This is a genomic window from Hymenobacter saemangeumensis (genome assembly GCF_039541835.1).
Classification (GTDB): Bacteria; Bacteroidota; Bacteroidia; order Cytophagales; family Hymenobacteraceae; genus Hymenobacter; species Hymenobacter saemangeumensis.
This window is the reverse complement of sequence record NZ_BAABGZ010000076.1, coordinates 1-56235: the sequence shown is the minus strand read 5'-3', so window position 1 is coordinate 56235 and position 56235 is coordinate 1. Positions and strand designations below refer to the sequence as shown.

Annotated in this window: 54 protein-coding genes (1 of these 54 only partly in view); 26 read left to right on the top strand and 28 right to left on the bottom strand. The window is 58.2% G+C overall.

What is annotated here, in order from left to right:
- From ABD919_RS19290 to ABD919_RS19280, 3 genes are all read left to right on the top strand, one after another.
- A protein-coding gene (locus tag ABD919_RS19290; protein ID WP_345237697.1) for an OmpH/Skp family outer membrane protein crosses the window boundary here: on the top strand, positions 1–383 show its 3' portion. 304 nt of this gene lie to the left of the window's left edge; only the last 383 of its 687 coding nucleotides appear in the window; the start codon falls outside the window, past its left edge; the stop codon is at positions 381–383.
- A gap of 41 nt (positions 384–424) precedes the next feature.
- On the top strand, positions 425–1060 hold the full coding sequence (locus tag ABD919_RS19285; RefSeq protein ID WP_345237696.1) for an OmpH/Skp family outer membrane protein: 636 nt from the start codon (positions 425–427) through the stop codon (positions 1058–1060).
- An 83-nt stretch (positions 1061–1143) separates the two neighbouring features.
- Complete coding sequence (locus tag ABD919_RS19280; RefSeq protein ID WP_345237695.1) at positions 1144–2214, top strand: RluA family pseudouridine synthase; 1071 nt, start codon at positions 1144–1146, stop codon at positions 2212–2214.
- A 74-nt stretch (positions 2215–2288) separates the two neighbouring features.
- Here ABD919_RS19280 and ABD919_RS19275 read toward each other — a convergent pair whose 3' ends face one another.
- The 8 genes from ABD919_RS19275 to mazG form a co-directional block, all read right to left on the bottom strand.
- Positions 2289–3929: a tetratricopeptide repeat protein gene (locus ABD919_RS19275; RefSeq protein ID WP_345237694.1), complete on the bottom strand. Its 1641-nt coding sequence runs from the start codon at positions 3927–3929 to the stop codon at positions 2289–2291.
- 54 nt (positions 3930–3983) lie between these two features.
- Positions 3984–4976 (bottom strand): PstS family phosphate ABC transporter substrate-binding protein, encoded by a 993-nt coding sequence (locus ABD919_RS19270; RefSeq protein WP_345237693.1) that lies wholly within the window; start codon positions 4974–4976, stop codon positions 3984–3986.
- A complete protein-coding gene (locus ABD919_RS19265) occupies positions 4969–5238 on the bottom strand; it encodes a hypothetical protein (protein WP_345237692.1) in 270 nt (89 codons plus the stop codon). Before ABD919_RS19265 ends, ABD919_RS19270 begins: the two co-directional genes overlap by 8 nt.
- A gap of 311 nt (positions 5239–5549) precedes the next feature.
- Complete coding sequence (locus ABD919_RS19260) at positions 5550–6380, bottom strand: energy transducer TonB (RefSeq protein WP_345237691.1); 831 nt, start codon at positions 6378–6380, stop codon at positions 5550–5552.
- Positions 6380–6904, bottom strand: coding sequence for an ExbD/TolR family protein (locus tag ABD919_RS19255; protein ID WP_345237690.1), 525 nt, complete (start codon positions 6902–6904; stop codon positions 6380–6382). Before ABD919_RS19255 ends, ABD919_RS19260 begins: the two co-directional genes overlap by 1 nt.
- 44 nt (positions 6905–6948) lie before the next feature.
- The gene (locus tag ABD919_RS19250) at positions 6949–7578 is read right to left on the bottom strand and encodes an ExbD/TolR family protein (RefSeq protein ID WP_345237689.1); all 630 of its coding nucleotides are present in this window, start codon (positions 7576–7578) and stop codon (positions 6949–6951) included.
- Positions 7579–7667: 89 nt separating this feature from the next.
- Positions 7668–8543 carry a MotA/TolQ/ExbB proton channel family protein gene (locus ABD919_RS19245; RefSeq protein ID WP_345237688.1) on the bottom strand — a complete coding sequence of 292 codons (876 nt, stop codon included), beginning with the start codon at positions 8541–8543 and terminating at the stop codon, positions 7668–7670.
- 269 nt (positions 8544–8812) lie between these two features.
- Complete coding sequence (mazG, locus tag ABD919_RS19240) at positions 8813–9688, bottom strand: nucleoside triphosphate pyrophosphohydrolase (RefSeq protein ID WP_345237751.1); 876 nt, start codon at positions 9686–9688, stop codon at positions 8813–8815.
- 75 nt (positions 9689–9763) lie between these two features.
- On the opposite strand from mazG, the gene glmM reads away from it, so the two are divergent.
- Together glmM and ABD919_RS19230 are read left to right on the top strand one after the other, a co-directional pair.
- Positions 9764–11161 carry a phosphoglucosamine mutase gene (gene glmM, locus ABD919_RS19235; RefSeq protein ID WP_345237687.1) on the top strand — a complete coding sequence of 466 codons (1398 nt, stop codon included), beginning with the start codon at positions 9764–9766 and terminating at the stop codon, positions 11159–11161.
- 104 nt (positions 11162–11265) lie between these two features.
- Positions 11266–12408, top strand: coding sequence for a cysteine desulfurase family protein (locus tag ABD919_RS19230; protein ID WP_345237686.1), 1143 nt, complete (start codon positions 11266–11268; stop codon positions 12406–12408).
- 74 nt (positions 12409–12482) lie between these two features.
- Here the strand turns inward: ABD919_RS19230 and ABD919_RS19225 are convergent, their stop codons facing one another.
- Positions 12483–13664 (bottom strand): hypothetical protein, encoded by a 1182-nt coding sequence (locus ABD919_RS19225; protein WP_345237685.1) that lies wholly within the window; start codon positions 13662–13664, stop codon positions 12483–12485.
- Complete coding sequence (locus ABD919_RS19220) at positions 13654–14655, bottom strand: DUF2157 domain-containing protein (RefSeq protein ID WP_345237684.1); 1002 nt, start codon at positions 14653–14655, stop codon at positions 13654–13656. The genes ABD919_RS19225 and ABD919_RS19220 overlap by 11 nt, the downstream gene beginning before the upstream one ends.
- A gap of 142 nt (positions 14656–14797) precedes the next feature.
- Between ABD919_RS19220 and ABD919_RS19215 the strand changes: the two genes are divergently transcribed.
- Positions 14798–15448 (top strand): hypothetical protein, encoded by a 651-nt coding sequence (locus ABD919_RS19215; RefSeq protein ID WP_345237683.1) that lies wholly within the window; start codon positions 14798–14800, stop codon positions 15446–15448.
- A gap of 21 nt (positions 15449–15469) precedes the next feature.
- On the top strand, positions 15470–15916 hold the full coding sequence (locus ABD919_RS19210; protein ID WP_345237682.1) for a PRC-barrel domain-containing protein: 447 nt from the start codon (positions 15470–15472) through the stop codon (positions 15914–15916).
- Between the two features lie 102 nt (positions 15917–16018).
- Here the strand turns inward: ABD919_RS19210 and hemH are convergent, their stop codons facing one another.
- Entirely contained in the window at positions 16019–17062 is a 1044-nt protein-coding gene (gene hemH, locus ABD919_RS19205; protein ID WP_345237681.1) for a ferrochelatase, read from the bottom strand.
- 227 nt (positions 17063–17289) lie between these two features.
- On the opposite strand from hemH, the gene ABD919_RS19200 reads away from it, so the two are divergent.
- The gene (locus tag ABD919_RS19200; protein ID WP_345237680.1) at positions 17290–18429 is read left to right on the top strand and encodes an AraC family transcriptional regulator; all 1140 of its coding nucleotides are present in this window, start codon (positions 17290–17292) and stop codon (positions 18427–18429) included.
- On the opposite strand, the gene ABD919_RS19195 is transcribed toward ABD919_RS19200, so the two are convergent.
- Complete coding sequence (locus ABD919_RS19195; RefSeq protein WP_345237679.1) at positions 18351–19046, bottom strand: hypothetical protein; 696 nt, start codon at positions 19044–19046, stop codon at positions 18351–18353. The two genes, ABD919_RS19200 and ABD919_RS19195, sit on opposite strands and share 79 nt — an antisense overlap.
- A 223-nt stretch (positions 19047–19269) precedes the next feature.
- Here ABD919_RS19195 and era point away from each other — a divergent pair, with 223 nt between their 5' ends.
- From era to ABD919_RS19180, 3 genes are all read left to right on the top strand, one after another.
- The gene (gene era / locus ABD919_RS19190) at positions 19270–20166 is read left to right on the top strand and encodes a GTPase Era (RefSeq protein WP_345237678.1); all 897 of its coding nucleotides are present in this window, start codon (positions 19270–19272) and stop codon (positions 20164–20166) included.
- A 165-nt stretch (positions 20167–20331) separates the two neighbouring features.
- Complete coding sequence (gene der / locus ABD919_RS19185; RefSeq protein ID WP_345237677.1) at positions 20332–21660, top strand: ribosome biogenesis GTPase Der; 1329 nt, start codon at positions 20332–20334, stop codon at positions 21658–21660.
- A 164-nt stretch (positions 21661–21824) separates the two neighbouring features.
- Positions 21825–22058 carry a hypothetical protein gene (locus tag ABD919_RS19180; RefSeq protein WP_345237676.1) on the top strand — a complete coding sequence of 78 codons (234 nt, stop codon included), beginning with the start codon at positions 21825–21827 and terminating at the stop codon, positions 22056–22058.
- Between the two features lie 75 nt (positions 22059–22133).
- On the opposite strand, the gene ABD919_RS19175 is transcribed toward ABD919_RS19180, so the two are convergent.
- The 5 genes from ABD919_RS19175 to ABD919_RS19155 form a co-directional block, all read right to left on the bottom strand.
- Positions 22134–22703 carry a hypothetical protein gene (locus tag ABD919_RS19175; RefSeq protein ID WP_345237675.1) on the bottom strand — a complete coding sequence of 190 codons (570 nt, stop codon included), beginning with the start codon at positions 22701–22703 and terminating at the stop codon, positions 22134–22136.
- 112 nt (positions 22704–22815) lie between these two features.
- Complete coding sequence (locus ABD919_RS19170) at positions 22816–23082, bottom strand: hypothetical protein (RefSeq protein ID WP_345237674.1); 267 nt, start codon at positions 23080–23082, stop codon at positions 22816–22818.
- Between the two features lie 22 nt (positions 23083–23104).
- Complete coding sequence (murQ, locus tag ABD919_RS19165) at positions 23105–23902, bottom strand: N-acetylmuramic acid 6-phosphate etherase (protein ID WP_345237673.1); 798 nt, start codon at positions 23900–23902, stop codon at positions 23105–23107.
- Positions 23903–24005: 103 nt separating this feature from the next.
- The gene (locus tag ABD919_RS19160) at positions 24006–24275 is read right to left on the bottom strand and encodes a cytochrome b5 domain-containing protein (protein ID WP_345237672.1); all 270 of its coding nucleotides are present in this window, start codon (positions 24273–24275) and stop codon (positions 24006–24008) included.
- Positions 24276–24328: 53 nt separating this feature from the next.
- A complete protein-coding gene (locus tag ABD919_RS19155; RefSeq protein WP_345237671.1) occupies positions 24329–25486 on the bottom strand; it encodes an arginase family protein in 1158 nt (385 codons plus the stop codon).
- A gap of 187 nt (positions 25487–25673) precedes the next feature.
- Between ABD919_RS19155 and ABD919_RS19150 the strand changes: the two genes are divergently transcribed.
- The 6 genes from ABD919_RS19150 to ABD919_RS19125 all read left to right on the top strand — a co-directional run bounded on the left by ABD919_RS19150 (position 25674) and on the right by ABD919_RS19125 (position 34584).
- Complete coding sequence (locus ABD919_RS19150; protein WP_345237670.1) at positions 25674–27440, top strand: AMP-dependent synthetase/ligase; 1767 nt, start codon at positions 25674–25676, stop codon at positions 27438–27440.
- A 294-nt stretch (positions 27441–27734) separates the two neighbouring features.
- Positions 27735–28205: a MarR family winged helix-turn-helix transcriptional regulator gene (locus ABD919_RS19145; RefSeq protein ID WP_345237669.1), complete on the top strand. Its 471-nt coding sequence runs from the start codon at positions 27735–27737 to the stop codon at positions 28203–28205.
- A gap of 90 nt (positions 28206–28295) precedes the next feature.
- Entirely contained in the window at positions 28296–30704 is a 2409-nt protein-coding gene (locus ABD919_RS19140; RefSeq protein WP_345237668.1) for a 3-hydroxyacyl-CoA dehydrogenase/enoyl-CoA hydratase family protein, read from the top strand.
- A 92-nt stretch (positions 30705–30796) separates the two neighbouring features.
- Positions 30797–31162 carry a four helix bundle protein gene (locus ABD919_RS19135; RefSeq protein WP_345237667.1) on the top strand — a complete coding sequence of 122 codons (366 nt, stop codon included), beginning with the start codon at positions 30797–30799 and terminating at the stop codon, positions 31160–31162.
- Positions 31163–31209: 47 nt separating this feature from the next.
- Positions 31210–32397, top strand: coding sequence for an acetyl-CoA C-acyltransferase (locus ABD919_RS19130; RefSeq protein ID WP_345237666.1), 1188 nt, complete (start codon positions 31210–31212; stop codon positions 32395–32397).
- A gap of 399 nt (positions 32398–32796) precedes the next feature.
- Positions 32797–34584, top strand: a complete 1788-nt coding sequence (locus tag ABD919_RS19125; RefSeq protein WP_345237665.1) for an acyl-CoA dehydrogenase family protein — start codon at positions 32797–32799, stop codon at positions 34582–34584.
- 113 nt (positions 34585–34697) lie between these two features.
- Here the strand turns inward: ABD919_RS19125 and ABD919_RS19120 are convergent, their stop codons facing one another.
- A complete protein-coding gene (locus tag ABD919_RS19120) occupies positions 34698–35642 on the bottom strand; it encodes an alpha/beta hydrolase (RefSeq protein WP_345237664.1) in 945 nt (314 codons plus the stop codon).
- Positions 35643–35726: 84 nt separating this feature from the next.
- On the bottom strand, positions 35727–37115 hold the full coding sequence (locus ABD919_RS19115) for a hypothetical protein (RefSeq protein ID WP_345237663.1): 1389 nt from the start codon (positions 37113–37115) through the stop codon (positions 35727–35729).
- Between the two features lie 419 nt (positions 37116–37534).
- Here ABD919_RS19115 and ABD919_RS19110 point away from each other — a divergent pair, with 419 nt between their 5' ends.
- On the top strand, positions 37535–37756 hold the full coding sequence (locus tag ABD919_RS19110) for a hypothetical protein (protein WP_345237662.1): 222 nt from the start codon (positions 37535–37537) through the stop codon (positions 37754–37756).
- 105 nt (positions 37757–37861) lie between these two features.
- Here ABD919_RS19110 and recG read toward each other — a convergent pair whose 3' ends face one another.
- The 4 genes from recG to mutY all read right to left on the bottom strand — a co-directional run bounded on the left by recG (position 37862) and on the right by mutY (position 42777).
- A complete protein-coding gene (recG, locus tag ABD919_RS19105) occupies positions 37862–39958 on the bottom strand; it encodes an ATP-dependent DNA helicase RecG (RefSeq protein ID WP_345237661.1) in 2097 nt (698 codons plus the stop codon).
- A 111-nt stretch (positions 39959–40069) separates the two neighbouring features.
- Positions 40070–40678 (bottom strand): gliding motility lipoprotein GldD, encoded by a 609-nt coding sequence (gldD, locus tag ABD919_RS19100; protein ID WP_486332880.1) that lies wholly within the window; start codon positions 40676–40678, stop codon positions 40070–40072.
- A gap of 441 nt (positions 40679–41119) precedes the next feature.
- Entirely contained in the window at positions 41120–41554 is a 435-nt protein-coding gene (locus ABD919_RS19095; RefSeq protein ID WP_345237659.1) for a single-stranded DNA-binding protein, read from the bottom strand.
- Between the two features lie 140 nt (positions 41555–41694).
- On the bottom strand, positions 41695–42777 hold the full coding sequence (mutY, locus tag ABD919_RS19090) for an A/G-specific adenine glycosylase (RefSeq protein WP_345237658.1): 1083 nt from the start codon (positions 42775–42777) through the stop codon (positions 41695–41697).
- Positions 42778–42795: 18 nt separating this feature from the next.
- On the opposite strand from mutY, the gene ABD919_RS19085 reads away from it, so the two are divergent.
- The 3 genes from ABD919_RS19085 to ABD919_RS19075 all read left to right on the top strand — a co-directional run bounded on the left by ABD919_RS19085 (position 42796) and on the right by ABD919_RS19075 (position 46409).
- A complete protein-coding gene (locus ABD919_RS19085; RefSeq protein WP_345237750.1) occupies positions 42796–43287 on the top strand; it encodes an HU family DNA-binding protein in 492 nt (163 codons plus the stop codon).
- A gap of 142 nt (positions 43288–43429) precedes the next feature.
- The gene (locus tag ABD919_RS19080) at positions 43430–44386 is read left to right on the top strand and encodes a tetratricopeptide repeat protein (RefSeq protein WP_345237657.1); all 957 of its coding nucleotides are present in this window, start codon (positions 43430–43432) and stop codon (positions 44384–44386) included.
- Positions 44387–44801: 415 nt separating this feature from the next.
- A complete protein-coding gene (locus tag ABD919_RS19075) occupies positions 44802–46409 on the top strand; it encodes an Rne/Rng family ribonuclease (RefSeq protein ID WP_345237656.1) in 1608 nt (535 codons plus the stop codon).
- Positions 46410–46531: 122 nt separating this feature from the next.
- Here the strand turns inward: ABD919_RS19075 and ABD919_RS19070 are convergent, their stop codons facing one another.
- Positions 46532–47215: a porin family protein gene (locus ABD919_RS19070; RefSeq protein WP_345237655.1), complete on the bottom strand. Its 684-nt coding sequence runs from the start codon at positions 47213–47215 to the stop codon at positions 46532–46534.
- Between the two features lie 75 nt (positions 47216–47290).
- On the opposite strand from ABD919_RS19070, the gene gldB reads away from it, so the two are divergent.
- Together gldB and ABD919_RS19060 are read left to right on the top strand one after the other, a co-directional pair.
- Positions 47291–48313, top strand: coding sequence for a gliding motility lipoprotein GldB (gene gldB, locus ABD919_RS19065; protein ID WP_486332878.1), 1023 nt, complete (start codon positions 47291–47293; stop codon positions 48311–48313).
- A 72-nt stretch (positions 48314–48385) separates the two neighbouring features.
- Positions 48386–49588 carry a glycosyltransferase family 4 protein gene (locus tag ABD919_RS19060; RefSeq protein ID WP_345237653.1) on the top strand — a complete coding sequence of 401 codons (1203 nt, stop codon included), beginning with the start codon at positions 48386–48388 and terminating at the stop codon, positions 49586–49588.
- 132 nt (positions 49589–49720) lie between these two features.
- Here the strand turns inward: ABD919_RS19060 and nth are convergent, their stop codons facing one another.
- The 4 genes from nth to ABD919_RS19040 form a co-directional block, all read right to left on the bottom strand.
- Positions 49721–50398 (bottom strand): endonuclease III, encoded by a 678-nt coding sequence (gene nth / locus ABD919_RS19055; protein WP_345237652.1) that lies wholly within the window; start codon positions 50396–50398, stop codon positions 49721–49723.
- A 134-nt stretch (positions 50399–50532) separates the two neighbouring features.
- Complete coding sequence (locus ABD919_RS19050) at positions 50533–50724, bottom strand: hypothetical protein (RefSeq protein WP_345237651.1); 192 nt, start codon at positions 50722–50724, stop codon at positions 50533–50535.
- Positions 50702–51337 (bottom strand): RNA polymerase sigma factor, encoded by a 636-nt coding sequence (locus tag ABD919_RS19045; protein ID WP_345237650.1) that lies wholly within the window; start codon positions 51335–51337, stop codon positions 50702–50704. The genes ABD919_RS19050 and ABD919_RS19045 overlap by 23 nt, the downstream gene beginning before the upstream one ends.
- A gap of 246 nt (positions 51338–51583) precedes the next feature.
- A complete protein-coding gene (locus ABD919_RS19040) occupies positions 51584–51979 on the bottom strand; it encodes a hypothetical protein (protein ID WP_345237649.1) in 396 nt (131 codons plus the stop codon).
- A gap of 125 nt (positions 51980–52104) precedes the next feature.
- Here ABD919_RS19040 and ABD919_RS19035 point away from each other — a divergent pair, with 125 nt between their 5' ends.
- The 3 genes from ABD919_RS19035 to ABD919_RS19025 form a co-directional block, all read left to right on the top strand.
- Positions 52105–53382 carry an MFS transporter gene (locus ABD919_RS19035; protein ID WP_345237648.1) on the top strand — a complete coding sequence of 426 codons (1278 nt, stop codon included), beginning with the start codon at positions 52105–52107 and terminating at the stop codon, positions 53380–53382.
- 23 nt (positions 53383–53405) lie between these two features.
- Complete coding sequence (locus tag ABD919_RS19030; protein ID WP_345237647.1) at positions 53406–53660, top strand: hypothetical protein; 255 nt, start codon at positions 53406–53408, stop codon at positions 53658–53660.
- 548 nt (positions 53661–54208) lie between these two features.
- Positions 54209–56235 (top strand): beta strand repeat-containing protein (locus tag ABD919_RS19025; protein ID WP_345237646.1); only part of this gene is annotated, 2027 nt, incomplete at its 3' end.

Sequence of the window (56235 nt, the reverse complement as noted above, 5' to 3'; positions counted from 1 at the left end):
AGAATAAGCATTTCGGCTACGAGGGGCAGCTTTTCAAAAAGCGCATGGAGCTAACCAAGCCTGTGCAGGATAAAGTGTTTGAAGCAGTAGAAAAGGTGGCCAAGAAAAAGCAGCTGGCGGTGCTGTTCGATAAATCAGGTGATGTGACCATGCTCTATACCAACCCAGCGCATGATTACACTGAATTCGTGCTGGAAGAGCTGGGACTGGCCGTTGAAGACCGAAACCAGCCTGGCAAGAAAGGGCCCGCAAAAACAGTAACCACGCCCAAGCCGCCGGCAGCAGACCCCAGCTTTGAAACGGACTCCGGTATTTCGGACCCTGCTTCTGGCAATCAGGCACCGGGTAAAACCTCTCGTCCCGCAAAAAAAGGTTCTAAATAACTATCTTTGTTTCTACAACACTCTGACCCTTTTTCTTTTTAATGAATATTGTGAAGACCATTCGTCTGACCCTCGCCGCCGCTCTTCTGACCCTCGGAACCTTGGCTGCCTCTTCTGCACAGGCCCAGGCCCCTCTTAAAATTGGTTATACCAGCGTAGAGTACGTGCTGAGCCAGATGCCCGAAAGCAAACAGATTGAGTCGGACCTGAAGGCCTACAACAGCCAGCTCGAAGCACAGCTGAAGAGCAAGTATGGGGAGTATGAAACCAAGCTCAAAGCTTATCAGCAAGGTGCCGCCACCATGACCGACATTGTAAAGGCCGATAAGGAAAAAGAGCTGACGGGCATGCAGCAGTCTATTCAGGAGTTCCAGCGGAATGCAGAGCAGTCGTTGCAGCAAAAGCAACAGACCTTGCTAAAGCCTGCTCTGGACAAACTCCAGAAAAACATCGATGCGGTGGCAGAAGAAAATGGTTACACCTACGTGCTGAACTCAGACGGTGCCAGCCCTGTGCTGCTGCACGGTCCTAAAGACGGTGATATCTCTGACCTGGTGCTGAAGAAAATGGGCGTTACGCCCGGCGCCAACGCTGTGAAGCAGGCTCCTGCTCCGGCCCCATCGGTTGCTCCTGCACCGGCCACCAACAGCAAAACCAAAGTTAAAACCAAGAAGTAGGGCTCAATCCTTCACTTACTTGGCTGTAAAAGCCGGGGCTTATGCCCCGGCTTTTTTCGTACCCTTGAAGCACGCACTTTACAATGGCTGAAGACTTTGATGAGCACAGCTCCCTGCCACGAGCAGCTGACGAAGAGAGCTGGGAAGAAGAGGATGAGCTTTATGAGCACCACCGCATTGTAGTTGACCGCGGACAGGAGTTGCTTCGAATCGATAAATTCCTCCTGAACCGGCTAGGTAATACGTCACGTAATAAAATTCAGGATGCTATTCGGGCAGAAGCCGTGCAGGTAAACGGAGCTGCGGTGAAGCCCAACTACCGGGTAAAGCCACAGGATACCATTACTATTACCCTCCCGGAGCCCCCCAGGGAGGGCAAGGTGGTTCCTGAGCCAATGGAGCTTGATATCCGCTACGAGGACGAAGAACTGCTTATCGTAAACAAGCCGGCCGGCATGGTGGTGCATCCGGCGTATGGCAACTGGCAGGGTACTCTGGTCAACGGTCTGGCTTATCACCTGGAAAACCTGCCTACCGGACGTAATGGTGAAATCCGGCCTGGGCTTGTCCATCGCATCGATAAAGACACTTCCGGGCTACTGGTTATTGGAAAAACTGAGTTTGCGATGACGCATCTCTCACTCCAGTTCTTTCACCACACCATTCAACGCAGCTACCTCGCCTTGGTGTGGGGATGTCCAGCCGGGCCAGCCGGCACCATACGTGGGCATATTGGACGCAGCCTCCGCGACCGTAAGGTGCAGGCAGTGTATCCTAACGGAGAGCAGGGCAAGCATGCTGTAACGCATTATGAGGTGCTGCAGGAGTTCGGGCCCGTAACCCTGCTGCGCTGCGTTCTGGAGACAGGGCGGACCCACCAGATTCGGGCACATATGCAGCACATTGGCCATCCGCTTTTTGCTGATGCTACCTATGGAGGCGACCGTATTCGGGTAGGGCAGAATACGGCTTCCTACCGTGCTTTTGTTGAAAACGCATTTCAACTTATGCCTCGACAAGCATTGCATGCCCGCTCTCTGGGCTTTGTGCATCCCGCCTCGGGAGCGAACCTATACTTTGAGGCAGAATTACCAGCCGATTTTTCCGCGGTACTAGCCAAATGGGAGCAGTATGCTGCTACACAGGCAAAGTAGCGCCTTCAGCTGCTATAAGACAAAAGCCCCGGCACACTACGTGTCGGGGCTTTTGTCTTATTTGGCCGGCTAGCTTATTTCTTCGCAGCCGCCTTTTTTGCAGGAGCTTTGCTCGGTGCTTTAGGTGTTCCCTTTATAATGCCGATAGCAGTAGTAGCATCTTTATTAGCAGGGTCCAGGGCCAGTACCTGCTGATAGTACGGGAGGGCCGCCGTTTTATCGCCCTTCTGCAGGTGGTAATAGCCCAGGTAGTTATTGGCTTCAATCATACCCTCACGGTACTTAGCTGCATTCTCAGCATCGGCAGAAGCCATTTCGATGTACTTCTCATAGTGAGGCTTTGCCAGGCCCTTTTTTGAATCGGGGTCCATGTTGAAGTTCACCCGAGCGCGCGAGCGGTAACCAGCTACGTAAGTAGGCTTTTGCGTGAGAATAATATTGTACACGCTATCTGCCTGAGTGTACTGCTTGGCCCCTTCAAAAGCAATTGCCATGCGGGCCTGGTCCGTGAGGTCACCCTTGCCGCTGGCCAGCTTTTTCTTATACAGAGCAATAGCATTCGGGTAATCCTTTTTCGCCATGTAAGCCTGGGCCAGCTCATTCTCCAGCGCTTCGGTTTTAGTGGGGTCGGTGGACGAGGCAGCTGCCTTTTTCACAATGGCAATACCTTCTTCCGCCCGGCCTGCCTTAATCAGGGTTTTACCCTGATAGATGTAGTCTTCGGCGATAATCTTGTTCTCCGGAGCGATTTTCATATAGGCATCCATCGCCGTCGACGCCTGTGCGTAATCGCCGGTTTCATACAGCAAGTAAGCGCGCAAGCGGTTCATGGTCAGGTTATTGGGGTCAGACTGCAGCACTTTGTTGACCTCCGTCAGTGCTTCAGGGTACTTCTTGGTCAGGTAAAGGAACGAAGCGTACTGAGCATCGGTGGCGGTAGACTTTTCTGCCAGCCCGATATATTTTTGAAAGGTGCTCAGTGCCAGCTCGTATTGGCCAGCATAGTAATACATGTCGGCCAGTTCCCGATACGCAGGAGCGTAGCTTGGGTCAAGGTCAATGGCTTTGTTGAGGTTTTCACGGGCCGCGTTGAAGTTACGCGCACGAACGCTGAGCACTCCTTTCTTATAGTATGCCTGTGCATAGCTGGGGTTGGCCGTGGTGGCCCGGTCATAGCTGTTCATGGCCTCACCGCCGCCTTGGTCCGTATGCAGGTAAATGTCACCGCGGGCAACCAGCAGTGCTGGCTCGTCCTTCTTGTTAATCGCCTCGGCAGCTTTTACATAAGACAAGGCTTTGTTGATATCCTTTACATCGGATTCAGCATAAGCCTGGGCAATAAGCGTTAGGATTTTTGCATCCTTACCCTTCGTGGCTTTAACCGCAGCATCAAACTGAGCTTCCGCAGGGGAAACTTCGCCCTTGGCCAGTAAGGCACGGCCCATGGCTACCATTCCCAGAGGGCTCTGGGAGGCTGCCTTATTGAAGTAAATGGCTGCCGAATCCGGCATATCCCGAAACTGATACAAGCGGCCCATTTCATAGACTGCTTCCGGGCTGTCGCCGGACCGCAAGGTGGCCCGGGCTTCAGAGTAGCGTCCCAGCTCTATTGCACGCTGGGCGCTTTGCACGTTTTGGGCGATGGCTGCCGTGTTTCCGGCCAACGCAAGCGCAAAGGCGGTGATAAACGGCTTTTTCCAGGGCTTGAAACTCATAGGAAATGAAAAAAATGAAATGCAAAAGTAAAATGAAGTACGGCCAAAACACACCTACCGTTGGGTAGTCACAATACGTGCCTGCATTTGGGCAGGTAGCAAGCCGGACTTTTGAAAAATCAATTGGCCGTTCTTGCCAGCTACAAAGGATGCAAACCCCATGCCTAAACCTGCGCGAGCTTCCCGGCTGATTATGTACAAGTTGCGGCGGAGGGGGTAGTTCTGGAGCTCGGGGTGGTCGGCTATTTGTTGTGGTGTTTTCTCAGCCAAGTACACCTGATAGGGCTGAATGAAGTCGTCCTCCGAAGGGTTGGGGCGAGCGGTTATACTGGCCACCCTGACTTTATGGAGAAACTTCATGGAGGCGGGGTCATCATGGTCCGAAATCCAGTTTACCCCAATCACGCCGATTGCACTCGGATGCGTAGAAACATAGTCGAGCAGCTTCGGGTTCGACTCGGCAGCAAATACCCGAGTGGTAAGTGGGGCCCCTTTCGCAATAGAATCACGCACAAATCGTACTGTGCTGCTCCTATTCGCGTCGAAGACCACATTTATATCGCCTAAAACTTTTTTGCCGCTTAGCTGATTCCATTGCTTCACTTTCCCCGTGAAAATGTCACGCAGCTGGCCCATGGTCAGCAGGGAGTCCGGATTCGATGGGTGTACCACAATGGCTAGCCCATCAATGCCGATTCGCGTCGTGCGAGGAACAATAGTCTGCTTCTTTAACTCGGCCAGTTCGTCAGCGGAAAGCTCTCGGGCTATCACGGCAACCTTCACATTGTCGTTGAGGAAATCCAGCATGACCTTTTCTTCAGGCTGAAAACTCATCTGCACCTTCGTATAGGGGTAAAGTTTGGAGAAGGTATCTACCTGGGCCTGTAGGATAGGTGCAAAGGTTTCGTCAACTCCCACTGCCACGGTACCGGTAGTGGCCGTGCTGAGCTGTTCTGTTGGGCTTTGACTGTTACATCCCCCTAATGCTAATATGCTGCCTAGAGCAGCCCCTAGGCTGACTGCATAAAGAAGACGGTGCTTAGTCATGGTCGATAGTAGTTTTTTTGCGAAGAGAGGACTGCATGCCGCGCCAAAAGCGGAGCATGCCATACAAGATGAATACGGAGCCTAAAATCCGACGAGGGGTAGAGCCCAACTGTATCAGGCCACCGGTTGTTGGAGTGTTTGCAGTCCACCACAGCCAAATCCCAAGGCTGACATAAACCAGAGCCATTATCAGCACAAAGTAACGCACGAAACGCTGCGGGGATTTTCCAAGGCGCTCCTCGGTAGTTGGAATGTTCAACATATGCTTAAGCGTGAGCGGGTGAGCCTTATAAAATCGGCTCTGGGCTGAAAAGGTTCGAACAGAGCCTGTAAGTAGGCTAACAGGCGACAAAAGAAGTTGAAAAACGGCATTTCTCATCAAAAAAGCCCTTTACGCCGAGTAAAAGACTCATGCCTGCTCAGGTGGAATTGCAGCCATAGGACGTCTTTATATCAGCAGGTGCTTAACGTCAATCCTGCTTACCCGGTATGCGTGGGTTTAAGCAAACAAAAAAACCCGAACGGCACCTTGGTGCTGTTCGGGTTTTTTTACTGCGTGAGAGCAGTGTATGCTTACTGAATCTTGAAGGTAATCGGCACGGTGAAAGACACACTTACCGAGCGACCATTCTGCTTGCCTGGGATGAACTTGGGCAGGGTTTTCACCGCACGAATGGTTTCCTCATCCAGACCAGAGCCAAGGCCCTTCACCACTTTCACGTCGGAAACGTCGCCTTGGGCGTTCACTGTGAAGCTTACGAAGATGCGGCCTTCTACCTGGTTGCGAAGTGCCAGCGGAGGGTAGCGGGTAGCTTTCTGAATGGCGGCTACAATGGCTGCGTTGCCACCACCACCGGGCAGTTGAGGCATTTGCTCTACATAGGTGTAGACCTTGTTCTCAACTACCTCTTCAACTACTTTGTCGCCGTCACCGGCAAGCTCACCCAGGTCGGGAGGAGCTACGTCGGTGTTGCCCTTCACGGTAACGGTGGCTACCGTCTTTTCCTTGAGCTCTTCCTGGTCCGGCACTTCTTCCTTCTTCACTTCTTCATCTTTCTTCACTACCGGAGGAGTGAATTTGATGGTGGTGAGCTTGGGCGGCGGGGGGGGCGGAGCCTCAGGGGGTGGGGGAGGGGGTGGCGGCTTGGTCTCGTCAAGCGGGGGCGCCTCCATCAGCACGTTTTCCTTGAGGTTCTTCTTCTCGACAACCCGGTTACGCTCCGAAAGGTAGTGGGCAATAATCGGGAAGGAAATCAGCAACAGGAAAATGGCCGTTGCAATAATCAGAGCCCGCGTTACGTGCCGCTGGTAAAGGCGACGGAGCACGTAGGCGCCGTACGCCTTATTGCGGCCCTCAAAGACAATGTCATTGAGGCTGGCGCGGGCTATTTGTGCGTTATCCATCATAGCCCGGATTCTTTTATTAAGTCTTGGTCAGCTTTGGCAATATCTACCAGAGCGTATTTACGCTGATTCGTAATGTTCATCTCGTCGAGGATATCCACCATGTTCTTGTACACGGCTTTTTCATCGGGCTTGATGAGAATTACGGTTTTGGGCTGTTGGCGACGGCGGTCGAGAATAGCTTGGCGGATACCATCAGGACCGTAGTTGGTCACTTTCAGCTCGGGCTTCGATTCTGCTGAAATCATACCGGCGTAGTAATACACCTTGTTGGCTTCGCCCAGAATGATTGTGAAAGCTTCGGACTCCTTGAGCTTGGTCTGCTCTTCCTCATTTTTTTCCTTTACCGGCATCGTCAGCTGCATTACGTTTGGCTTGGCAAACGTGGTGGTCAGCATGAAGAAAGTGAGCAGGAGGAATGCCAAGTCCACCATGGGGGTCATGTCGATTTTGGTCGACATTTTCTTGGCCCGCTTCTTCCCACCTTTACCACCGGATTCGGCTTTCGGTTGAATTTCTGCCATGATTCTTTAATAGTTGACAGGATACAAGGTTCTAAGTAGTCGCCTTACTGGGCGGCTACCGGCTTGTTCTCCAGATCAGTGATGAGATTGAAGCGGTTGATGTCGCGCTCCTGCAGCACTTTAATCAGGCGCTGTACGGTGGGTACATCGGCCTGGCCATCGCCCTTAACGGCGATATAGGTAGGCTTCTTAAAAAGCTCCAGGTTGGCCTTACGCGTTTCTATCACCCAGTCGATGAGCTGGTTGTTGAGGGAATCCATCGGAACCCCTTTCGCCTGGTCATTCAAGGGCTTGCGCTCTTCTTTGGGCGTGTCGAGCAAAGAGCCAAGCTGGCCAACCGAAACGCCAAAGCTGGGCAGGTTAGAAAATTCCTTGGCTTGGTCGGCAGTGAAGTTGACGCCGTATTTGGCGGCTACCCGCTGCAAGGCCAGCTTTCTGGTTTCCGGCGCGTCAACGCCAAAAAACACCCGCTTGTTTTTGTCAACGGTAAGCGTAATAACGTTGCTCTCGGGAAGCTTGATGTCCGAGATTGAGGAGGGGGTGTCCACTACCACAACCTCATCTGGCGCAAACTTGGTGGTGAGCATGAAGAACGTCACCAGCAGGAAGGCCAGGTCCACCATCGGCGTCATGTCCAACGACGGCGATGTGCGGTGCGGTTTTACTTTGGGCATTGCAAGGTGGGGTTAAAAGGGGGACTGCCGAGCCAACGACAATCCCCTCATTTTAGTGCATCAAATCGAACACTTCTTAATGCAGGGCATTAAGCGTGACCACCCGTGTGAGCGTGCTGGGCGCCGAAGGTTTGGATGATGCTGAAGCCAGCCTCGTCGATGCTGTAGGTCAGCTCGTCAATCTTGCTGGTGAAGTAGTTATAGGCAACAATGGCCAGAGCCGAGGTGCCGATACCCAGAGCCGTGTTGATAAGAGCTTCCGAGATACCGTTAGCCAGCTTCACAGCATCGGGCGAACCAGCCTGGGCCAGAGCGGCGAAGGCGTTAATCATGCCGAATACGGTACCGAGCAGACCTACCAGCGTAGCGATAGAAGCCAGGGTTGAGATGATAACCAGATTCTTTTCCAGCATGGGCAGCTCCAGGGCGGTGCTTTCCTCGATTTCTTTCTGGATGGCCATTACTTTCTGGTCGGTAGCCATGGTGCGCTCAGCGCTCATTTCCTGATACTTGAGCAGGCCCGACTTTACTACGTTGGCAACCGAGCCTCTCTGCTGGTCGCAGGCGGCGATAGCGCCGTTGATGTCGTTGGTGTTGAGTTTCTGACGAACGGTACGAACGAAAGCTTCAATGCTCTTGGTGCCTTTGGCTTTGCTGATAGTCAGCATGCGCTCAATCGAGAAGATGATAACCATGAGCAGCATGGACATCAGTACCGGTACCACGGCACCTCCCTTGTATACGATAGCCAGATAGTCGCCGGGATTGGGGTTGTTTTCGTTGTTACCACCCTGGAAGCGGCTGGGGTCACCAAAAACAAATTTGAAGATTAGAACGCTGACGATAAAGGCAATGATAATAGCCAGCACGGAGAACAGCGAAGCTCCACCGCTGCTTTTCGCGTCGGTAGTGGCGGCCTTAGCGGCGGGCCGGGGGCTCGTGTTCATGGCATTTTTCTGTTCCATTATTCCGGAGATTTTGAGGGGTTGTTGGTGAGAATTTGTTGAATTGTGTAGGTAAAGAAAAAGCAAAAAATTGGTTGAAGGCCATTGGCAGACCAACCAGGGGATGTAGACCCTACCAAAATGAAGCTCTGGCGCTCACCTCAATTGTACTTAACTAAGTTCAATATTTGGTGAAGCTGTCTTAGTTGGGCAAACCTAACCAAAAACCAGCGGTCGACCAAAGAAAACTTGGGCGAACCTTACGGAAATGGTAGGAAAAGGAGCGGGTATTAATTGTTCTTGTTAGGTGAGGATGCGATATTTTTAGCTTGTTCCCAATACACATCCATCTGGGTTAAAGTTAGGTCGGCAAGGCGGTGGCCATCGGCGGTGGCGGCGGCCTCCAGGTACTGAAAGCGGCTAATAAACTTACGGTTGGTGCGCTCCAGGGCTTCTTCGGGATTGATGCCGGCAAAGCGGGCAAAGTTGACCAGCGAAAAAAGCAGGTCGCCAAACTCGGCGGCTGCCCGCTCGGCCTGAGCGGTGGCGGCTGGTGTTGTGATTTCGTTAAATGTGCCGTGGGCGTATTCGGTTCCAAACTCAGCTAACTCTTCCTGGACTTTTTCCCAGACCTGTTCGGGCTTTTCCCAGTCGAAGCCGGCGCCCCGGGCTTTTTCCTGGATACGCATGGCCTTGACCAGAGCGGGCAGGGAAGTGGGCACCCCGCTTAAAACACCGCTATTACCTTTTTCCTTGAGCTTAAGTTGCTCCCAGTTGCGTTTTACTGCTTCCTCATCGTCCGCCTGCACATCGCCGTAGATATGTGGGTGGCGGGAAATCAGCTTCTCACACTGCGCATTCAAGGCATCGGCAATGTCGAAAGCGCCCTTCTCGGCCGCGATTCGGGCATAGAAGAGCAGATGCAGCATCACGTCGCCCAACTCTTTTTTCAGCTCGGGCAGGTCGTCGCGCAGGATGGCATCGCTGATTTCATAGGTTTCCTCGATGGTGAGGTGGCGAAGGCTTTGCAGCGTCTGCTTCTTATCCCAGGGGCATTCGGTACGAAGGCGGTCGAGTACGTCGAGCAGGCGGCCGAAAGCTTCGAGCTGGGCAGGCCGGCGGGCAGGGTCAAGAAGTGGGTTGGAGGCGGCAGCAGGGTTTTCCATTGTTCCAAAGATAAACTCAACTACCGGCAAGCCGCGGGGAATGCCTATTTTTGCCTTCTCAAAAATCGATTCATTGTGACCCTCATCAAATCTATTTCCGGCATCCGCGGTACCATTGGCGGACCGGCCGGCCAAGGCCTGACACCCATCGACGTTGTTAAATACGCTGCTGCTTATGGCACTTGGGTAACTAAGCAGGCCAATGAAAGCAAGCTTATTGTGATTGGACGAGACGCCCGCCTCTCCGGAGAGATGGTAAGCCGGCTGGTGGCCGCTACCCTGCAGGGGCTGGGCCTGGATGTGGTTGACCTGGGCCTTTCCACCACTCCTACGGTTGAGATGGCTGTGCCCGCGAAAAAGGCTGCCGGCGGCATCATTCTCACGGCCTCGCACAATCCCAAGCAGTGGAACGCGCTAAAGCTGCTCAACAACAAAGGCGAGTTCATCTCCGACGCCGACGGACAGCAGGTGCTGGCCCTGGCCGAGAGCGAAGGGTTTGATTTTGCCCCCGTAACCAAGCTGGGGCAGTACTCCACGGACAACAACTTCCTGAAAAAGCACATCAAGGCCATTCTCGCGCTGCCGCTGGTGGACGTGGAAGCGGTGCAGGCCCGCAAGTTTCGCGTGGTGGTAGATGCCGTGAACTCCTCTGGTGGCTTTGCCGTGCCGGCGCTGCTGGAGGCCATGGGCGTTACTACTATTGAGAAGCTGCACTGCGAGCCTACCGGCGACTTTGCCCACAACCCCGAGCCGCTGCCCGAGCACCTGCGCGACATCGCCAAGGTACTGGAAAAGGGCGGCTACGACCTCGGCATCGTGGTAGACCCGGATGTGGACCGGCTGGCCCTGGTAAGCGAAAACGGGGAGATGTTTGGCGAGGAATATACCCTGGTAGCAGTAGCTGACTACGTGCTGAAGGCCAATGGCGGCGGCAACACCGTGAGCAACCTCAGCAGCACCCGCGCCCTGCGCGACGTAACTGAGAAGGCCGGGGGGCACTATGCCGCCGCGGCAGTGGGCGAGGTGAACGTGGTGACGAAGATGAAGGAAACCAACGCCATTATTGGTGGCGAAGGCAACGGTGGCATCATTTACCCGGAGCTGCACTACGGCCGCGACGCCCTGGTGGGCATTGCGCTGTTTCTGACGCACCTGGCCAAGACTGGGCTGACCATGAGCCGGCTGCGGGCTTCCTATCCGAGCTACTTCATCTCCAAGAATAAGATTGAGCTGACGCCGGAAATTAATACCGACAACGTGCTGGTGCAGATGGAAAAGAAGTACAGCAAGCACCCGGTGAACACCATTGATGGCGTTAAGATTGAGTTCGACAAGGAGTGGGTGCACCTGCGCAAGTCCAACACCGAGCCCATTATTCGAATCTATGCCGAGTCGGACTCGAACGCCACCGCCGACCACCTGGCAAAGAAAATTATTGCCGACATTAAGGAAATTATTGCGGTAAAGGCTTAGAAGTTGGTGCCTGGTGCTTGGTGCTTAGTGCTTGGTAATAAAGTTTGTAGATATAGTTTCTGCCTAAGCTAAGCACCAGGCACCAAGCACTAAGCACTGACTACATGCACGCCTACTTTGACAACGCCGCCACTACGCCCCTGGACCCGGAAGTGCTGGAGGCTATGCTGCCGTTTCTGACGCAGCATTACGGCAACCCCAGCAGCCTGCACGGGCCCGGGCGGCAGGTGCGCTCGGCCATTGAGAATGCCCGCAAGACGGTGGCGCATCTCATCAATGCGGCACCGGCAGAAGTCTCCTTTACCAGCGGTGGTACCGAGGCCGACAACTACGCTGCCTTTGGCAGCATCCGCACCCTGAAGCTGCGCCACGCCATTACCTCCAAGCTGGAGCACCACGCCGTGCTGCACCCGCTGCAGGCCTTGGAAAAAGCCGGTGACATTGAGCTGAGCTATGTGAAGCACGATGAATTCGGACAGCTCGACCTGGAGCACCTCGACGAGCTACTGGCCACGCATACGCGCAGCTTTGTAAGCCTGATGCACGCCAACAATGAGATTGGCAACCTGAACGACATTCAAGCCATTGGTGACCTTTGCGCCCGGCACGATGCCGTGTTCCATACCGACACCGTGCAGACCATGGGCCACTACCGGCACGACGTGCAGGCCCTGAAAAACCAGTTCCTGGTAGGCTCGGCTCACAAGTTCCATGGTCCCAAGGGCGTGGGCTTTCTGTACTGCCGCAGCGGCCTGCAGGTGAGCCCGCTCATACACGGTGGCTCGCAGGAGCGCAACGTGCGCTCGGGCACCGAGAACGTGTACGGCATCGTCGGGCTGGCCAAGGCCCTGGAAATTGCCTGCCGCGATTTGACGGCGCACCAGCAGCACGTACAAGGCCTGAAAGACCGGTTTATTGCCAGGCTGCAAGCCGAAATTGACGACGTACGCTTCAACGGGCTGTCGGCGGAAGCTGATAAGAGCCTGTACACGGTGCTGAGCGTAAGCTTGCCGCCGTCGCCGCTCAACGAGATGCTGCTTTTTAACCTCGACATCAGCAAGGTGGCGGCTTCGGGGGGCTCGGCTTGTACCAGCGGGGCGCAGACGGGCTCGCACGTGCTGGAGGCCCTGGGCTGCGACCCGGGACGGGGCACGGTGCGCTTCTCGATGAGCAAGATGAATACCGTCGACGAAGTGGATTATGCCGTGGCGCAGCTGGCCAAGCTGTATAAGCCGGTAGCGGCCTAACGTCCCCGCAATACTGTCTGTAGAACGCCCCCTTCTGACCCAGAAGGGGGCGTTTGCTTGTTGAAGGGTTGCTGCTAAAACCGACCGGTTGCGCCTCCTCCACCGGAGGAACCGCCGCCGAAGTCGAAGCCCGCGGGCTCCGGCGTAGGCACCGTGGCGGTTTCGGCCACAATCAGTGCTTCGAGGTTGATAAGGGGCGCCTGCTCGTCGTCGGGGGCTGCGGTGAGGCCGTAGCGCGGGGTATGGAGGTAGCGCAGGGCCCAGATGGCAAACCCGATAAGGGCAAGGCCAGCCAGCGTAGCGGCATATTCGGGCGGCAGCAGGCTGCGGTAGTGGCGGTAGGTGTAGATGGAAAAGCCCACTACGAACAAGCCTATCCACAGCATCTGGCGGTTGTGCCGCCGTAAGCTCAGGCTGATGTAGATAAACGGAATGGCGACGGTGAACAAGTAAAACAGGGGCGCAAAGGAAATTTGCGTCGATTCAGGCAGGCTGCGGAGGGCTGCGCTGCCTTCCCGCACCACGAAGTAGTTGCCGCCCAGGTAAAAGCTGATTAGGGCCAGGGCTTTGACCAGGGTGAGGGGCTTTTGGTAGTAATAGGCATAGTCCCGGCGGCTAAGCCGGCGAAAAAGAAGGTATGCCCCGCCCGAGGCCAGCATGATACCGAAAGGCAGCAGGGCTTGCCCCAGACTAGATTGCAGCAGCCCATTGGCGATGGTGGCCAGGTAAAGCAGGTAGGTACAGGCAGCTACGAGGCGGTCGGCATAACGAATGGTGGCGGCGCCGAATACGGCCAGCAGCGGCAGCAGCAGGGCGCTAATGGCAGGGCTGTCGAAGTCGATGGAGTAGGCATTGGCCCACGCCTGCTCATACAGGTAGGCCAGGAAGACGCCGACAGCCAGCAGGGCGCAGTACAACAAGGCCGTATCGAAGCCCGAGCCGTAGTGGCGGGGCGGATTGCTGGTAATGATTTCCAGCAAAACGATGGCGCCGATACCACAAAGCAGGCAAATGGCGGGCAGGTTGAACCGCGTGGCCAGTCCGACAAAGACTGCCCCCGCCAAAGCACCCAGGCAGGTGAAAAGAAACAGCCCGATGCGCAGGAAAAGGGGAGGGCGGTAATAATCGAGCGGGTGGGCCTGCTCAATAGCTGCATGCTGCCCCGGCGTGATGAAGCCCTGCTTCTGCCAGCGGGAAGCCGCTTTGCGTACGGCGGCATTCCGAGCCCAGGCGGGGTGGTAAGCTTTAACTGCCATGAATGCCCAGGATTTTCCGGATGTTGATGAAAAGCAGTACCACGCTAACCGCTGAGCCCGCAAAGTAGAGGAGAGCCAGAAACACCACGCCTTCGCCGCTATGCATGACGTCAATCAGCTGAAAGAAGCCGTAGGTCAGTACGATGTAGCTGTAAATGATGCCCATCAGCAGAAAGAGGTACGAGTGGGTGCGGCGGGCGTACCACACCAAGAAGCAGCTCAGGGCCAGGATAAGCGGGCAGAGCAAGCCGGGGGAGAAGCGGGAGCCGTAAGGCCCGTTGAGCAGCATGGCCGTGGCCGTAAGTAAAGCCAGGTTGCTGCCCAGCGAAAGGTAGGTGAAGCCAAAGTGGCGCTTGCGGTCCTGGTACTCCGAGTACAGGCCGGCGCCCATTAGCAGCAGGCCCAGCGCCAGGGCTGCCCCGCCGAGCCGCGAATGGAAAAAGTCAGTTTCACTGAGTACGGAAAGCGGGGCCACGCTCACGCCTACCCAGGCGGCCAGGGCCGTAATGGCCATGGAAAGCACCCCCCGGTGGTCGAAGGCGTAAGCCAGGGGAAAGAACAGCAGGGCGGGCAGGATGGTAGCCAGGCCGTAGCGGGTGCCGAAAAACTCGTACTGGTACTGCAGGTAGCCTTCCAGAATCAGGAAGGTGAGGCAGCCGAGCAGCAGCACGTAGTCGGGCAGCACGCCGGCTTTAGGGGCCTCCTGCCAGGTGAAGGCCTGGCGGTAGCGGGTCGCGTAGGCAAAGCAGGCGAGCGTGAGGAGGGCAATAAGCCCGATAACCACCCCATGCCCGATGTGCTCGATATTCTGGTAAATCAGCACCCCGAGCCCGGCCGTGAGCAGGGTGATGCCAAAGTAAAGTGTGGCCCGCAGCTCGTAGTGCAAGGAAAAAGGGCGGGTTTGCTCAAACGCGGCAATAGTAGCCGCCTGCTCGGGCGGGAGCAGGCCCCGGGCTTCAAGGTCGGGCAGAAGGTGGTGGTCGGAAGGCACAGGGCAGTGTGAAAGGGTAAGGCAATGCAGGTAAATGTACTAGTTACAGGATAAGATAAAGCCGCTTGTAAACTTGGGATAAACCGAGCCTCTACCTTCGCGTACAGAAAAGCAAACTCTTTATTCTTTACTTTCTTTCAGCATGGCTGAAATCAACATTCAACGTAAGAAATCGTCGCCCAGCCCCTGGATACTGGTGGTGCTGGCTGCTTTGGCCCTGGCCCTGGGCGCCTACTTCTTTCTGCGGCCCGACCCCAGCGATGAGCCGACTCCACCTGCGCCGGCCGCGCTGCCGGCCGCGCCTGGCGATACTCTTGTGGCAGCGCCTGCGCCGGGAGCCGCAGCAGAGGAATCCATGGCAGCGGCCGACCTGGAGCAGGCTCCGGTGACGCCGGAAGAGCTGGCCCGGCAGGCGGCCGGTAATGCAGCCGCCCCCGACTATGCCCGGCGCGGCCTGCAGATGCTTACCGCCACCCTCGTTGACCTGGCCGACCGCAGCGACTTTCGCGACCCGGCCATTCGGGAGCAGCGCGACAACCTGACCAGCGCCACCACCAGTCTAAATGAGGCTACTCCCCGGCTGCGGCCGGGCTTTGTTGCGGCGGCCGGCTTAATCCGGGCCATGCAGCAGAAAGGCTACCCGGCCCTGGAGACTACGGCCAACGAGCTGCAGCAGCTGGCCGCTCAGCTGTCGGGGCGCAACAGCACCCCGGCCGAGCAGCAGCAGAACCAGCAGTTTCTGAGCAAGGCAGCCGCGGCAGTGCGCACGCTCAGCGAGCCGCCCGTATTGTAATCAACCTCGTTCCGAAGAGCTATGGAAACCCCCATTCTGCGCCGCTTGCGCGACCTCACCGACTTTGAAGTAGCCGATGGCAACCCCGACGTGCGCGGCTGGACTGTGCGCGGGGCCGACGGCAAAGCCCTGGGCCGGGTATATGAGCTCATCGTTGAGCCCGAAGCGCTAAAGGTGCGCTATCTGGATATTGAACTCGATGCCCACTTCAAAACCAACGAGCACGAGCGGCATATTCTGCTGCCCATCGGGGTGGCTGCCATCGATGCCGAGGACGACAATGTGTTCGTGCCGGCCCTGGACTCGGAGAAAGTTCTCAGCTATCCGCCTTACATCGAGCTGCAGGTTACCCGCGACTACGAAGAAGCCATGCTGCGGGCCCTGGGGCAGGAGCCCGGTTCCACTGCGGGCTTTTATGAGCGTGACACCTACAGCGACGCTGCTTTTTACAGCGCCCGGCGTGGGTAGTGTCGGCCCCTTAAACAGTAAAATGGAAGCGTTGAAAAGGCCTGATTTGCCTTTTCAACGCTTCCTAATCTATTGTTGCTGACTGGAGCCAGAGCTGGTAAGCTAGGCCTGCTTTATCATGGCTGCCACGGCCTCTACCCACATGGGCTCGGAGTTGAGGGAAGGAACCAGCTGCCAGTGCTCGCCGCCGGCCTCCTCGAACATTTCCTTGAATTCCTCACCCACCTCGATGGTCGTTTCCAGGCAGTCGGCCACGAAGGCCGGGCTGAAAGCCAGCACATTCTTGATTCCCTTGGCCGGGTACTCCTTCAGCACCTCGTCGGAGTAAGGCTGCAGCCAGGGGTCGCGCAGCCGGCTTTGCAAGCGGCTCTGGAACGACACGGTGTACTGCTCCGGCGCCAGGCCCATGGCTTTGGCCAGCAGGCGTGAGGTTTCGAAGCACTGCGCGCGGTAGCAGTAGCGGTTGTTCTTGTTGTAGCTGTTGCAGCAGTTGCCCAGCTTGCAGTAGCCCTTGTGGCTGCCTTTTAGCACGTGCCGCTCGGGTATACCGTGGTAGCTGAACATCACATGGTCGTAGTGCTGCTTGGCCATCTCGGCCTTGCCCAGCGCGGCGAAGCAGGCAATAAAGCCGGGGTCGTCGGTGAAGGTGCTGATAAAGCTGATGCTGGGCACCACCCACCACTTGCCCACAATCTCCATCACCTTCTCCTGCACCGAGCCGGTGCTGGCCGATGCGTACTGCGGAAACAGCGGCAGCACGATAATGCGCTCCACGGCCGCTTCGCGCAGCTCATCCAATGCTTTCTCAATGCTGGGCTTCTGGTAGCGCATGCCAAAGGCCACCACGTAGCCCGGGCCCAGGGCAGCCTGCACTTTGGCCTGTAGGTCGAGGCCGTGAAAAAGCAGGGGAGAGCCCCGGTCCGTCCAGAGCTGCTTGTAGATTTTAGCCGACTTGGGTGCCCGCAGCGGCACCACCAGCCCCTGAAACAGGGGGTAGCGGATAGCGGCCGGCATGTCGATAACGCGCCCGTCGGTGAGGAATTCGTTGAGGTAGCGCCGCACGTCGGGCGTTTCGGGCGAGTCGGGCGTGCCCAGGTTTACAAGCAAAACGCCAATGCGGCGGGAGGGGGTACCAGCTGAGTTCATTAAAGCAAAGGTCCGAAGCAGGCGGAAAAGTTGAGGTGATTTTTAAACAGGCAGCACCATGAGCTTTGTCAGGAAAAGCAGAAATGCAGGGGCCGTTCCTTCAGGAAAAAGCGCTGGCGATAATGGCCAGCTCATCAAGTGCAGGGCGAAGGGAAAGTATGCAGACAAACAACCCGGCTGCTTGTTTGCCGGCTGCACTGTACATTCCCTTGCCTAAGCACGATTCCATGCGCTCATTCGATACGCTGCCGGTTTCATCCCTCAACCTGCTGCTGTGGGCCGCCGGGCAGCAGGGGGCCGATGTAACGGCCCTGCAGCGGGCCATTGGGCTGGATGCGGCCACGGCAGCCAACCCCGACGCCCGTATTCCCATTGCCACTATTCAGAAGCTATGGCCTTTAGCCATTGCGGCTACCGGCAACGCTTACCTCGACCTGCATTTGGGCAGCCTCGTTAGTGCCGGCAGCATCGGCATTCTGGCGTATGTGCTTATGCATTCGCTCACCCTGGGCGCGGCCCTGCAGCAGCTGTGCCGCTACCAGGACATTGCCTGCATGGGCGTAAAAACCAGCCTGGCTCCGGCCGCCGAGGAAGAAAGGGGCGTTTGGCTGAAACTGGAGCTGCTGAGTGCCGACATTGTTTACCCGCAGCATGTATTAAACTCGGAGCTTTCGGTGTACCTGGCGGCGTTTGAGGCGCTGACCGGGCAGGCGGTGCGGCCCGCGGCCGTGCGCCTGGCTTATCCCCGGCCAGCAGATAGCCGGGAGCATGAGCGGGTGCTGGGCCCCACTCCATTGGAGTTTGGGGCCGCCGAAACTGCCATACTTCTGCCCAATGAAGCGCTGGCTCTGCCCATTCGAAATGCCAGCCCTACGCTTTTTGCTTTGTTTGAGCAGCACGCCGCGGCCTTGCTGGCGCAGCTGCCAGCCCGGCCGGAGCCGCCGCTGGCCGAGCGGGTGCGCCGCGAGATTGTGAAGCTACTAAAAGGCAACGTACCAACGCTGGCCATGGTAGCCGACCGCCTGCACCTGGGCACCCGCACGCTGCAGCTGCACCTGAAAGAAGCCGGGCACAGCTACCAGCAGCTGCTCGAGGAGGTACGCCGGGAGCTGGCCCTGCGCCACCTGCAGCAGCCGCAGCAAAGCACCGCCGACATTGCCTTTCTGCTGGGCTACGCCGAGCCCAGCGTGTTTGTGCGCCGCTTTAAGCAGTGGACCGGGCAGACGCCCGGGGCCTTTCGGCGGGCCGCGCTGCAGCCGGCGGCGAAGCGCAGCCCGCCTGGCAGGCTTTACCCGGCAACCACAAGGGCCGGTTCCGATGGCGCGGGTACCTGGTGGCGCGGCCGGCGGTTGCGGTCGGCCCAGTAGGCCCATAGCATGATGAGCCACATCAGCTGGCAGGCCCAGGCGACGGCAGTGGGGCTGCCGGGCGGCGGGGCCAGCATGTTGGCAGCATGCACCAGCACGATAAAAGCCACCAGCCCCCACAGCGCCCAGACGCCTGTTTTGTTGCGGGCCGTGGTTCTGCGCAGGTAGAGGTAAAGCCCCCCGGCAAACACCAGCCCCTCCACGAGCTGCCCAGCCAGCGGGTGGTTCCACAAGCCCAGGCCCAGCAGGGGCGAGGCGCCCGGGAACAGGGGCAGGTCGGGCCGGTGCATGAGCAAGTCGAGCAGCCAGTGGCTGGGCACGCACAGGCCCACGAGCACCGCGCTGCCCAGGTGGCGCTTCCAGAGCCAGTAGCCCAGGCCCAGCGCCAGGCCCCACACCAGGCCCATCAGCAGGCTGTGCGAAATGGGGTAGTGCACGAAGTCGAGCGGCGTGGCGGCCGTGATGCCCGGCTTTATCTCTACCCGCTCCAGGCCCAGCAGCAGCAGATTGGGCCAGAGCAAATCGACGAATTGCGTCGCGATAAACAAGGTGCCCAGCGACGCGCGGGGCTGCAGGGCCTTGGCCCCGAGGCCGATTCCAAAATGACCGATAAACATGGCTTTCTGACGGAAAATGGAGGAAAGAAATGTGGTGGTTGATGCCTTGCAAAGGTCCCGCTGCCCCCTTAGCCCTTTGCTGACTTTTTCCGTAAATCGAATTGACCAAAGACGAAAATCTGTTGGCTGCAACAGGCTACGGCCGAGGCTTCTTCTGGTCCCATCCTAGCTTTCTGCCGTTTAAAGGCGTACCTTTGCGGCCTCATTTTCAAATCTATCCCGCGTGAATCCCGAACCCAAGCCCCACCGTGCCGGCTTTGTCAGCATCATCGGCAAGCCCAACGTGGGCAAGTCGACGCTGATGAATGCGCTGGTTGGCGAGCGGCTGAGCATCGTCACGAGCAAGGCCCAGACCACGCGCCACCGCATCCTGGGCATTCTCAACGGCGACGACTTTCAGCTTATCTATTCCGACACGCCCGGCATCATTCAGCCCAAGTACGAGCTGCACAATGCCATGATGTCGTTTGTGTATTCCTCCCTGGAAGATGCCGACGTTATTCTCTTCGTGACCGACATCTACGAGAAGCACGACGAGGAGCCGGTGGTGGAGCGCCTGCGCAAGATGCAGGACACGCCCATCATCCTGCTGGTAAACAAAATTGACCAGGCCGAGCAGGCCGAAGTAGAAGCCAAGCTGGCGTACTGGAGAGAGCAGCTGCCCAACGCCGCCGAGGTGATGCCCATCTCTGCCCTCAATGCCTTTGGTACCGAGCGGGTACTGGAGCTGGTGCTGGAGCGCCTGCCCATCCACCCGGAATACTACCCTAAGGATGAACTAACCGACAAGCCCGAGCGTTTTTTTGCCGCTGAGATGGTGCGTGAGAAAATCTTTAAGCTGTACAAAAAGGAAGTTCCGTACAGCTGCGAGGTAGCCATTGAGGAGTTCAAGGAAGACGACGACATCATCCGCATCCGCGGCGTCATCTACGTGGAGCGCAGCAGCCAGAAGGGCATCATCATCGGCCAGAAAGGCGAGGCGCTCAAAAAAGTGGGCACCTGGGCCCGCGAGGAGATGGAGAAGTTCTTTCTTAAAAAAGTCTTCCTCGAGCTGCACGTTAAAGTAAACGAGAACTGGCGCACCGACCCCAAGGCGCTGAGCCGGTTTGGCTACCAATAATCCCAGAGCTTAGAAGTGAGAGCTTAGAACCTAGACTTGTTCTGGCATAAGCTGTTCCAGAACGATTCTAAGTTCTAAGCTCAGAAAATTTTCCGACCATCTTTTATTTAAATAACCCCGGGCACTGCCGAAACTAGGTCGGGCCGGCGGCTGGGGCAACGCAACATGTCTGTTAAGAACACCATCGCCATTGTGGGGCGGCCTAACGTGGGCAAATCCACTCTTTTCAACCGCCTCGTGGGCCAGCGCAAGGCCATTATGGACAACGAGAGCGGCGTTACGCGCGACCGTCACTACGGCTACGGCGACTGGATTGGCAAGAACTTCACCGTGATTGACACCGGGGGCTATGTGCACAATTCGGAAGATATTTTCGAAGGCGAAATCAACAAGCAGGTGAAGCTGGCCATGGACGAGGCCGACGTCATCCTGTTCATGGTAGATGCCGATGCCGGCGTGCACGGCCTCGACGAGGAGTTTGCCAACGTGCTGCGGCGCTACGTGGGCAAAAAGCCGATTTACCTGGTGGCCAACAAGGCCGATACCAACCTGCGGGCCCACAGCGCCGGCGAGTTCTACTCGCTGGGCCTGGGCGATGGCGAAATCTACGCCATCAGCAGCCAGAACGGGCACGGCACCGGCGAGCTGCTCGATGCCGTGGTCAGCCATTTCGACGACCCCGGCATTGAAGAGCCCGAGTCCGATATTCCGCGCATTGCCGTGGTAGGCCGCCCCAACGTGGGCAAGTCCAGCCTGGTGAACCTGCTGCTGGGCGAAGACCGCAGCATCGTGACCGATATTGCCGGCACTACCCGCGACTCTATCTCGGCCCGCTACAATGCGTTCGGCAAGGAGTTTATCCTGGTTGATACGGCCGGTTTGCGTCGTAAAGCGAAGGTGAGCGAAGACATTGAGTTCTACGCCAACATGCGCAGCCTGCGCGCCCTCGAAGAGTGCGACGTGTGCATCGTAATGCTGGACGCCACCCGCGGCATCGAGGCCCAGGACGTGAACATCATCTCCCTGGCCGATAAGAACCGCAAGGGCGTGGTGATTCTCGTGAACAAGTGGGACCTGGTGGAAAACAAGGAAACCAACACGGCCAAGGAGTTTGAGGAGAAAATCATGGAAAAGCTGGCCCCCATTGCCTACCCGCCCGTGGTGTTCATCTCGGTAATGAACAAGCAGCGAGTGCACAAAGCCATTGAAACGGCCATTCAGGTGTACGAGAACAAGCGGCGCAAAATCCCGACTTCCCAGCTCAATGACGTGATGCTGAAGGAGATTGAGAAGTACCCGCCGCCCGCTATTAAGGGCAAGCTCGTACGCATTAAGTACGCCACGCAGCTTCCCACGCACAACCCGGTGTTTGCCTTCTTCTGCAACCTGCCCCAGTACGTGAAGGAAAGCTACACGCGCTACCTCGAAAACCGCATGCGCCAGCACTTCGACTTCACCGGCGTGCCAATTGGCATTGTGTTCCGGAAAAAGTAAGCCCGGCAGCTCGGGAGCGCTGGTGGGAGTTGAAAATATTTTTTACGGCGGAGGTTACCTTTTTAGGTGGGCAGTATAAAGGCCCGAATTTGAGCAATACCTCAGAGTAAATGCTTAAAGATTAAAAAGAAACTCCCAAACACATTTTCAACCCAACCAACAAGATGAAGAAGTTCCTGTTCCTCGCCCTGGCCGCTGTATCGTTCACCTTCGCTTCCTGCGAGAGCAAGCACGAAGAAAACACGGAGGCTGCTGCCGACAACGTAGAAGCTGCTGGTGAAATGAAGGCTGATGCTATGGAAAACGCTGCTGACTCGGTACGTGAGAACGCCGATGCCAAAGCCGACGCTATGGAAAACGGTGCCGACAAAATGGCTCCCGCCGCTGGCAGCCACTAATTGGCCCCTTACCAATGAAAAAAAGCCTCTCCAGTGCGGAGAGGCTTTTTTTATGCATGGTAGTGAGCGTTCCGGCTAGGCGCCCAGGCGCCGGCTAAGCAAGCCGTTTACCACCTCAAAGAGCCGGCGGGGCTCGTAAGTGCGCCAGGGCAGCTCGTCGAGCTGGCCGCCGAAGTTGATGTAGTTGTCGACGTTGTATTGGTGCATCTCGCGCATCACGTGTTCCTGGAAGTTGACGCCGGCAATCCAGCCTTCTTCCACGTCCTCAAACCACTCCTCGTAGTACGAGTCGTCGGAGCCGTGGAAGTTGAACACGTTCTCGCCCACCAGGATAAACTTGCGGATGCCCTCGTGCACCAGCGGGTCGATGATGTTGCGCTTGAGGTTCATGATGTCGTTCTCGATGGCGTCGTTCCACTCGCCAATGAACTCGAGCACGGCCACGCCGTCGTCGTAGTCGGCAAACAGGATTTTCAGAAACAGCGTGTCCGACTCCAGGCTGTCCCACTGCGGGTGGATGTAGTAGCCGTAGATGGTGTTGGTGTAGGCTTCCAGACTGTTCTCGGCTTCGAAAAGCGGGGAGCGGGGGTCCTCGGAGGCCGAGTACTGGTCAATCCAGTTGTAGTGCGGTTCGATGGTGTGCATCGGCGTACAGATTACAGCTGGAGTAGGGAACAGGGCCCCGGTCGACAGCCGGTTTAACAAGAAGGAATACGGGCCTTGTTAACGCGCTGCCAGCACTGCCGGTTCGCCGCTATTACTTACTTAACATCATGCTCAGCAGTATTCCGCCCAGTAGCAAAGCGGGAAATGCCGCAGTGGCTGCTACCAGGCCCAGGACAGGGCGCTGACGCTGAAAGGCCTGATAAGAAAAGCTTACCAAGGCGGCCGTATTTGCCAGGGCCACTACCGCGAACAGAATTTCCAGGACCAGGAAAGGAAACGGCTGGCCATAAAACAGGATGTGCAGCAGGAATTGGAGAAGGCAGGCCAGCAGTACCCGGGTCCCAAGGCTTTCTATCATGGCCGGTAGGGCAGAGCGGGCGCTACTGGCGGGCTGCCAAAGCCGCCCGCACGGAACCGTGCTGCCGGAGCAGCTCGGCTGCCTCGGCGTGCGCAATGCCCAGCTCGTCCATCAGCATCCGCTCGCCGCGCTCCACCAGCTTGAGGTTGGAGAGCTGCATGTCGACCATCTTGTTGCCCTTCACCCGGCCCAGGCGAATCATGGTGGCCGTGGTGAGCATGTTGAGTACCAGCTTCTGGGCAGTGCCGGCCTTGAGGCGGGTGCTGCCCGTCACAAACTCCGGGCCCGTCACCACTTCCACCGGAAACTCGGCTGCCGCCGCCACGGCCGAGCCCGGGTTGCACACGATGGCGCCCGTGGCCAGCCCCTGCCGCCGGGCCCGTTGCAGCCCGCCGATGACGTAAGGCGTGCGGCCCGAGGCGGCAATGCCCACCAGCACATCTTTCTCGTTCACGTCGCGGGCCTGCAGGTCAACCCAGGCCTGTTCCGCGTCGTCTTCGGCTCCTTCCACGGCCTGCCGGATGGCCAGGTCGCCGCCGGCGATGATGCCCACTACCAGCCCGGCCGGCACGCCAAACGTGGGCGGGCACTCCGAGGCATCCACCACGCCCAGGCGCCCGCTGGTACCCGCCCCGATGTAGAACAGCCGCCCGCCGGCCCGCAGCCGGGCCACGGTGGCTTCCACCAGGCGCTCAAGCTGCGGCAGGGCCCGGCTCACGGCCAGCGGCACGGTCTGGTCGAGCTGGTTCATGCCGGCCAGCAGCTCTGCCGTGGGCAGGGTTTCGAGGTGGTTGTACTCGGAGGGAGATTCGGTGGTCATAAGGTAGTTGTCAGTTGCTGGTTGTTAGTTGTCAGGACTGTTCTGATAAAGCCGCGGTCAGACCAACCTGACCGCTGACAACGAACAACTGACAACTAAAAACCTATTTCAAAAGCCCGATAACCGGGAAATTGTCGAATACATTGGCCGTGTGCGGGGCGTCTTTGTCCAGCTCCCGGGTCAGGTCCTGCCCGGCCCAGTGCTCGTAGTGGTTGCCGCGCCGCCAGAGCCGGGAGCGGCTCACGTCGTAGATGCGGCCCTGGTACGCCACCCATATTTCGTCGCGGTCCTGCCCGTTGCGCAAAGCCAGCTGCTGTCGGGTGTAAGTAGGCAAACCAGTCGTCAGTTGTTCGTTGTCAGTTGTCAGGCTCATAAACTATTTCAATAAAAACAGACAACTGACAACGAACAATTGACAACTAAATACTAACCTAAAAGTGCCTGCAGGCGAATCCAGCGCTGGGGCAGGTCGCCTTGGGAGGCGTGCATATAGTCTTCGTAGGTGCAGGGCACCACGCGCTTCACTTCCGGGTCGCCGAGGCTTTCCACTTCCATCCACCACTTGTCGGCGCGGCGCGACTTGTAGAATACCAGCTTGTCGGGGTTGCCGGGCAGCACCACCGTGTAGGTGAGGAAGCGGAAGGTGCCAAATCCGGTTTCGGGGCGGCGGTGGTAGAAGCCTTCCACAAAGTACCAGAGCATGGTGGCCAGGGTGGCGGCGGCCAGGCCGTGGGGGTCCTGGTCGGGGCGGTAGCCGTAGAGGCCAAAGGAGCTGAGCTGCTCGTTATGGCCGGCATACCAGCACAGCTGTGTGGCTTCCTCATTGCCCAGTCCGTAGGGGTTGGCCGGGTAGTAGCCCGGCGCGTCCTGCCAGCGCAGGCTGGCAATGTCCACGCTCATAAAGTCGGCTTGCCGCACCAAGGGTTCGGCCAGGCGCTTGTCGCTGCGGATTTCGCCCACGCTCATGGTTTCGAAATGCAGCTTCTCCAGGGCTATCAGTACTTCCGGGGCCGTGAGGTACTGCTGGTGGGCCAGGTGCGCAAAGCTGAACACGAAGTTGGGCTCGTGCACCAGCAGGCGGCGCAGGTGGCTTTCTTCGGCCGGGGTGCCGGGGCCGGGCTCGGCCATGTCGGGGCGGGCATCCACCACCGCAAAGCTGATGGGCCGGTCCAGCGACTCATAGGCCAGAAACTGCCCGTAGTCGAGGTCGTGGCTGCCGCCCAGCAGCAGGGGAACTGTTTTTTCCTCCAGCAGGGCGCCGATAATCTCGCGCAGGCGCTGGTAGGTGTCTTCCAGGCTCAGGCCAGGGCGTAGGTTGCCCAGGTCAACCAGGCGTACGCTGCCGGAGCCCTTCTGCAGCTGGTAGAAGCGCTGGCGCACGAGGTTGCTGCCATGCAGGCCGGGTGGGGGCGGGCCGCTGGCACTGCCGCGCCATTCATCCAGGCCAATGATGGCCAGGTCGGCGGCGCGCCAGTCGGGAAAGGTTTCGGTGAAGCGGGTGGCGTAGGCAGCTAGCGTGGTAGAGAGCGGCGTAGCAGGCGTCAGCGTTTCCGGCAGCGGGTCAAAAAACAGAGCCAGGTTCATTATAAGCGGAAAGGCAAGCGGCCAAATTTACGCAGAAAAGGCCGCCGGCACCGCATTTTGGCCGTTTTCTATAGATTTATACAGGCCGACTGATAAAAACTAAGCTCAACTGAATTTGGATTTGCCCAGAAAAAAGCTCTTTATTTAAGCTGAATTTCACACTTCTGCTTTTTAACCCACCCATCCTATGGACGTTCGCCGCGCATTTGACGTGCTGACTCATCAGCTGGCTAAGTCGCCCAAACCCGATGCTTTTGCGTGTAAAACCAACGGGCAGTGGGTGCCCTTGAGCACCCAGGAAATGCAGGACAAGGCCAACCAGGTCAGCCTGGGCCTCACCAGCCTGGGGCTGAAGCACGGCGACAAGGTGGCCATTATCTCCATGAACCGGCCGGAGTGGATGATGGCCGACTTCGGCATCTCCCAGATTGGGGCCGTGAGTGTGCCCATGTACCCCAGCATCACGGTAGAAGATTATAAGTACATCTTCACCGATGCCGGCGTGCGGGCCATCTTCGTGGCCGACCAGTCGCTGTACGACAAGGTAAAGCAAGCCACGGCCAGCCTGAGCATTCCGGCCGAAAACATCTTCACCTTCGACAAGATTGCCGGCGCCCGCCACTTCAGCGAGCTGCTGGAGCTGGGCAAAAAGGGCAACCCCGCCGACCTGGAGCCCCTGAAGGCGGCCGTGCAGCCCGAAAACCTGCTCACGCTTATCTACACCAGCGGCACCACCGGCAACCCCAAGGGGGTGATGCTCACCCACGACAACATCCTGAGCAACTGCCGCAACTCCCAGCGCTTTGTGCCGGTAAGCAAAGAAGACAAAGCCCTGAGCTTCCTGCCGCTCTGCCACATCTTCGAGCGCATGGTCACTTACCTCTACATGATAAATGGCGTGAGCATCTACTATGCCGAGAGCATGGAGACCATTGCCGACAACCTGCGCGAGGTGAAGCCCCAGATTTTCACCACCGTGCCCCGCCTGCTGGAGAAGGTGTATGATAAAATCGTAGCCAAAGGCCACGAGCAGACCGGCGTCAAGAAGAGCCTGTTTTTCTGGGCGCTGGACCTGGGCCTGAAGTATGACACCCAGAAAGACCAGGGCTTTCTCTACAACACCCAGCTGGCTCTGGCCAACAAGGTCATTTTCAATAAGTGGCGCGAAGCCCTGGGCAACAACCTGCGCTGCATTGTAAGCGGCGGCGGCGCTCTGCAGCCCCGCCTGGCGCGGGTGTTCTGGGCCGCCGGCATCCGGGTGATGGAGGGCTACGGCCTGACGGAAACCTCGCCGGTGATTGCCGTGGGCGGCTTCGAGCCGGAGAACAACATGATTGGCACCGTGGGCCCCATCATCGACAACACCGAAGTGAAAATTGCGCCCGACGGCGAGATTCTCACCAAGTCGGCCTCCGTGATGAAGGGCTACTACAACCAGCCCGAACTCACGGCCAAGGAGTTTGACGAGGAGGGCTGGTTCCATACCGGCGACATCGGCGAGCTGGTGAACGGGCGCTTCCTGAAAATCACGGACCGCAAGAAGGAGATGTTCAAAACTTCCGGCGGCAAGTACATTGCCCCGCAGGTGATTGAAGGCAAGCTCAAAGAAGACCCGCTGATTGAACAGGCCATGGTAGTGGGCGCCGACCAGAAATTCCCCTCGGCCCTCATTGTGCCGTCTTTTGATGAGCTTAAGAACTGGTGCCGCCGCCACGATGTGGACTGCAACTGCTCCAGCGCCGAGCTGATTAAGAAGCAGCAGATAGTGGAGCTGTACGAGGGCCTGGTGAAGAAGTACAACAGCAACTTCGCCCAGTGGGAGCAGGTAAAGAAAAGCGTGCTGCTGCCCGAGCTCTGGACCGTGGAAAGCGGCGAGATGACGCCCACCATGAAAGTGAAGCGCAAAGTTATTTCGGAAAAGAACAAGGCGCTGATTGAGAAGCTGTACAGCTAACAGCGCCCCGGGCCTTGTATTGCGCCCGGGCAAGGCCCGGCCTTGCGGTTCTTGAAGCCCGGCTTGTAACAGAAAAAGCCCGGTACCAGCAATGGTGCCGGGCTTTTTCTGTTATGGCTCCCCTAAACAGGGCTGGCAGCAGTAGCCAATGCGGAGGCAGGGCCGGCGCCAGGACCCGGGAGCAGGCTGTGCTACTCAGCTCCGCAATCGTCTGCAGGCGGGGCAAAAGATTTTGTCATTTGTTATGCAAGCCTAACAAATTATTCGTAAGTTTACCGCACTTTCAACTACTGCATGAAACCGGAAGAAACCGTCGACTATAACATAAAAGTGGCTTGGCATGCCATTTCGAGGATGTATAACATCCAGGCAGCCCAGAACGACATCACGACCAGTATTGGCTTCGTGCTGTTGAATATAGACCAGGAAAACGGGACGCCGGCCACTAAAATAGCTCCTTTGCTGGGCCTGGAAACCCGCAGCCTCACCCGCATTTTGCGCAGCATGGAGGAAAAGGGCCTTATCTACAAGCAGGCCGACTCCGTGGACAAGCGCTCGGTCCGCATTTTTCTGACGGACCTGGGCCTGGAGAAGAAAGAAGTATCGCGCCAGACGGTGCGCCACTTCAACCTGAAAATCCGGGAAAAAATCTCGCAAAGCCAGCTGGATGTGTTCTTCAAGGTAGCCGGGCAGATAACCGGTATGATTGAAGGCAAGACCCTGTTTGAGGACTTTGTGCTGAAGCCCCTGAAGAAAGACGCTTAGACAGCCCTGACACGGCGCTGTAATTCCCTTACCACTCATTCCATCGTTCACCGAATAGCGAAGCCTGGCTTCGCGTAACACCTTCACCGAATGAACCGAACCATCAAGAAAGTTGCCGTACTGGGCTCCGGCGTCATGGGCTCGCGCATTGCCTGCCACTTCGCCAACATTGGCGTGCAGGTGCTGCTGCTGGACATTGCGCCCAAGGAGCTGCTACCCGATGAGGAAAAGAAAGGCCTGACGCTGGACGCGCCGGTTGTAAAGAACCGGCTGGTGAATGCGGCCCTGCAGGCAGCCATTGCCTCCAACCCCTCGCCGCTGTACCGCAAGGCCGACGCCTCGCGCATCAAGACCGGCAACTTCGACGACAACCTCAAGGACATTGCCGGCTGTGACTGGACCATTGAGGTAGTGGTGGAGCGGCTCGACATCAAAAAGAGCCTGTTTGAGCGGGTAGAGAAGTTCCGCAAGCCGGGCACGCTTATCACCAGCAACACCAGCGGCATCCCCATTCACCTGATGACGGAAGGCCGCTCCGACGACTTCCGCAAGCATTTCTGCGGCACGCACTTCTTCAACCCGCCGCGCTACCTGAAGCTGCTGGAAATCATCCCGACCCCGGAAACCGACCCGGCCATCGTGGATTTCCTGCTGCACTACGGCGACCTGTACCTGGGTAAAACCACGGTGCTGGCCAAGGACACCCCGGCGTTCATCGCCAACCGGGTGGGCGTGTTCGCCATCATGGACGTGCTGCGCATCATGCAGGAAGTAGGCCTGACGGTGGAAGAGGTAGACAAGCTGACCGGCCCGGTAATCGGGCACGCCAAGTCGGCCACCTTCCGCACCTCCGACGTAGTGGGCCTCGATACCCTCATCAACGTAGCCAACGGCCTGGCCCAGGGCCTGCCCAACGACGAAGCCAAGGACGTGTTCCAGCTGCCCGACTTCCTCAAGAAGATGGGCGAGAGCAAGTGGCTGGGCGACAAAACCGGTCAGGGCTTCTACAAGAAAGTGAAGGGCGAAGGCGGCAAGTCGGAAATCCAGGCCCTGGATTTGGCCACGATGGAGTACAAGCCCAGCGCCAAGGTGAAGTTTGCCACCCTGGAAACCACCAAAGCCGTGGAGGCCCTGGCTCCGCGCTTTGCTATGCTGGTAGCCGGCAAGGACAAGGCCGGCGAGTTCTACCGCAAGAGCTTCGCCAGCCTGTTTGCCTACGTGACCAACCGCATTCCGGAAATCACCGACGCGCTCTACAAGATTGACGACGCCCTGCGCGCCGGCTTCGGCTGGGAAATGGGCCCGTTTGAAACCTGGGACGCTATTGGCGTGCAGAAAGGCGTGGAGCTGATGCAGGCCGAAGGCCGGCAGCCCGCTGCCTGGGTAAGCGAGATGCTGGCCGCCGGCCATAGCTCGTTCTATAAGGTGAGCGAAGCCGGTGTGCGCCAGTTCTACGACATCGAAAGCAAGAGCTACCAGCCCATCCGCGGCGTGGAGAACTTCATCATCCTCGACAACCTGCGTGCCACGGGCAAGGTGCTGTGGAAGAACGCCGGTGCTTCGGTGCTCGACCTTGGCGACGGCATCCTGAACGTGGAGTTCCACTCCAAGATGAACTCGCTGGGCCAGGATGTGATACAGGGCGTGCTGAAAGGCGTGGAGCTGGCAGAGAAAGACTTTCGCGGTCTGGTAATCGGCAACAACGGGGCGCAGTTCTCGGCCGGGGCCAACCTGGGCCTGGTGTACATGCAGGCCCTGGAGCAGGAGTTCGACGAGCTGAACATGATGATTGCGCAGTTCCAGAACGCCATGATGCGCATGCGCTACAGCAGCATTCCGGTGGTGGGTGCGCCCCACGGCCTGGCGCTGGGCGGCGGCTGCGAAATCAACCTGCACTGCGACCGGGTGGTGGCGGCGGCCGAAACCTACATGGGCCTGGTAGAATTCGGCGTGGGCCTGATTCCGGCCGGCGGCGGCACCAAGGAAATGACCCTGCGCACCGCCCTCAAGTACGAGGAAGGCGAGCCGGAGCTCAACCTGATTCGCAACACGTTTGTGACCATCAGCACGGCTAAAGTCTCGACTTCGGCCGCTGAGGCTTTCGACCTGGGCTTTATGCGCCGCGGCGACGAAGTGGTGGTGAACAGCAACCGCGTAATTGCCCAGGCCAAGGCCGCGGCAATTGAGCTGGCCGAGGCCGGTTACACCCAGCCGGTGCAGAAAACCAACATCAAGGTGCACGGCAAGGGCGCCCTGGCCATGTTCAAGACCGGCGTGTACGCTATGAAGGAAGGCCGCTACATCTCGGAGCACGACCAGAAAATTGCCGATAAGCTGGCCTACATCATGTGCGGCGGCGACCTGTCGGCGCCCACGGAAGTAAGCGAGCAGTACCTGCTGGATTTGGAGCGCGAAGCCTTCCTGAGTTTGTGCGGTGAGCGCAAGACGCTGGAGCGGATTCAGAGCATTTTGACTACGGGCAAGCCGCTTAGAAATTAGTAAGACATGAGACGTTAGACATGAGACATGAGAATTGTTCTGACAGAAGAACTTTCTAACGTCTCATGTCTAACGTCTAAATCTCTACCTCCATGTTCAAGCATCGCTTCAAAGAGCTTATCGTTTGGCAGCGTGCAATGGACGTGGCCCGCACTACCTACCAACTGTGCATGGAATTTCTAGTTAACGAGCGAACAGGATTAACTTCCCAGATGCGACGTTCAGCGATTTCAATTCCGTCAAATATTGCGGAGGGTGCGGGGAGAGGTGGAAATAAAGAGTTTGCGCAATTTCTGCGCATTGCAAATGGTTCTTGTAATGAACTGCATACTCAAATGATTTTAGCCGCCGATTTTGGCTTTATCAACAAGGAGCAGCTCACAAGTGCCGAAGGCCAGATTGAGGAGGTTGAGCGTTTGCTCTACGCCTTCCAGCAAAAAATAGCATCGCAAATCTGACAGGAGAAGTCATCAGAACAATTCTCATGTCTAACGTCTAATGTCTCATGTCTAACAACACAGCATATATCGTTGCCGGCTACCGCACGGCGGTGGGCAAAGCGCCCCGCGGCGGTTTCCGTTTCACCCGCACCGACGACCTCGCGGCGGAAGTTATCAAGCACCTCGTGGCCTCGGTGCCGGCCCTCGACCCCACGCGCGTCGACGACGTGATTGTGGGCAATGCCGTGCCGGAGGCCGAGCAGGGCCTGCAAATCGGCCGCATGATTTCGCTGCTGGCCCTGCCCATGAACGTGTCGGGCATGGTGGTGAACCGCTACTGCGGCTCGGGTGTCGAAACCATTGCCATGGCCGTGAACCGCATCAGCGGCGGTATGGCCGACTGCATCATCGCCGGTGGTGCCGAAAACATGAGCATGGTGCCCACCGTGGGCTGGAAAACCGTGCCCAACTACAACCTGGCCACCAAGTACCCGCAGTACTACCTCGGCATGGGCCTAACGGCCGAAGCCGTGGCCCAGGACTACAAAATCAGCCGCGAAGACCAGGACCAGTTTGCCTACAACTCGCACCAGAAGGCCATTAAGGCCATTCAGGCTGGTAAGTTCCAGAAAAGCATTGTGCCCATTAAGGTAGAGGAAACCTACCTCGACCAGGCCACGGGCAAGAAGAAAACCCGCTCGTTTGTGGTGGATACCGACGAAGGCCCCCGCGCCGACACTTCGGTGGAAGCCTTGGGCAGGCTGCGCCCGGTGTTTGCCGCCGGCGGCTCGGTTACGGCCGGCAACTCCTCGCAGACCTCCGACGGCGCCGCTTTCGTCATCGTGATGTCGGAGCGCATGGTGAAGGAGCTGAACCTGGAGCCCATTGCCCGCATGGTAACCTACGCCACCGAAGGCATCGACCCGCGCATTATGGGCATGGGCCCTATAAAAGCTATTCCGAAGGCCCTGAAGCAGGCCGGCATGCAGCTCAACGACATCGACCTGTTTGAGCTGAACGAGGCCTTCGCCTCGCAAAGCATTGCCGTGGTGCGCGAGCTGGGCATCGATACCGACAAGCTCAACGTGAACGGCGGCGCCATCGCGCTGGGCCACCCGCTGGGCTGCTCCGGCGCCAAGCTCAGCATTCAGCTGTTCGACGAGCTGCGCGAGCGCGGCCAGAAGTACGGCATGGTAACCGCCTGCGTAGGCGGCGGCCAGGGCGTGGCGGGCATTTATGAACTGCTGAAGTAAGCTTGGACGTTGACAGAAAGAAGAACGTCATGCTGAGCTTGTCGAAGCATCTTTACCACGAGAGTAATCCCAATCAAAAAGGAGTTACTGCCGCCGGCAAGATGCTTCGACTACGGCTGCGCCTCCGCTCAGCATGACGTTCTAAGAGCGTTTTCTGCTGATGTTGTTCTAAAAATCAAGGACTAACACCAGTACTTACGTTCTAAATCAAAACGCAGAAAGCCCCGAAGCCGGGGTTTTCTTTAAGAAAAATAGTAGGCACGCCTAACATTTTTTCTTATCTTGCAACACCAAAACGCCGGCTGCGTTGTTATCTAAATACTCGGCAAGCCTAATAAATTGCAAACGATTGCGCTCAGCGGTGCTGGCGCGGCCTTAACCTCAAAACCCTTTACAGTCATGGAAGTAACACAGAATGCCGCTGCAAAGGGCGGCGAGTTCATCATCAAGGAAACCGACGCTCAGAGCGTCTTCACCCCGGCCGATTTCAACGAGGAGCAGAACATGATGTACCAGACCTGTCTGGACTTCGTGGCCCAGGAAGTAATGCCCCTGGTAGAGCGCCTCGACAACCACGAGGAGGGCCTGATGCGCGGCCTCATGGAGAAGGCCGGTCAGCTCGGCCTGTTTGGCGTGAGCGTGCCGGCCGAGTACGGCGGGCTGGACATGGACTTCCCCACCTCCCTGCGCGTAACCGAAGGCGTGGGCGGCGGCCACTCCTTCCCGGTAGCCTTTGCGGCCCACACCGGCATTGCCCTGCTGCCCATCCTGTTCTTCGGCGACGAGGAGCAGAAGAAAAAATACGTGCCCGGCCTCACCGATGGCACCCTGATGGGCGCTTACTGCCTGACCGAGCCAGGCAGCGGCTCCGACGCCCTGGGCGCCAAGACCAAGGCCGTGCTCAACGCCGAAGGCACGCACTACGTGCTGAACGGCCAGAAGATGTGGATTACCAACGCCGGCTTTGCCGATGTGTTCATCGTGTTTGCCCAGGTAGACGGCGACAAGTTCACCGGCTTCATTGTTGAGAAGGATGCCCCGGGCCTGAGCCTGGGCAACGAGGAGCACAAGATGGGCATTAAGGGCAGCAGCACCCGCCAGGTGTTCCTGTCCGACTGCCAGGTGCCCAAGGAGAACGTGCTGGGTGAGATTGGCAAAGGCCACCTCATTGCCTTCAACGTGCTCAACATCGGCCGCATCAAGCTGGCGGCAGCTTGCCTGGGCGCGTCCAAGATGGCCGCTACGCTGAGCGTGAAGTATGCCAACGAGCGGGTGCAGTTCAAGCTGCCCATTTCCAAGTTCGGCGCTATCCGCCACAAGCTGGCCCAGCAGGCTATCCGCATCTACGCGGCCGAGTCGGCTATCTACCGCGCCGGTATGGACATCTACCACAAGGAGCAGGAGCTGCTGGGCGAGGGCAAATCCTACAACGAAGCCCTGCTGGGCGCCGCCCGCGAGTTTGCTGTGGAGTGCGCCATCCTGAAGGTAGAAGGCTCCGAGGTGCTGGACTATGTGGTAGACGAAGGCGTGCAGGTATATGGGGGCTACGGCTTCTCGGCCGACTACCCCATGGACCGCGCCTACCGCGACTCGCGCATCAACCGCATTTTTGAGGGTACCAACGAAATCAACCGCATGCTGGCGGTGGATATGATTCTCAAGAAGGGTCTGAAGGGCGAAATCGACCTGATGGGCCCGGCCCAGGCCGTGCAGCAGGAGCTGATGAGCATCCCGAGCATGGGTGAAGTTGACGACTCGCCTTTCGCCGCTGAGAAGAAAATCATTGCCAACCTGAAGAAGGCGATTCTGATGGTGGCCGGCACCGCCGTGCAGAAGTACATGAACTCCCTGGCCAAAGAGCAGGAAGTGCTGATGAACATCGCCGACATGGCCATCAAAACCTATACCGCCGAAAGCACCCTGCTGCGCGTGGAAAAGGAAATAGCCACCAAAGGCGAGGAGGCGCTTAGCCGCGAGCTGGACATGGCCCGCGTGTACCTCTACGACACCATCGACATCGTGGAGAAAGCCGGCAAGGACGCCATTGCCTCCATGACGGAGGGCGACGAGCAGCGCCTGCTGGCCATGGGCCTGAAGCGCTTCACCAAGGCCGAGCTGTTCAACACCAAGGAGGCCCGCCGCCGCGTCGCTGCCGGTCTGATTGAGGCCAACGAGTACATGTATTAAGAGTTTTAAGAGGCTTGGGGACTTCCGGGCTGGGTGGCCCGGAAGGAGCAAGTTGTAGAAAGGCCGTTCCCATTGGGGACGGCCTTTTTTTAGGTAGCTGCCAGCGTATGGCCTTAGGGCAGAAAGGCTGCCACTGCCTGTGCCCACCGTGCCGAATCCTGTCGGGCGTAGCTTTCATGGCCCGCTGCAGGGTAGGTAACGAGCTGCTTGGGCCCGCGCAGAGCCGCAAAGAGGGCGTCGGTTTCGGCGCGGCTGACGCGTGGGTCCTGCTCGCCCCACTGCAGCAGCGCAGGCACGCGCACCGCACCAGCATAGCGCACGGCATCGTGCGAGAAGCCCCAGAAGCCATTCACCACGCTGCCGCTGAAAACGATGAGGTGGGAGAGGGGCTCCTCGGGCAGGTGCAAGGAGCGGAAACGACCCTTGGAAGCATCCAGCTGCGTCCCAAACGGGCATTCCAGTATCAGGCCCTCTGGCTGCATGTCGGGATACTGCCGCATGCCGCGTAGAATGCTCACGGCCCCCATGCTGGTGCCAAACAGGTAAAGCTTGCGGTTGTGGTCTTGCTGACGCAGCCAGTCGTAAGCCGCTTTCACATCCTGGGCCTCGTCGTAGCCCACCGAAGTGTAGTCACCATCCGAAGCACCCGAGCCCCGGAAGTCGAGCTGCAGGGTGTTGTAGCCCAGACGGCGGAAAATAGCGGCTTCGGCGTGCAAGCCGGCGCGCTGGCTGTGGTAGCCGTGGAACAAGGCCACTGTGCCCCGCGCTTCGGACACGGGCACGTACCAGGCCGCCAGCCTAGTGCCATCAATTGCCTTTAGCGCTACGTTTTCGTAGGCAACAGCTGGCGCAGGTCCGTCTGCCGGGCGTGGATTGGGCAGGCCAAGCAGCGCGTATCTGGCAAGCTGCAGGGCCGACGGCAGGCCTGTGGGTGCGTCTTCGGCGGCAGAGCTGAAATGGGTGAATCGATAGGCTTGGTTGAAAAGCGCTGCGCTGAGTAGCACCAGCACTGCGGCCATACCCCAGCCCAGGCGACCCCACCAATTGCGCTTTTTCATGGAGTATGTTTTAGAGGAGCTGAAGCAGGAGATGGTCTTCTGCTGCGGCGGGAGGTTATGGCCACGGCTGAGGTATGCAGCGGGCTACTTTACTACAATCTTATTTAGCTGCAGCGCCTTAGACTTTTTATTGGGCCGGCTTACGCCAATAATGGTCTTCTCATCGAGCCAGGCGGTAAAGTCCTTCACGTAAGCCAGGCTTTGGTCATCGGCCACGTTGAGCTTGAGGCGTTCCGGGGCACTCAGTACTCCGGTGCGAACATTGAGGCGCCGCAGGTAGAGGTCCGACTTCTTGTTCAGGTTTTCCAGGGTCAGGATGTGCACGGTGTTGCCGAAGGACGCTGCCCGGAAGCCAATGCCGGTATAGGCGTCCACGGCGGGGGCTACCTGGTCTTTGGGCACAATGCTGTGCCAGGTGGGAGCTCCAAACTCATTGTAGCCAAACACGTGCAGCTCCCGGGCATGTACGGGCGCTTCCTCGCCTTCTTCATAATGCTTTTCTGCAATTACCACCAATTGCTTTTCCTCCGTCAGCAGCATCTCCGAGAGGTACACGTCTTCGAGGCGCTTCACCGCCGGGCCGCTGGCCTTGGCTACTTCGGCCAGGTACTCGGGGGTGAAGCGCACTTCGGGCGAAAACTTCATGTCGCCGCTTACTCCGGAGCTGAAGTCATACTTCACCACTTTCAGGCTGTAGTACTCACCCGACTCGTAGTCGGCGCAGAGGGCCGCAGCGTAGAGGCTGCCATCGCCCAGCACAGTAAATTTCGAGTCACGAATGGTGACAGCCTTTCCGCCAAAAGTGCCGCCTACGGGTACTCCCAGCACCTTTATTTCCGTGCCAGTGGCCGGGTAGCGGCGCACGGTAAGCTTTTTCATGCCATCGCTCACCAGGGTCACATACTGAGTGCCGTCGTTGGCCACGTGCACGGCCGGCGAAAAGAAGTCACCAAACTCGCGGAAGTCGTAGGCTTTCTCCTGCGCCTGGGCCAGGCTTTGGTCGTATAGTGACGCGGCGATGCTTTTCACCTGCTGCTCGCGGGTGAGGTAACGGAAAGCCAGCAGTCGGCTGCCATCAGGCGAGATGGAGATACCCGGCCGGCGGTCGCGCGCCGGGGCCGAAATAACTGTTTTAACAGCCCCCTTCTGGCCATTTTGCAGGCCGACGGGCACTACCTGCAGGCTTTGGCTGCCTTCGTCCTGATGGTGCAGCACAACAAAGGCCTGCTGGGCGCTGCGGCCAAATGCTTCCAGCGTTTCACCCGGGGCTACGGGCACGGTAGTACTCCAGAGCTTTTTCAGGTCCATGTCGTAGCGCTCTACGGCGTAGCCACCGGCGCTTTGGTGGGCCAGTATCACAAAGCCGCTACCATCGGTCAGCGCCAGGGTTTTGCGGGGCACCCGCATATCGTAGCGGTCGGCGCCCTGCTCGGGCAGATAGCTAAACGGTGCCGACTTTACTTTCTGGGCCATGGCTGCCGGTGGGCCTCCCAGCAGTGCGCAACCCAACATCCCAATCAACAGCGTGCGACGAAACATAAATTAAAAATCTTCAAAAAGATGATGAAACCAAGGAGGCAACTTTTGCCAACGCAAAAGTACCGCTCCTGGCCTGTTGGGCTGGCAAGTTGGGCAGATTGCGACCACATCAGATGTGTTTTTTGCTAACAAAATACTAGCTGAACCATAACACTTCTGGCGTCACTTTCGTAAAGCCGCTCCGTTTACTTTGTCATGCACACGCATCGAATACTGTAAGCTTTCCACCTGAAAAAAACCCTGATTCAGCCGGCTTTTTTTTGAATTCAGCCGCGTTTTGGTCTTTTTGAGCGGTTAATTTGTACAACACCAAGTTAAAGCCTATCTTTGTATCCGCCTTCAAGATTTCTGCTATGAAAGCACTCTTAAAATTTTTCCTCCTTTTGGCCCTGATAATAGGTGGCAAGCTGACAAAACAGGCTGCTCCCGCTACAGTTGCCAACGTTTCTGCTCCTGCTACTCATAGGAATGCGCCGGTTGTTCTGGTGCATCAGGTGCTCACCTCCGAACCGGTTGCGCCTGCTACTCAGCAGCCTCCTCAGCTAGGCAGCACAGTTATTATGGAGATGTTTTAAATCCAACTTTGCAAAAAGCGACTTTTCTCAAAGTCGCTTTTTTTATGCAATGCCCAATCGATTGGGTTTCAATAAGAACGTTCCCACAAACGTTTGCGGGAAAAATTAGCTGATTCTACTCCAGTTTACAGCCGTTGCGGGCAGGCTTTCAATGTGCCGCCGGATGTTGGCATTATCCGGATGATTTAGCTCGGGGTCGTTGGCCAGCAGGGCCTGCGCCGCCGCCCGGCTCTCCGTCAGGATACGCCCATCCTTGGCCAGGTCGGCAATCAGCAGGTCGAGCACGCCGCTTTGCTGGGTGCCCATGAGGTCGCCGGGGCCGCGCAGCTTCAGGTCGATGTCGGCAATCTCGAAGCCGTTGTTGGTGCGCACCATGGTTTCGAGGCGGGTGCGCGAATCCTTGCTGAGCTTGAAGCCCGTCATCAGAATACAGTAGCTCTGGTCGGCGCCCCGGCCTACGCGGCCCCGCAGCTGGTGCAGCTGCGAGAGACCAAAGCGCTCGGCGCTCTCAATCACCATCACCGAGGCATTGGGCACGTTCACGCCTACCTCAATTACCGTGGTCGCCACCATAATCTGGGTTTCGCGCTTGATAAAGCGCTGCATCTCGTAGTCTTTCTCCTCGGCCTTCATCTTGCCGTGCACGATGCTGATTTGCATCTCCGGAAAAGCCCGCTGCACGCTTTCGTAGCCGTCGGTCAGGTCCTTATAGTCCAGGGTTTCCGATTCCTCAATCAGGGGGTACACGATGTATACCTGGCGGCCCAGCTTAATCTGGTCGCGCAGAAACTGGAACACCTTCAGACGGTTGGTGTCGTAGCGGTGCACGGTCACAATGGGCTTGCGGCCGGCGGGCAGCTCGTCAATCACGCTCACGTCGAGGTCGCCGTACAGCGTCATGGCCAGGGTGCGGGGAATGGGCGTGGCCGTCATCACCAGCACGTGGGGAATGATGTGCGGGTTTTTCTGCCAGAGCTTGGAGCGCTGCGCTACGCCAAAGCGGTGCTGCTCGTCCATAATGGTGAGCCCCAGGTTCTTGAACTGCACCACGTCTTCGAGCAGGGCGTGGGTGCCCACCAGCATGTGCATCTCGCCCGAGCGCAGCTGCTCGTGCAGCACGCGCCGCTCGGCCGTGCGGGTGCTGCCCGTAAGCTTGCCGATGTTGATGCCGAGCTGGTCGGCATATACCTTCAGGCCCACGTAGTGCTGGTCGGCCAGGATTTCGGTGGGCGCCATCAGGCAGCTCTGGGCGCCGTTGTCGGCAGCCATCAGCATGGAGATGAAGGCCACAATGGTTTTGCCCGAGCCCACGTCGCCCTGCAGCAGGCGGTTCATCTGCTTGCCCGAGCAGAAGTCCTTGTAGATGTCGTGAATAACGCGTTTCTGGGCCCCGGTCAGGTCGAAGGTGAGGTGGTTTTTGTAGAAGTCCACCAGGGTAGGCACCTGGCTGAATATCTGCCCGGCCAGGGTCACCTTGCGCTGGTCTTTCTGCCGCAGCAGCTTGAGCTGCACGTAAAACAGCTCCTCAAACTTGAGGCGGAACCGGGCCGCCTGCAGGGTGTCCGGGTTCTGCGGAAAGTGAATCTGCTGCAGGGCCTGGGCTTTGCTCATCAGCCCGTAGTGCTGCACCAGGGCCGGCGACAACGACTCCACCACATGGGGCAGGGCCAGCTTGAGCAGCTCACCCACCATCCGCATAATAGCCTTGCTGTCGATGCGGTGGTAGTTCTTAAGCTTTTCGGAGGTGTTGTACACCGGCTGCAGAAAGCTCTGCCCGGCCTTGGCCTCGGTTACTTCCTCCAGCTCGGGGTGGGCCATCTGCGGCCGCCCGTTAAACATGGTGGGCTTGCCAAATACAATGTATTCGGTGTTGTTCTTGGCTACCTGCTGCACCCATTTTACGCCCTTAAACCACACTACCTCCAGCTCGCCGCTGGCGTCGCCAATCTTGGCCACCAGCCGCTGCTTGGGGCCTTCGCCCACCAGCTCCTTGCCGCGCAGAATGCCTTTGACCTGCACGTAAGGCAGGTCGTCGTGCAAATCGCAGATGTTGTAAAACTGCGTCCGGTCGAGGTAGCGGAAGGGGTAGCGCTGAATAAGGTCGCCGTAGGTAAACAAGCCCAGCTCCTTGCCCAGTAGCTGCCCCTTCTGGGTGCCCACATTGCGCAGAAACTCCAGCCGGGTGTTGAAGAAGTTACTCATGAATTAAGCTGTTAGCTACTAGCTGCCGGCTGATAGCTAAGCTCAGTTTTGTTGGAAGCACAAAATTTTCAATGGCAAAAAGCTAGCTGCCAATAGCCAACAGCTAGTAGCTTACTTATACTTCAGCGTATTCAGCATCTGAATCATGTCGGCCTTTACGTACTCAATCACGGGCGCCAGCGAGTCGTTGGCTGTGGCCGTACGGAAGTAGAGGGCGCCGCGTAGAAAATGCTTGGTGCTGTCGGTGGTATAAAACTGGAACTGGCTGGGCACTTCGCCCTGTAGCTCAAACACCGAAGCCCGGAGGCCGGCCGGCGTCCGCATAATCTGCTCGTCGATGGCCGTCGCCTTTATCTGGTGTTTGCCCGTGAGCTTGCGGGCATCTTCCATCATCTTGTTGTAGAGCTTGCGGTCACGCTGCACGTCCATGTAGGTTATCTGCACGTTGGCGTGCAGCCGCGGGTAATAGATGTTCAGCCAGTGCGGCTTGGCCAGATAAGAGGAGTCGGGCCTGACCACCGCCTCCTGCGAGTACTCAAAGGTGTACGGGTGGTTGCCGCCCAAAGCCTGGTAGCGGTGGGCCGGCAGGTCGATGCGGTTATAGCCCTTGGGCTTGGGGGTAAAGTCCGGCGCCGACGAGCAGCTGGTCAGTAAAGCCAGCAGCGCCGTGCAGGCAGGCAGTGGTTTGAGCAATGAGCGCAACAGAGAAAAAGAGTGCATAAAGAAAAGCGCGGCACCATCGCGCCTGAAGCCGTATAGAATCTTCAAAGGTAGCCCCAGGCCAGTGCTTTCTCCCAACGACGAAAAGGACGGCAAAAGTGCCTTTCTGTCTGAACCACGGATTAGCTGCGCTGAACTTCGTTTGCCACGGATTTTTCGGATTACACGGATTTTGTGGACGGTTTCCTGTTCCCTATCTGAGTCACAGTTTTTTCGGATTCATCGGATTCATCGGATTCATCGGATTTTAGCTTTACTGACTTTCAGTAGAGAACGGCGCAGACGGGAAGACGTCGGCCGGAGATAAGAGAAAGGCCACCCAAGCGGGTGGCCTTTCTCTTATCCGTAAGTCAACTAAAGGATGTCGACTACAAAATCCGTGTAATCCGAAAAATCCGTGTCAAACGAAGTTCAGCGCAGCTAATCCGTGGTTCAGACAAGCTAGAAGGGCAGCTGGTCCAGCTCGGGCTCCTGGCGGAAGCTTTGCTGGGGCTCAGCTACGGCAGCGCCAGCGGTTTCGGCTACGGCTGCACCGTTACCCTGCGGGCGGCCGCCAAGCATAGAAATCTCGTCGGCAATGATTTCGGTGATGTAGCGCGTCTGCTGGTCTTTGTCCTGGTACTGACGGGTGCGCAGCTTGCCTTCGATGTACACCTGCTGGCCTTTCTTGAGGTATTTATCGGCCATGTCGGCCAGGCCGCGCCAGGCCGAGATGTTGTGCCACTCGGTACGCTCGACGCGGTTGCCCTGCTTGTCTTTGTAGTACTCATTGGTGGCAAGGGTGAAGTGAGCCACGCTCACTCCGCCTTCCAGGTGGCGTACTTCCGGGTCTTTGCCCAGGTTGCCCACCAAAATTACTTTGTTTACTCCGGCCATGATTTTAGCTGGTTATAGGGTAGATATTCAAAAAAACCACTCGGCCTTTTCTTGCTTTAAAGTTAAGCATTTGACCTGATGAATCCAAGCTGATTAGCAAAATATTTTTACTATTAGTGTTGGCAGTGTTCTTTAACTCTTTAATACATGCGTGTTAAGTAGTTGGCAATGAGAATAGGCTTAGGCAGGGCATCGGCTTCAGCCAGGGTATACGCCCGCAGGCCAAGGTCTTGCAAAGTGGAAGCTGGCAGCGGCTGGGCCAGTGCTACGGGATGAAACCGGGCTTCCAGCTTCTGGTGGCTTAGCACATGGCGAAAGGCAGCGCTGGGCTCGGCCACCTGCCGGGTATCGACCACGGCTCCCAGCGCCTCCAGGTGCCGAAGCACCTCGGCTGGCGGTATCTCCGGGATGGTCGTTTCGGTGAGGGCGAAGTCGTAGAGGCCCTGCCAGATGTCCTTCTCCCGGCGCTCACGCAGGTACAGCTGCTCCTGGTAGCGCAGCACGAAGTACTGGAAATAGCGCACCCGGGAAGCCTTGGCTTTACTCTTAATAGGAAGCACCGCTACCTGCCCGTGCTGAAACGCCCAGCACTGCTGCTGCAAGGGGCAAAACAGGCAGTCGGGCTTAACGGGGGTGCACTGTATGGCCCCAAACTCCATAATGGCCTGGTTGAAGTCGGCTGGCGCGGTGGCTGGAATGTGCTGGTCGGCCAGGGCCTGAAACTCCTTGCGGGAGGCCGGCGCGGCAATGTCGGAGTGCAGGCCGAAGATGCGGGCCAGCACGCGGTACACGTTGCCGTCGAGCACGGCCACGGGCTCGTCGAAGGCGAAGGAGGCAATGGCGGCCGCCGTGTACGGCCCTACGCCGCGCAGCTTCAGCAGCTCTGCGTAGGTGCTGGGAAAGCGGCCGTCGTATTCCTGCACCACCTGTTGGGCGGTAAGGTGCATGTTGCGGGCCCGGGAGTAATAGCCCAGGCCCTGCCAGAGCCTCAGTACCTCCTGCTCGGGTGCCGCAGCCAGGGCCTGTACGGTAGGATAAGCAGCCAAAAAACGCTCATAGTATGGAAGGCCCTGAGCTACACGGGTTTGTTGTAGTATTACTTCGGAAAGCCAGATGGCATAGGGGTCGCGGGTGTGGCGCCAGGGCAGGTCGCGGTGGTGGCGCGGATACCAGGCCAGCAGGGCCGTTGCTAAAAAGGATGACTGAAGAGCGGGTTTAGGCAAAATTTTGAGGACGAATAAATTGAACGCAGGACAAGATTCCGGAGCAAGGTTGGTAAAACGAAAAAAGGGGGCTACCTTTGTGGCCCGAATTCAGAGGCGAACCACCTACCGGGCAAGGGTTTACGCTGGAGTTCGGGCTTTGCTTGCCCAAAAACGCATTTTTTTCCAACCCCTAAGTACCATACCAACGTGACTAAAGCAGAGGTAATCGCCGAAATCTCCCAGAAGACCGGCATCGAGAAGGCTGATGTATTGATGACTGTTGAAGCTTTCTTCAAAGTCGTGAAAGATTCGATGACTGAAGGCAACAACATCTATGTTCGTGGCTTCGGCTCTTTTGTTAACAAGAAGCGTGCTCGTAAAGTGGCCCGCAACATCTCGAAAAACACTTCGCTCATCATCGACGAGCACTACATCCCGAGCTTCAAGCCTTCCAAGACCTTCGTTGCTAAAATCAAGAACAGCAAAAAGGTAAAGGCTATGGCTGCTACGGCCAACGCTAAGGCTTAATTATTAGCTTGTTTGCTTGTTGTCTTTGGGCTTAACTTATATAGTAGATACCACCAGCCCAAAGCAATAAAACTGAATTACCGGCCGTGCCGCCGGTGTCTTCTCCACCCGGGGAAGCCCGGCGGCCGGTTTTTTTCAACTCATGGCTGCAACTCGTCCTGCTTCCCATCAACTTGTCGTTCTGGCCGTCGCTGCGGCGCTGGTCGGCGGCCTGTTTATGCTGCCCAAGGGAATTGTGAAGCCTAAGGAAGGCAAAAGTGAGCTGAACAGCGATGCCGCCCGCACCGCCAACCGCGATGGGGGAGGCATGGCTACCAACGGCTCGAAGGCGGAAGCCTCGTCGGGCCCGGTACCGGCTTCGGCTACCGACAACAACGGGGGCCACAGCGAAGGCGATGGCCACGACCACTCGGCCGAAGCTGCCGCGCCACACACCACCGCCACCACTGCCCAGCGGCAGGAACTCAGCAGCCTGCTGAAGGAGTATGGTGCAGCGCAAGGCGCTGAGGCAAAAAGCCAGGTAGCTACTACCCTGGCCCGGCGCTACGAAGCTGTACAACGGTTTGATAGCGCTGGCTACTACCTCGAGCAGGTTGCCGCCAGCAAGCCCGGCGCCAAGGCCTGGCAGCAGGCAGCCGATGCCTACTTCCAGGCGTTTAGCTTTGCCTCGGCAGAGGAGCGGGTGAAGATGCTGGGGGGCAAAGCCCGGGAGCTGTACGGCAAGGTGCTCAAAGAGCAGCCGGACAACCTCGACGCTAAAACCAACCTCGGCATGACTTATATGGCATCCGAAAACCCCATGCAGGGCATTGCTTTGCTGCGGGAAGTGCTGGCGGCGGACCCCCGCAATGAGAAAGCCCTGTATAATATGGGTATCTTAGCGGTGCAAAGCAACCAGTACGACAAGGCCGCACTGCGCTTTAAGGAGTTGGTGAAAGTCAACCCCAAGAGCGTGAATGGCCAGTTTTACCTGGGCGTCACCCTGGCCCGTACCGGTGCCAAGGAAGAAGCCCGGCAAGCTTTTCTGGCGGCCAAAAGCCTCAGCGCCGACCCGGCCCTGGCGGCTTCGGTCAACGAAGAGCTGGCCAAGCTGAAGTAAGTTTCTGGTTCCTGGGAGCTGGTTCCTGGTTGTCGTTTAAACCAGCAGCAAGAAACCAGAAACGAGAAGCCAAAAAACCAAAAACCAAATTCATCCAACTTAACCCCTAGCAAAATGCCCTGCGGTAAAAAAAGAAAGCGTCATAAGATTGCCACTCATAAGCGCAAGAAGCGCCTGCGCAAGAATCGCCACAAGAAGAAGTAAGCCTTACGGGGCGTAGCGGCGGTCGGGGCTTGGCGAATAGCGAAGCCCTGAGCGTCAATCTCTCACGTAGCCTCCTGGGTGTGGCTGGCTGGGCGCTTTTCCCGTGGCTCGCGAGGGAAGCTAGGACACGCAAGTCCTGGCTTCCCTTTGCCAGTTTCGGGCTGTTGCTTTTGCTGCTTACACCAGATGCTACTTTAACTGAATCAATGCTTTGAGTAATGAATTAGTTATTAATTCTACTCAGGAAGGCGAGCGGATTGCGTTGTTGCAGGACAAGCGGCTGATTGAATACCATTTCGACCGCAACGACACCAACTATTCGGTTGGCGACATCTTCCTGGGTACAGTACGCAAGGTGATGCCCGGCCTGAACGCCGCGTTCGTAGACATTGGCTACGAAAAGGATGCATTTCTGCATTACGGCGACCTGGGCGAACAGTACCCTTCCCTCAACAAATGGGTGCGGGGTGTACAAAACGGCAAAGCCCCCTCGGCTGGCCTGGAGAAATTTACGTTCGAGCCCCCGCTGGAAAAGGTGGGCAAAGCAGAGAGCGTATTCAAGCGCGGGCAGCAGATGCTGGTGCAGATTATCAAGGAGCCCATCTCGACGAAGGGCCCCCGGGTGAGCACCGATATTTCCATGGCTGGCCGCTACCTGGTGCTGGTGCCGTTTTCCAACGTCATCAGCGTCAGCAAAAAGATTGTAAGCAAGTCGGAGCGTGACCGGCTCAAGCGGCTGATTGCCTCGATTAAGCCGGCCAACTTTGGCGTCATCATCCGCACCGTGGCCGAAGGCCGGGAAGTGGCTGAGCTCGACAAAGACATGCAAAGCATGGTGGAGAACTGGGAAAAGCTCTACACCACGCTGCGTACGGCCAAGTCCAACGACAAAGTGCTGGGTGAGCTGGGCCGTACCTCCTCCATGCTCCGCGATATGCTGAACGAGTCCTTCGACAGCATTATGGTGGATGCGCCGGCTATGTACGAGGAGATGCGCAGCTACTTGCAGAAGATTGCGCCCGACAAGCTCGGCCTGCTGAAGCTGCACAACGCCAAGGTGAAAATCTTCGAGCACACCGGCATTGAAAAGCAGCTGAAAACGCTGTTTGGCAAAACCGTAACCGTGCCCGGCGGCGGCTACCTGGTGATTGAGCACACCGAGGCCCTGCACGTTATCGACGTGAACTCGGGCAGCAAGAGCAACCAGGAAAACGACCAGGAAGCCACGGCCCTGATGATAAACATGCTGGCGGCCAAGGAAATTGCCCGGCAGCTGCGCCTGCGCGACATGGGCGGCATCATCGTGGTCGACTTCATCGACATGCGCTCGGCCGAAAGCCGCAAGAAGGTGGAAGACGCGGTGCGCGACGTGATGAAAAACGACAAGGCCAAGTTCACCATCCTGCCCATCACCAAGTTTGGCCTGCTGCAAATCACGCGGCAGCGGGTGCGCCCGGCCGAAAACATCGTGACGGGCGAGCTCTGCCCCACCTGCGGCGGCACCGGTAAAATCTCGGCTTCCATCCAGGTAACGGATGAAATCGACAACAGCATCGACGACCTGCTGGTGAACCAGAACCAGTCGGGCATCACGCTGAACGTGCATCCCTTCCTGCACGCCTACTACACCAAAGGCTTGGTGTCGCGCCAGATGAAGTGGTACCTCAAGTACTACAAGTGGGTGAAGGTGATGAAGGACAGCAGCCTCGGCATCACCGACTACCGCATCGAGGACGAGCGGGGCGAGGAAATTCAGCTCCGTTCCAATGCCGCGGCCATGAGTCGACTGCAAGACCGGGAGGTGGAGATTATCGACTAAAGCCCTGCGTCATTATCAGGCGGCTTTCCTCACTACAGTGGAGGCCTGACTTATGAGAAGGCATATAAAAAGCGCCGCGGCTTCCTGGAAGCCGCGGCGCTTTTGCGTAAAGTCAGAACCGCTTAGAACTTCAGGCCAAAGTCCAGGGCGAATACGTTGTTTTTGATGGAAACATCTTTGATTTTAGGCTCACGCTCGTCATCAAAAAAGCTGTCGAGGTTGATAAGGCCGCGATGGTAGCTGAGGCCTACGAATGCCTTGGTGCTTTTAGCCAGCTGATACTCAACGCCCAGGCCAGCCAGGGCATTGGCGTCGATGAAGAATACGCGCTGCAGGGCGGTTGTTTCTTTGCCAGATATGTCCAGCCAGCGCTTCTCCCCGTTGATACGCGCCCCAATAGGCACGGCAACTGAGCCCCCAACCTGGAAATACAGGCGGATATCGGTAGCTACTTCATTGGTAAAGAGTTTAACTGCCAGGGGCAGCTCCAGGTAGTCTATTCTCAGCTTGTCGGCTACGGTTATCGTATTATCCGCTGCATCCTTAAACTGGTAAGAATAGCTACCGCCCTTGCCGGTAAGCTGTAGGCCGGTGCTGAAAGCATAGTTCTCACCAAAGAAATAATCAACGACCAGACCCCCACCAATGCCTACCTGCGCACTTTCGCTTTGGAAACGGTTGGCGGTGGGGCTGTCAGCTCTGAGGGACGTAATAGCAGGCGATACTTTCAACCCAATTTCGACCTGGGCCGAAGCGGCACCGATAGTGGCCAGCAGAGCGGCCAGCGTCAGGGATAATTTTTTCATGTGAAGGTGGTGGAGCAACAGGCGAAGGCCGCCTGCCGAGGGGTTTTGGCTAATTTTACGCTAAAGTATAGAAGCGTGAACAAGAACAAGAGTTTTTGGCGGCCCATGCTGCCCTTATTTACCGGGCTCAGCTTGCTGCTGGCCGCCTGCAGCGATTCGGAGCAAGGCTGCCGGCCCGACCCGGCAGCCGATGCGCCCGCGGTAAAGGTGAACCTGCAGCGGCTGGAGCGGCCCTTTTTCCGGCTACAAAGCCAGCAGCAGGCGCTGCTGTTTATGAACCAGCACCCGGTTTTTGCGCGCTACTACCTGCAGCGGCAGCCGGGCAATGAAGCCGCGTTGGCCTCGGCCCTGGCCGAGATGGCGACCAATAAGGACCTGAATAAGCTCAAGCGCGAAACCGATGCCGCTTTCCCCGACAGTGCAGCCCTGGCCCAGGACCTGGGCGACATGTTCCGGCGGGTGCAGCACTACTTCCCCGATTTCCGGGTACCGCCGGCTTACACGTACATAAGCGGCTTGCTGGGTAAGGACATCTACGTGAGCGACACCCTGCTGGTGATGAGCCTGGACTGGTTTGCCGGTCCGAAGGCCAGCTACCGGCCCGATTTGCCGCAGTACATGCTGCGCCGCTACACGCCGGCCCACCTGCTGCCCACCCTGACGCAGAGCGTGTCGAGCAAGTACAACCGCCACGAGCTGACGGCCAATACCATGCTCGACGCCATGATTCACAGCGGCAAGGCCCTGTACTTCAGCAGCCGCATGCTGCCGTGCACCCCCGATTCCCTGCTGCTGGGCTTTACCACCAAGGAGATTATCGGGGTAGAAGCCAACGAGGGCAAGATATGGGGCCATTTTCTGGAAAAGAACCTGCTGTATTCAACGACGCCCTTCCTGGTGCAGAAATATGTAGGCGAGCGGCCCAACGTGCCCGAGATTGACCGCACCTGCCCCGGCCGGGTAGGGCAGTGGGTGGGCCTGCAGATTGTGCGCAAGTACATGGAAGAGCACCCCAAGGTGACGCTGCCGCAGCTGCTGGCCGAGAAAAACGCCCAGCGCATCCTCACCGAGTCGCACTATCGGCCGAAAAGGAATTAACAATGAACAGTGAGCAATGAACAATTCAGAATGCCATTGCTCATTGCTCACTGTCCATTGTTAACTGTTTCCATGCACATCGCCGTATTCAGCCAGTACCACACCAACCCGGATTGCCCGGCTACCAGCCGGCATTACGCGCTGCTGGCTCATATTGCGAAGACGCACCGCGTGACGCTGCTTACCACGCAGGCCTGGGCCGGGCAGCGCCTTACGAAGGAGTTTGACTGGGTGCCCGCGGGGGTAGAGCTGCGCGTAGCCGATGTGGCGTACAACAATAAGATGGGCCCGGCGCGGCGCGCTCTGGCATTTGCCCAGTATGCCGCCTGGGCAGTACGCGAAGGCCTGCGAATAGACAAGCCCGACGTCATCTGGGGCATCAGCACGCCGCTGACGGCGGCCTGGGCGGCAGCGCGGGTGGCGCAGTGGCGGCGGGTGCCCTGGGTATTTGAGGTGCAGGACCTGTGGCCGTCGTTTCCCATTGCCATGGGCGCAGTGCCTACTGCGTTTGCCCGGCAGCAGCTATACAATCTGGAAAAGCGGCTCTATGCGTCGGCCCGGCACATTATCCCGCTGTCGCCGGACATGACGCGCTACGTTACCGACCTGGGTATTGCAGAGCAGAAGGTGACGACCGTGCTCAATGGCACCGACCTGGAGCTGGCGGCACGGGCAACGCCCGCCAGAGTAGAGGCGCTACGGCAGGAGCAAGGCCTGCTCGGCAAGCGCGTAATACTATATGCGGGCACCTTTGGGCGGGCCAACGACATACCCACCCTAGTGGAAGCAGCCGAGCGAATGGTTGCGCAGGATGCCGACTGCGTGTGGCTGTTTCTGGGGCACGGGTTCTACCAACCCCTGATTGCAGATACGGCCCAGCGCTGGCCGGGCCGCATCCGCCTGGTGGGCGGCCAGCCGCGACACGCCGTTTTCAGCTGGTTTGCCCTGGCCGATGTAGCCGTGGTGTCGTTTCTGGAGTTGCCGGTACTCGATGCCAACTCTCCGGCCAAGCTCTACGACTCCCTGGCCGTGGGAACTCCGGTGGTAGTAACCAACCAGGGGTGGACCAAGGAGCTGGTGGAACGAGAAGCCTGCGGATGGTTTGTGCCAGCCGGCCAGGCAAGTGCACTGGTGGCGCGGTTGCAGCAGCTGCTTAACGAACCCGGCGAGCTACAGGCGGCCGGGCAACGTGGTCAGCAGTTGGCCCGCCGGGCGTTCGACCGGCAGCAGCTGGCCCGGGTAGTACAAAGCATCCTGGAAGACGCCGCCCGGTAAGGGTAAAAGCCGCCACTGAGCGTTACAGTCTAACATGCAACACTTTGTGCCGGCTAGAGCGGAGCTTGTGCCCGTATGTGCTATGAGCTAGGCAAGCAGTAGTGTAACGCCGTCATTTCCAACGAGCAGGCATTAGGCCGTGGCGGGAGGCAGCGCTGCCGCAGGGTTACCGTAATTTTTCTGGAAGTAAGCGCAAACCGGGGTGAGGGGGCAGATTTCGCATTTGGGCGTGCGGGCCACGCAGATGTAGCGCCCGTGTAGAATCAGCCAGTGGTGGGCCTTGGACACCAGGCTTTCCGGAATGTAGCGAAGCAGCGCTTTTTCCACGGCCAGGGGCGTGGTAGCCGACTTGGGCACCAGGCCGATGCGGTGCGACACCCGGAACACGTGGGTATCGACGGCCATGGCGGGGAGGTTGTAAATAACCGAAGCCACCACGTTGGCTGTTTTACGTCCTACGCCGGGCAGGCGCTGCAGCTCGTCAATCTGGCTGGGCACTTCGCTGTTGAACTGCTCGGTGAGCATGCGGCCCAGGCCAGCCAGGTGCTTGGCTTTGTTGTTGGGGTAGGAAACGCTGCGGATGAAGGGGAAGATTTCCTCGGGAGCCGCCGCGCCCAGGTGCGCGGGAGTAGGAAACTGCTGTAGCAGGGCGGGCATCACCAGGTTCACCCGCTTGTCGGTGCATTGGGCTGAGAGGACGACGGCCACGATAAGCTCGTAGGGGCTGTTATAAACCAGCTCTGTTTCCGGCTCGGGGAAGTTGGTGGTGAAGTAATCCAGAAAGTAGCGAAAACGGTCGACGCGGCGCATGAGGATAGGAAATACAGCAATATGTCCGGCCATGCTAAGCGAGGCTCAGCATGGCCGGACATATTGCTTAAAATAGCTGTGCTACCGCTTCCAGCGCAAGTGCTGCAGCGGCTGCCACAAATAATTCAGCGGGCTCAGGACTTGGCTAAAAAGGTGCGCGAGTAGCGCAAAATGGCCTCGGAGGTTTCGGGCCGGGGCTCTCGACGCACACGGTCGAGTGCCCGCTGGGCCAAAAGCAGGTCGGCGCAGCGAGCAGCCAAGTCGGGGTCGTGCTGCAATGCCTCCTCTACCTCGCGCAGCCTTTCAGGAGGCAATTCGTTGTACACATATTGGAGCAGTGTCGAATGGGGTAATACTTGTATCATAGAGGTGAGGGGCAGCGGCCATTTTCTTCCGCAGGTTGATGAGGGCGTAGCGCATCCGGCCCAGGGCCGTGTTGATGCTTACGCCGGTAGCGTCGGCAATTTCCTGAAAGCTCATGTCGCCATAATGACGCATGAGCAGCACTTCCTTTTGAGCTGCGGGCAGCTCCTGAATTAACTCGCGCAGGCGGGCATAGGTTTCCTCGCGGGCCATGGCGTCGTCGGCGCTCTCATCGAGCACGGTGAGCTTGTTGGCCAGCGGGGCGTTGTCGTCGATGCTTTGGTGGGGCGCCCGCTTGCCGCGCCGGAAGGCGTCGATGGCAAGGTTGTGGGCGATGCGGCAAATCCAGGAAGAGAATTTGTTTTCCTCGGAGTAGCGCCCGCTTTTGAGGGTGTGAATAGCTTTGATGAAGGTATCCTGCAGCAGGTCTTCGGCCACATCTTCATCGCGCACGATGAGTAGAATGGTGGTGAACACGCGACTCCGGTGACGCTCCAGCAAGAGAGCGAAGGCGGATTCCTGGCCGGCCAGGTATAGCGAGATGAGAGCGGAGTCGCTCGGCTGCATGGTGTTCATAAAGCTTACGGAATTAAGAGAACGTAGAGCTTTATGCCATAGTATGCGATGAGCCGGAAATTTTTTTTGGAGCGACAAACAGGAAAAAAGTTCCCGCTAGAATTGAGCCAAATGTAGAGAATTGAATAGGCGATTCGCAAGGGGCAAGGCGAAAAAAAGCCAAAATTTTTTCTGAAGATTGGTGCAACCTTCGTTTACGGCCTGTGTAGGGCATTTTCGACTTGAAAAAAACTTCCTGCGCCTGGTTTACTGCGCCAGCCAGCGGTAAGCTTCGGCCTCGTTGGTGAAAATAGCTGACTGCACGCCTTCGGCTGCAGCGGCATCGAGCGCAGTGCTGTTGGAGGGCGGGGCCTGCGCCACTCGTAAGGGCGAAACCAGAAAGGCCAGGCGGGCCGGTGCTTCGTAGCGCCGAATGAGCTGGGGCAGAAAGACGGTGTGCATCCACGCGTCAATCTCAGGTGTGGTTAGCTCGTTGCGGCGCCGCAAGTCCAGCAGCCAGCGCCCGCAGCGGCAGCCATCGGCGGCGGCCAGAATGGCCTGGTACCCGGCTTGCAGCTCGCCAACGCTGATTTCGCGCTGCCAGCGTGCCACGACGGCGGGCAGGTCGGGGCGGGTAGCTATTTCCAGTCCAAGGTCGGCCATGGCGAGCAGAGTTCAACGCGGTGTTTATCGAAAGCAGCTACATGTACGGAGAAAGAAGCCCGCCGGCCTTGGATTGGCCCGGCTACCTTTGCCGGCCGCTTCCGTAGAGGCCGCTTTTCTGTTTTATGCCCACCGAAACTTCTCCCGCTGCTCCCCACGACCCCTATGCCGCGCTGCGGCTGCCCGAGTTCCGCCGCCTGATTTCGGCCCGCGTGCTGCTGACGGTGGCCACGCGGGTACAGGGCCTGGTGGTGAGCTGGCAGATATTCAAGCTGACCAACAACCCCTTGGCCCTGGGGTTGATAGGCTTGTCAGAAGCCATTCCCAGCATTGTGGTGTCGCTCTACGCCGGCTACGTGGCCGACTCGGTGCGGCGCAAGAATATTATTGTGTCAGCCCTGGCTGTGCTGCTGCTGTGCGCGGCCGCCCTGGCGGCCTTTTCCAGCCCGTACGGGGTAGGCCTGCTAGCCAAGGGTGCACTGTATACGCTGCCGCTGTACAGCATCATTTTCGTGAGCGGCATTGCCCGGGGATTTATGGGGCCGGCCATGTTCTCGTTTATGCCCCAGCTGCTGCCCGACCGCAGCCTGTTGCCCAATGCCATTACCTGGAGCTCGACTACCTGGCAAGCTTCTGGGGTGATGGGGGCAGCGGTTGGCGGCTACCTGATAGCCTACCTCGGGATAGCAGCCTCCTATTTGATTTGTGCCATAATGCTGGGGCTGGGCCTGCTGCAATTTGCGCGCATTGCCGGCCGGCCGCTGCCGCCTATGGAAGGAGAGCGGCTGAATCTGAAAGACAGCGTGCTGAGCGGGCTGCGCTTTATCTTCAGCAACCAGCTGGTGCTGGCAGCGCTGTCGCTGGACATGTTTGCTGTGCTCTTTGGGGGGGCGGTGGCGCTGCTGCCGGTGTTTGCTTCGGATATACTGAAAGTGGGCGCTACGGGCTTTGGGCACCTGGAAGCAGCCCCGGCGGTGGGCTCGGTGCTGATGGCCGTGCTGCTGACTTACTTCCCGCTGCGGCGCAAGGCCGGCGTGAAGCTGCTCTGGGCCGTGGCCGGGTTTGGGGTGGCAACCATTGCCTTCGCCTTGTCGAAAAGCTTTGCGCTGTCGCTGTTTCTGCTGTTCATGACCGGGGTGTTCGACTCGGTATCGGTGATTGTGCGCTCCACGTTGATTCACACCTACACACCGGAGTACATGAAGGGGCGGGTATCGGCGGTGAATAACATCTTCATTGGCTCTTCCAATGAGATTGGGGCTTTTGAGAGCGGGGCCGCGGCCCGGCTGATGGGAACAGTGCCCTCGGTAGTATTTGGGGGGATGATGACGCTGCTGGTGGTGGCCGTGACGGCCTGGAAGGCCGACAAGCTGCGCAAGCTGGAGATGGGAGCGGGGAAATAGGGGCCTTTGGCCCAGGCCCGGCCTTGATGCCAAGTATCGGCAGCACGCTGGACGGGACCGGCTGGCAGCCCGGCTTCCGGAGGCTGATTGACGAGCCAATATCGTGGGCGTACCCCCCGCTGAAAGCGGGAAGCATCGAAGCTTTGCAGCTCAGCCCGGGAGGCAGCCTTTATGCTGCTGTTAATCAAAAAGAAGTTGAGGAAAAATACCTGAAAGTAGGTATTGTGCCCGGTAAGAATAGTTGCTTTTTTTGTGGGTTGAAATTTTTCGAGGCATAATTATAATTAAGTTATTTATATTTTTTCTTAGATTGTGAACCGTTACTTCTTCTCACCTTCTTTCCTGCGCTCTATGAAAAAAACTGACCATTCGCGGCAAGCCGCCTATTGCCTCCCTGCGTCTGCTTCAGACGGACAACTTACTTAGTGACAGGCAGGCCAACTACTGGCTCCACCACGGGCAGCCGGGCCTAAATCGGGCCCTGCCTGCCCCGCTTCGGCAGCATGAAGCTCTGCTGGCAGAGGCATTGCGGGCTAACCAGCACTACCAAGCAGGTATACCGGCAGCCTCACGGATAAGGCATTGCGGGAGTGCATCCAGGATAAAACACTTCATAGGGTTTTGACACTGTGCGGCAGGGCAGGGGTATGTCTCTGCCTGCGGCTTGAAACGACAACAACGGGGCTCAGAAGCCCCACGGCATCAATACATCATTTCTCACCCCAACCCCCTCCATCTTATGAGAATACGTCTGCTCCCTTTTGGAAGCCGTAACGCCAGTGGTTTGCTTAGCGGACCAGGCCGGTTGATAAGCCGGCTGCGGTTTATGCTGATGCTAGTGCTGGCGGGCACTGGCTCGCTGGCTCAGGCCCAGGGCCTGCTGCCTACCAACATCCAGACCAACGGCACGGTGAACACAACCCTGCGCAGTGGGTCGACGCAGTACGTGGGCGGCTCGTTCAGCGAGCTGACTTACCGGCTGCCCAACCTGGCGCAGGTAGCCGCTGCCACCGGCGCGGCCAACCTGACCTTCCCGACCACCAACGGCACGGTAGTAAAAGTCATTCCCGATGGAGTAGGTGGGTTTTACATCGGCGGCAGCTTCACGCAGATTGGCGGGGTGGCCAAAACCAACCTGGCCCACGTGCTGGCCAACAACGGCGTGGATGTGGCCTTCGGGCCCAACCCCAACGGCAGCGTGGAAGCGCTGGTGCTGGTGGGCACGGCCACGAGCGGCACCCTGTATGTAGGCGGCAGCTTCACCCAGCTCAACGGCATTGGCCGCACTTATCTGGGGGCGCTGAATGCGAGCACGGGCGCGACGATAACCGGTTTTAACCCCGCACCCAACAGCACGGTGTACGCCCTGACTTTAAGCGGGGGCCTGCTCTACGCCGGCGGTAGCTTCAGCATCATTGGTGGCCTGAACCAGCAGTATCTGGCTGCGCTGAACCCGACTACGGGCGCGGTGAGCCGCTCGGCGAATCCGAACAGCACGGTACAGGCCCTGACAGAGGATGGCAGCGGGGGGGTATTTGCTGGTGGCAGCTTTACCACCCTTGGCTATCCCATAGACCGCCTGGCGCTGATGAACCCGGGCACGGGGGCGCTGAACCTGGCCTTCCCGACCAGCAACGGCACGGTGACGAAGGTGATTCCCGACGGGGCGGGCGGCTGGTACGTAGCCGGCAGCTTCACTCAACTGGGCGGGGTGGCCAAAACCAACCTGGCCCACGTGCTGGCCAACAACAGCGTGGATGCCGCCTTCAGTCCCGAGCCCAACGGCGCGGTGGAGGCGCTGGCACTCAACGGCAGCACCTTGTACGTGGGCGGCAGCTTCACCCAGCTCAACACCACGGCCCGCCAGTACCTGGGGGCGCTGAACGCGAGCACGGGCGCGACGGTGGCCGGCTTCAACCCCGCGCCGAGCAGCACGGTGTACGCGCTGGCCATGAGCGGGGGCGTGCTTTACGCCGGCGGCAACTTTGGCACCATCGGCGGCCAGAGCCAGCGCTACGTCGCGGCCCTGCACCCGACCACGGGCGCGGTGAGCCGCACGGCCAGTCCCAACGGCGGGGTGTACGCTTTGGCCGCCGATGGCAGCGGCGGCGTGTTTGCCGGCGGCGCCTTTGCCAGCATGGGCTACCAGATAGAGCGCCTGGCGCAGGTAAACACAGGCACGGGGGCGCTGAACCTGGCCTTCCCGACCAGCAACGGCACGGTGACAAAGGTGATTCCCGACGGAGCCGGTGGCTGGTACGTGGCCGGCAGCTTCACTCAAATTGGGGGCGTGGCCAAAACCAACCTGGCCCACGTGCTGGCCAACAACAGCGTCGACGCCGCCTTCAGCCCCGAGCCCAACGGCGCGGTGGAAGCGCTGGTGCTCAACGGCAGCACCCTGTACGTGGGCGGCAGCTTCACCCAGCTTAACAGCGTTGGCCGCACTTATCTGGGCGCGCTCGATGCCACGACCGGCGCCACTATCAGCGGCTTCAACCCCGCGCCCAATAGCACGGTGCATGCCATGGCTACTGATGGCACCACGCTCTATGTAGGGGGCAGCTTCAGCACCATCAGCAGCACGCCCCGCAACCGCGCGGCGGCATTGACACTGGCCACCGGTAGCCTGACGGGCTTCAACCCGAATGTTAACAGCACGGTTCAGGCGTTTGCTCTGGAAGGCAGCACGGTGTATCTGGGCGGCTCCTTTACGACTATAGGAGGGCAGGCACGTTCTTACATCGGCGCTGCAAATGCGGCTGATGGCAGTGTGACGTCCTTTAACCCCGGGGCCAGCTCGACGGTGCAGGAATTGCTGCGCGAGGGCACGACCCTGTACGTAGCAGGCAGCTT

Excerpts from the sequence above, each read along its gene's own strand:
- ABD919_RS19265 (WP_345237692.1), bottom strand. The coding sequence starts at position 5,238 with ATGTTGAACATTCCAACTACCGAGGAGCGCCTTGGAAAATCCCCGCAG.
- ABD919_RS19040 (WP_345237649.1), bottom strand. The coding sequence starts at position 51,979 with ATGGCCGACCTTGGACTGGAAATAGCTACCCGCCCCGACCTGCCCGCC.
- ABD919_RS19130 (WP_345237666.1), top strand. The coding sequence starts at position 31,210 with ATGTCTAACAACACAGCATATATCGTTGCCGGCTACCGCACGGCGGTG.
- ABD919_RS19195 (WP_345237679.1), bottom strand. The coding sequence starts at position 19,046 with ATGTTTATCGGTCATTTTGGAATCGGCCTCGGGGCCAAGGCCCTGCAG.
- ABD919_RS19280 (WP_345237695.1), top strand. The coding sequence starts at position 1,144 with ATGGCTGAAGACTTTGATGAGCACAGCTCCCTGCCACGAGCAGCTGAC.
- ABD919_RS19145 (WP_345237669.1), top strand. The coding sequence starts at position 27,735 with ATGAAACCGGAAGAAACCGTCGACTATAACATAAAAGTGGCTTGGCAT.
- ABD919_RS19115 (WP_345237663.1), bottom strand. The coding sequence starts at position 37,115 with ATGGCCCAGAAAGTAAAGTCGGCACCGTTTAGCTATCTGCCCGAGCAG.
- ABD919_RS19230 (WP_345237686.1), top strand. The coding sequence starts at position 11,266 with ATGCACGCCTACTTTGACAACGCCGCCACTACGCCCCTGGACCCGGAA.
- ABD919_RS19210 (WP_345237682.1), top strand. The coding sequence starts at position 15,470 with ATGGAAACCCCCATTCTGCGCCGCTTGCGCGACCTCACCGACTTTGAA.
- ABD919_RS19200 (WP_345237680.1), top strand. The coding sequence starts at position 17,290 with ATGCGCTCATTCGATACGCTGCCGGTTTCATCCCTCAACCTGCTGCTG.
- ABD919_RS19135 (WP_345237667.1), top strand. The coding sequence starts at position 30,797 with ATGTTCAAGCATCGCTTCAAAGAGCTTATCGTTTGGCAGCGTGCAATG.
- ABD919_RS19070 (WP_345237655.1), bottom strand. The coding sequence starts at position 47,215 with ATGAAAAAATTATCCCTGACGCTGGCCGCTCTGCTGGCCACTATCGGT.
- murQ (WP_345237673.1), bottom strand. The coding sequence starts at position 23,902 with ATGACCACCGAATCTCCCTCCGAGTACAACCACCTCGAAACCCTGCCC.
- ABD919_RS19155 (WP_345237671.1), bottom strand. The coding sequence starts at position 25,486 with ATGAACCTGGCTCTGTTTTTTGACCCGCTGCCGGAAACGCTGACGCCT.
- mazG (WP_345237751.1), bottom strand. The coding sequence starts at position 9,688 with ATGGAAAACCCTGCTGCCGCCTCCAACCCACTTCTTGACCCTGCCCGC.
- ABD919_RS19160 (WP_345237672.1), bottom strand. The coding sequence starts at position 24,275 with ATGAGCCTGACAACTGACAACGAACAACTGACGACTGGTTTGCCTACT.
- ABD919_RS19095 (WP_345237659.1), bottom strand. The coding sequence starts at position 41,554 with ATGGCCGGAGTAAACAAAGTAATTTTGGTGGGCAACCTGGGCAAAGAC.
- nth (WP_345237652.1), bottom strand. The coding sequence starts at position 50,398 with ATGCGCCGCGTCGACCGTTTTCGCTACTTTCTGGATTACTTCACCACC.
- ABD919_RS19285 (WP_345237696.1), top strand. The coding sequence starts at position 425 with ATGAATATTGTGAAGACCATTCGTCTGACCCTCGCCGCCGCTCTTCTG.
- ABD919_RS19045 (WP_345237650.1), bottom strand. The coding sequence starts at position 51,337 with ATGAACACCATGCAGCCGAGCGACTCCGCTCTCATCTCGCTATACCTG.
- ABD919_RS19080 (WP_345237657.1), top strand. The coding sequence starts at position 43,430 with ATGGCTGCAACTCGTCCTGCTTCCCATCAACTTGTCGTTCTGGCCGTC.
- gldD (WP_486332880.1), bottom strand. The coding sequence starts at position 40,678 with ATGCACTCTTTTTCTCTGTTGCGCTCATTGCTCAAACCACTGCCTGCC.
- ABD919_RS19275 (WP_345237694.1), bottom strand. The coding sequence starts at position 3,929 with ATGAGTTTCAAGCCCTGGAAAAAGCCGTTTATCACCGCCTTTGCGCTT.
- ABD919_RS19170 (WP_345237674.1), bottom strand. The coding sequence starts at position 23,082 with ATGATAGAAAGCCTTGGGACCCGGGTACTGCTGGCCTGCCTTCTCCAA.
- ABD919_RS19140 (WP_345237668.1), top strand. The coding sequence starts at position 28,296 with ATGAACCGAACCATCAAGAAAGTTGCCGTACTGGGCTCCGGCGTCATG.
- recG (WP_345237661.1), bottom strand. The coding sequence starts at position 39,958 with ATGAGTAACTTCTTCAACACCCGGCTGGAGTTTCTGCGCAATGTGGGC.
- ABD919_RS19270 (WP_345237693.1), bottom strand. The coding sequence starts at position 4,976 with ATGACTAAGCACCGTCTTCTTTATGCAGTCAGCCTAGGGGCTGCTCTA.
- ABD919_RS19125 (WP_345237665.1), top strand. The coding sequence starts at position 32,797 with ATGGAAGTAACACAGAATGCCGCTGCAAAGGGCGGCGAGTTCATCATC.
- ABD919_RS19260 (WP_345237691.1), bottom strand. The coding sequence starts at position 6,380 with ATGGATAACGCACAAATAGCCCGCGCCAGCCTCAATGACATTGTCTTT.
- ABD919_RS19245 (WP_345237688.1), bottom strand. The coding sequence starts at position 8,543 with ATGGAACAGAAAAATGCCATGAACACGAGCCCCCGGCCCGCCGCTAAG.
- hemH (WP_345237681.1), bottom strand. The coding sequence starts at position 17,062 with ATGAACTCAGCTGGTACCCCCTCCCGCCGCATTGGCGTTTTGCTTGTA.
- ABD919_RS19150 (WP_345237670.1), top strand. The coding sequence starts at position 25,674 with ATGGACGTTCGCCGCGCATTTGACGTGCTGACTCATCAGCTGGCTAAG.
- ABD919_RS19060 (WP_345237653.1), top strand. The coding sequence starts at position 48,386 with ATGCACATCGCCGTATTCAGCCAGTACCACACCAACCCGGATTGCCCG.
- ABD919_RS19120 (WP_345237664.1), bottom strand. The coding sequence starts at position 35,642 with ATGAAAAAGCGCAATTGGTGGGGTCGCCTGGGCTGGGGTATGGCCGCA.
- ABD919_RS19035 (WP_345237648.1), top strand. The coding sequence starts at position 52,105 with ATGCCCACCGAAACTTCTCCCGCTGCTCCCCACGACCCCTATGCCGCG.
- ABD919_RS19180 (WP_345237676.1), top strand. The coding sequence starts at position 21,825 with ATGAAGAAGTTCCTGTTCCTCGCCCTGGCCGCTGTATCGTTCACCTTC.
- ABD919_RS19250 (WP_345237689.1), bottom strand. The coding sequence starts at position 7,578 with ATGCCCAAAGTAAAACCGCACCGCACATCGCCGTCGTTGGACATGACG.
- ABD919_RS19175 (WP_345237675.1), bottom strand. The coding sequence starts at position 22,703 with ATGCACACCATCGAACCGCACTACAACTGGATTGACCAGTACTCGGCC.
- ABD919_RS19215 (WP_345237683.1), top strand. The coding sequence starts at position 14,798 with ATGGCTGAAATCAACATTCAACGTAAGAAATCGTCGCCCAGCCCCTGG.
- ABD919_RS19225 (WP_345237685.1), bottom strand. The coding sequence starts at position 13,664 with ATGGCAGTTAAAGCTTACCACCCCGCCTGGGCTCGGAATGCCGCCGTA.
- der (WP_345237677.1), top strand. The coding sequence starts at position 20,332 with ATGTCTGTTAAGAACACCATCGCCATTGTGGGGCGGCCTAACGTGGGC.
- ABD919_RS19255 (WP_345237690.1), bottom strand. The coding sequence starts at position 6,904 with ATGGCAGAAATTCAACCGAAAGCCGAATCCGGTGGTAAAGGTGGGAAG.
- ABD919_RS19110 (WP_345237662.1), top strand. The coding sequence starts at position 37,535 with ATGAAAGCACTCTTAAAATTTTTCCTCCTTTTGGCCCTGATAATAGGT.